The organism is Algoriphagus yeomjeoni, from assembly GCF_003259505.1.
Taxonomy (GTDB): Bacteria; Bacteroidota; Bacteroidia; order Cytophagales; family Cyclobacteriaceae; genus Algoriphagus; species Algoriphagus yeomjeoni.
In genome coordinates this window covers 1-57,671 of sequence record NZ_QLLK01000001.1, presented here as the reverse complement: position 1 = coordinate 57,671, position 57,671 = coordinate 1, and the positions used below count along the sequence as shown (strand labels likewise).

Genomic DNA, 57,671 nt, shown 5'->3' with positions numbered 1-57,671 from the left:
TTCGGTAATGCCTCCTGAAGCTTCGGTTTTATATTGATTTCCAATCATAGCTACAGCTTCACGCATCGTAGCATAATCCATATTGTCAAGCATGATCTGATCTACTCCACCCACTGCGAGCACTTGTTTGACTTCATCCAGATTACGGGTTTCTATTTCAATTCTTAGATCCAGATTATTGTTTTTCAAGTAAACATTGCATCTCTCGATCGCCTGTCGAATTCCTCCTGCGAAATCCACATGGTTGTCTTTTAGCATGACCATATCATACAATGCAAATCGATGATTAACGCCTCCACCGATTAATACAGCCCATTTTTCCATCAATCTGAAATTCGGGGTAGTCTTTCGGGTATCCATCAGTCGAGCTTTGGTGTGGATGATCTGCTGCGTGAGTCGGTGTGTCAAAGTTGCAATGCCACTCATCCGCTGCATGCAATTAAGCACTAAGCGCTCCGAAGAAAGTATCGAAGCAGAAGGACCTTTTACTATTAGTCCTACATCTCCGTATTTCACCTCATCACCGTCTTTGACCAGCAACTCGACTTCGAGATTTGAATCAAAAGTCTTAAAAATCTTCTCTGCCAACTCGATACCCGCTATTATTCCATCGTCTTTAATAAGAAGTTTTGCTTGCCCAGTTTTTCCCTCTGGAATAGAGGAAAGTGAAGAGTAATCACCTGGGCCTATATCCTCTGCAAAAGCAGCGGCGATAAATGTGGAAATGGCTTCTTCGGTGAGATAAGTTGGTTTCATGCCCAAAAATAGGGATTTGAAGCTCCTGTAAAGGTGCAAAGACGCAAATTCTTTAAAAAAGTAAACCCTCTAAGATGATTTGAAGAAGGATAATTATCAATGACCAATACTCAAATTCAATATTGAAGGGAAGTCTATCACCAACTTTGTGCTTTCTTCGTGCTCTTTGTGGCTAAAAAAATATTAGAAAAACTCCTTAGCCTTTCACAAACTCCAAACTGTAAATTTTGAATTCAGAAGCTTGCTGAGAAACTTTGATAAACACCTTAAACATACCTTGACCTGTCTGATAATCACCAATATAGGAACTCAGAATTGGGTTATTTTCACTTCGGAAAACAAGGCTGAATCCCATGGAAGGATTTCTTTTAAAAAAATCTTTTAATACAACTTCTGCCTGATTTTTAGAATAATCTCCTTGCTGTCCGTTAACATTTAAGGAAATACTGGAATCGAAGTATTTGGCTAAATCGCTGCTAGAACCACTATCAATTGCAGATATGATCGTTTCTATAGAATCCACGTTCTCAATTTCCATTTCTGGAAACTGAATAAACAGGAATATCGAAACGATTAAACTTACTATTGAGGTCATAGTCCATGCTAGGCAAATACTAAGCCAAAAACGGAATCATGTACTGCATTTATCAGTTTACCAAGTGCATGTCTGGGAAGTTTTCTGTTATCAGTATTTTGGGACGACTTTACTCTTAATTATAATATATTTGCGGTATGGATAAGAAAGTACTTTTAATGATCTTGGATGGTTGGGGAATAGCCACCAATCCTTCTGTTTCTGCGATTGACAAAGCAAAAACCCCTTTTGTAGATAGTCTTTACACTAAATATCCTCATGGAAAACTGGAGGCTTCTGGTCTTGCAGTTGGCCTACCTGAAGGCCAAATGGGCAATTCCGAAGTTGGGCACATGAACATCGGCGCAGGTCGAGTGGTATATCAGGATTTAGTGAAAATCAACCTAGCCGTAGAGAATAAAGAGCTAAATACCCACCCAGTTTTGGTAGAAGCATTTGCAAAAGCCAAAGCCGCAAACAAGAAAGCTCATTTCATGGGATTACTTTCTGATGGTGGAGTTCACGCGCATATCACACACCTGAAAGGACTTTGTGATGCAGCTAAATTCAACGGGATGAATGATGTGTTTATTCATGCATTCACAGACGGAAGAGATACAGATCCAAAAGGAGGCATTGGATATTTAGAAGATCTTCAGGCTCATTTGACTAATTCTACTGGTAAGATTGCTTCCGTAGTAGGAAGATATTATGCTATGGACAGAGACAATCGTTGGGAGCGGGTAAAACTTGCCTACGATGCGATGGTAAAAGGTGAGGGTGAAAAATCCAAAGACATCATTGCTGCCATGCGTAAGTCATACGAAAATGGAGTTACAGATGAATTTATTCGCCCAATCATCCATGTTGGAGCAGATAATAAGCCTTTGGCGACAATAGAGGAGGGTGACCTTTTGATTTGCTTCAATTTCCGAACTGATCGAGGAAGAGAAATCTCTCAGGCGCTTACACAGCGTGATTTCGAGGATTTCAATATGAAAAAGCTGAATGTAGACTACGTTACTTTTACTAATTACGATGCTACGTTCAAAGGAGTAGAGGTTCTCTTCGAAAAAGATAATCTTAATAATACCCTAGGAGAAGTCCTTGAAAGAGCGAATAAAAAGCAGATCAGAATCGCTGAAACTGAGAAGTATCCGCACGTAACCTTCTTTTTTTCCGGAGGAAGAGAATCAGAATTCAATGGTGAAAGCAGACTACTTTGCCCATCTCCAAAAGTAGCAACCTATGATCTCAAACCTGAGATGAGTGCTTTTGAAATCGCTTCCAAAATCAATGGCGAGTTGAAAAAGAAAAGTGCTGATTTCATCTGTCTCAACTTCGCAAATGCGGATATGGTAGGTCACACGGGTGATTTCGATGCAGCTGTGAAAGCTTGTGAGGCGGTAGATGCCTGTGCTGATAGCGTGATCACCACCGCTTTGGCAAACGACTATACCATCATCGTCATAGCAGATCATGGCAATAGCGACATGATGATCAATGAAGATGGCACTCCGAACACGGCGCATACTACTAACTTGGTACCATGCATCATGGTGGACAAAAACGACCTTCTTACCATTAATGATGGAAAACTTGGCGATTTGGCACCTACGATTCTTAAACTGATGGGAATAGAAAAGCCAGCCGATATGACTGGAAATATCCTTTTGACTTAATGAAGCAAACCAAAAGTTTTTCCTTCGGGATTATCTTTCTAGCCGTTTTCGGGCTTTTTTCCTGCGTGGGTGAAATCTCAACTGCAATTGAAGAAGATCCGTACTTCGATCTTAAAGGATTTGTCGAAGAGAATATTCAAAAACTTGATAGCGTAGAAGTAACCAAAGTATCTCAGATTCAAGAGGAAGAAAATGAGGTCTCTGTGGTTTATTCTATTCAGGATTGGGAGGAAGAATTCAGTGTTTTCAAAGAAGCTGATATCAATAAGGCTTCCATGCTTCAATCGTATAAAACTTCAATTTCAGATGATCTTTTGACTCATGAAGCGCTACCTAAATCAAAGGAAAAAGTAAAATACATCAAAGTCACCTATGAAAATGATGCTGTTAGTAGTGTTTCAATCAAAATAGCTGATGATAACTTATTCTATTCCACCACTACCTTGGCATCGATATACATTGATACTTCTACTAAGTTGATAGACCGCTATTCAATAGAGACGTCTCAGAAGATCTGGTTTTTAGATGAGAATGATATGAAGATCAAAGGAACAATAGTTCCGAATTGAAAAAGCCTTCTAGAAGAAATAAAGAAAGGACCGGAGATTATCTCCGGTCCTTTCTTTATTCATCAATTATTTATCAAACATTGGAGGTCGCTTAGCTTGCCAGTCGCTGTTTTTTTGAATTAAGTCTCCCAGCATTACCAGTTTCTCCTCTTCGAAAAGATTCGCCAGCAGCGTAATAGAAGTTGGACTCCCTGATTCACTAAAGCCATTTGGAAGGCAAAGTGCAGGGTGTCCTGTCAGATTAGTGATCTGTAGCTGCGCTCCTCCGAAGCTCGGAGTTACGATCACATCATAATCCTTCATGATTTCGTGCATTTCCTCGATTAGAATAGTCCTTTGTCTGGCGGCTTGCACGTATTCGACAGCTGGAATAAATCTCGCCGATCGAAATGAATTTGGCCAAGCATTTTTGTGCTGTGCTACCAGTTGATCATCCCAGCCATTTCTAGTGAGCTCATCAAATGCCGCCGCAGCTTCCACCGATAGCATGATTTGAATTGCGCGGGGATTTACAGAAGTTTTTAGCTCCACTGGATGCAACTCAAATCCCTGATTTCTCAACAAATCAAGTACATCTTGATTGTTTTTGGAGCCAGATCCATTCCCTTCAAAGTAGGCATTGAAGTAGCCAACTTTAAGCTTTTTCACATTAGTTTTAGATGAGAAATTAAATGCTGATTTGATGGTGCTGGCATCCATTGCGTCTTCTCCATTGATTATCGAGAGGACTATCCCATCATCTAAAGCTGATCTGGATATTGGCCCTATTTTATCCATAGACCAGCTCAAGGCCATTGCACCATTTTTACTTACCCGACCATAAGTTGGTCTAAGGCCAGTTACGCCATTTCTAGTGGAAGGTGATACGATGGATCCCAAAGTTTCTGTGCCAATGGCGAAAGGAACTAAGCCAGCACTAACAGCCGAAGCTGAGCCTGCTGAAGAGCCACTTGCTCCTTGCTCCAGATTCCAAGGGTTTTTGGTCACTCCGCCATACCAAACATCTCCCATCGCCAAGGCTCCAAGTGTGAATTTACCCACCAGCACGCCACCGGCATCATTCAACTTATTCACTACTGTGGCTGTCATATCAATTTCCTGATCTTTATATGGCATAGCTCCCCAAGTCGTCTTGGTGCCTTTTACGGCCAATAGATCCTTGATTCCATATGGGATCCCGTGAAGGGGACCACGATATTTTCCAGTAGCCAACTCCGCATCCATCGCCTTAGCTTTTTCTAAAGCGGAATCCTCCACTAAAGTGATCAAGCATTGAAGTGTGTCTGAATAGGTTTTGATACGGTCCAGGTAGATTTTTGTCAGTCGCTCACTGGATATCTTCTTGGATTTGATCAACACTGCGAGCTCATGAACAGGCATGTAAGCAATGTCAGATTCTTCAGCAGGCAAACTTATCTCTGTTGCCAAGCCCCAGTCTAGTTGCTTTTGAATTTGATCTGGTTGAAATCCCGAGGGAAGTGGATTGAAAACCAAAGCAGGTGCTACTGAGTTGTCTAACTTTACTTCTCGCAAAGCTTCATATCTATTGCGTTGGTTCTCTAATGATCCCAACATACTGTCTTTCTCTGCTTGGGTAAAAGACAAACCAAATAGCTCTGAAGCTCCTTCGATAGAAAGTGGTGTGATTTCACCAGTATTTCTACCTAGTGTAAAACCTAAAAGTAAGCAGCCTGCCGCCGCGATAAGGATAAATGCCGATGAAGAAACTGTGTTTTTTGATTCCATTGAATAGTTTTGTAATAATGTAATCTAAGAATACTAAGTACATGTTCAATCACCCAATATAATCAACCAATGGATCAAAATCCTTCCTTTCCTGTATTCCCCATGTCCTTTCGTGGAATTCTTCTCTTAACCGGAATGTACACAATTGCCTGGTCTGCCATTTTCAGACTCATGGGAGGATCAATTGTCAATTGGTTCGCTGATGGAAATATGATCGAAGCATCTCTACCAGTGACATATTATGGAGGATTTGGGATTTTAGTAGGCCTACTTATATTCTTTAGTGCATTTTATCCCATTAGTTGGGTATATCTGATAATTGCAGGAATTACTGGAAAAATAATTTTGGCAATCTGGTTTTTCTTGGGATTCCTACCTGATCTGGGGTGGAATAAACGAACTGCTTTTCAGTTGATTTTTAATGAGATTATATGGATAATTCCCCTCATTTTGGTGTTTTTAAGAGGGTGTCAGGTAAAGAGTTACCTCGCTCAGAATACTGAAAAATAAAAAAAGGAAGATCAGCAAGGATCTTCCTTTTTCACTCATGATGATTTAGTTTTTTCTTAGGTCAACAAAATCAATAGAAGTAAAATAATAATAATTGCTCCTACAGAGATATATACTCCACCTCCTGCTCGTTTGGCTTCCTCTTTCATATCCTTAAGCTCACTACGAACATCCTTAATTTCCTCTTTACTCATTTCACTAAAGTCCATCGCTTTGATTTCATCCACTCTAGTTTGGATTTCGGCTAATCGCTCCTTTTGAGCTTCCGTTAGTTCAGTTTTCTCTTTTTTAGAGTCTTCATCATTGGTTGGCGCTGCTACTAGCATGTGCGCGGAAAATACCAGTGCGAGAATTGCGAATAATTTTTTCATACGGTTGTTTGTTTATGGTCTGGTTTTGAGTATTGTCAAAATTATAGCCAAACTCTGTCGGAGTATCTCTGGATATCCCCAACTTTTGGAAGTCTACTAGCCGAAAATTTGTAACTTACACAGCTAAAATACGATCGCCTTTTCACCAAAAATAATCCAAAAATGTCCCAAAAACAGCCCTGTAAGCTTTTTTTACTTGATGCTATGGCGCTTATCTACAGAGCGCATTTTGCCTTCAGCAAAAACCCGAGAATAAATTCGAAAGGACTCAACACAGGCATTATGCTGGGGTTTACCAACACGCTTCTTGAGATAATAGATAAGGAAAAACCTACCCACATTGGGGTCGCCTTTGATACCCATGCCCCAACTTTCCGACATATTCAGTACGAACCCTACAAGGCCAATCGCCAAGAGCAACCCGAAGATATTGGCGTGGGCATTCCTTGGGTAAAAGAAATCGTCAAAGCATTCAATATTCCGATTTTGGAACTGGACGGCTACGAAGCAGATGATGTGATCGGGACTTTGGCTAAGCAGGCTGAGAAGGAAAACTTTACGGTTTACATGATGACTCCTGACAAGGATTATGGGCAGCTCGTGGACGATCATATTTTTCTCTACAAACCTGCTTTCATGGGTAACGGTGTAGACATTATGGGTCCAAAAGAGATCTGTGCTAAATGGGATATAGAGCGTGTAGATCAGGTTCGGGATATACTTGGATTGATGGGAGATGCTGTGGATAACATTCCTGGAATTCCTGGTATAGGCCAAAAAACAGCCGTCAAACTTCTGAAGACTTACGGCACAGTTGAAGAATTGGTGAAAAATACAGCTGATCTCAAAGGCAAGCAAAAGGAGAATGTGGAAAACTTTGCTGCTCAGGGGATTCTTTCCAAAGAACTCGCAACTATCAAATGCGATGTGCCAATTACCTATGTCAAGGAAGACTTAAAATACGAGGGAATCGACGAGGAGAAAGTACGGGCAATTTTTACAGAGCTGGAGTTTAGAACCTTAGCTTCACGAGTTTTCAAAGGAGCTGATAAAAAAGCTGCAGTTCAGAAAAATGATCAATTAGGCCTTTTTGGAGAAGCTCCAGCTCCCACTGCTTCTTCCTCACCTGCAATAGAATTTGAAGAGGAATCCGTGAATGTGGCTGAGCAAAAAGCTCCTGATACCATTCATAGTAATATCCAAAATTACCATAAAGTCAAAGGAGAAGCTGAGATCCTTGAGCTTGTTGAGTTTTTGGAGATTCAAAAAGAGCTTTGCTTCGACACGGAGACGACTTCTGTAAATCCAATGGAAGCAGAATTGGTCGGGATTTCCTTCGCCTATGTGACCGGTGAGGCATACTATATTCCGTGCCCGGAAAGCCGTGAAGAGACACTAAAAATTCTGGCACTTTTGAAGCCAGTTTTTGAAAATGAAGCCATTCTGAAAATCGGCCAGAACATCAAGTACGATATTTTGGTGCTGAAGAATTACGATATCGAGGTAAAAGGCGTGCTCTACGATACTATGCTTGCACATTACCTGATCGATGCGGATGGCAAGCATTCCATGGATTGGTTGGCAAAGCAATACCTGAATTATGAGCCTGTTTCTATCACTGAATTAATTGGCAAGAAAGGCAAGAATCAAGGAAATATGCGTGATGTGGATGAGGATGAAGTCACTGCGTATGCTTCTGAAGATGCCGATATCACGCTTAGATTAAAAGCCGCATTTGATCCACTTTTGAAGAACGACAATCTGGAGAAGCTTTTTGATGAGGTGGAAAATCCTCTGATTAATGTACTTGCGGACATGGAGTTTGAGGGTGTTCGAATAGATATGGAAAGTCTTGCTGAAATGTCTCTTTTGCTAGAAAAAGAAAGCAAAGAGATCGAGAACAAGGTCTATGAGATGGCTGGAGTCCGCTTCAATCTGGCTTCGCCAAAGCAATTGGGAGAAGTCCTTTTCGATAAATTAAAGCTGGATCCTAAAGCCAAGAAGACTAAAACCGGGCAATATGCAACTGGAGAGGAAGTTTTGAGCAAACTTGCCCATGAACATGAGATCATCCAGAATATCCTAGACTTCCGCCAGATGGTGAAGCTGAAATCTACTTATGTCGATGCTCTTCCAACCATGATCAATTCCAAAACTGGTAGGGTTCATACGACCTACAATCAGTTTGTGGCAGCGACAGGTCGACTTTCTTCCATTAACCCTAACCTTCAGAACATTCCCATCCGGACCCAAAGAGGGCGTGAGATCCGTAAGGCTTTTGTTCCAAGAGATGAAAATCACATCCTCTTGGCAGCGGATTATTCCCAGATCGAATTGCGGATCATGGCGGCTTTTTCGGGAGACGAATCCATGATCGAGGCTTTTAAAAACGGAAGAGATATTCACGCAACTACGGCTGCGAAGATTTTCCAAGTGCCATTAGAGGAAGTAACTTCAGATATGCGTAGAAAGGCCAAAACGGCCAATTTTGGGATTATTTATGGTATTTCTGCTTTTGGACTTTCTCAGCGACTTTCTATTTCACGCGGTGAAGCCAAGGAGATTATTGATTCCTATTTCAAGGAATTCCCAGCCGTGAAAGAATACATGGATGGAGCGATTGAAAAAGCCAAAACTCACGAGTACGTGGAGACTATCCTCGGTCGCAGAAGATATCTTCGGGATATCAACAGCCGAAATGCAACCATGCGTGGCTTCGCCGAGCGAAATGCCATCAACGCACCGATTCAAGGTTCTGCCGCCGATCTGATCAAAGTTGCCATGATCGATGTGCACAAGTGGATGAAAAAAGAAGGATTGAAATCCAAAATGATTCTTCAGGTTCATGATGAATTGGTATTTGATGCGCACAAGGATGAAGTAGAAATCCTAAAAGCCAACGTTCCGAAACTTATGTCTAACGCAATTAAGATGGCTGTTCCGGTGGAAGTCGAAGTCGGTACGGGTACGGATTGGCTGCAAGCACACTAGTTAGTATCTAGACATTAGAGACAAGTATCAAGACTTCATTATTCGGCGTTCGGTGTTCTTCATTTTGAAATTGTAAGATTGAAAAATTTGAAAATATTAAGTCTTGGAAACGAATGTATTTCACTCTTCTTTGTGCAGAGATTCTGAGTTTTAACTAATAATTAAAATTTCAAGAATATCCTTTCCTAAAATCACCCTTGGAGTTCCAGCAAACCTCGTAAATCAAAAATCGTAATTCCCATATCCAAATGGCTAAAATAAAAACCACCTTTTTCTGTCAAAACTGCGGCGCGCAAAGTCCAAAATGGCTTGGAAAATGTCCTGCCTGTGGAGAATGGAATACCTATGTGGAAGAAATCGTGCAGAAGGAGGAATCCGGTAAAGGATCTTGGAAGACACCTACAACTGGTACCAAAAAAGCCAGCGTTCCAAAGAAAATTCAGGAGGTCAATTACGAAGAACAGCCGCGATATGTCACCGGAGATGATGAACTTGACCGGGTACTTGGGGGAGGAATCGTCCCTGGATCACTGGTGCTGATTGGCGGGGAACCTGGAATAGGTAAGTCCACTTTAATGCTTCAGATTGCTTTGATCCTGCAAAACAAGAAAATACTCTACGTCTCCGGTGAGGAAAGCGAAGCGCAGATCAAGATGCGTGCTGATCGTATGTCTGCCAAAAATCCGGAGTGCTATGTGCTCTCTGAAACAAACACCCAGCAGATTTTCCAGCAAATTGAAGTATTGAAGCCTGATTTGCTGGTGATAGATTCCATCCAAACCTTGACCTCTCAGTACGTAGAATCGGCTGCTGGCTCAGTTTCCCAAGTGCGGGAATGTACCGCGGAACTCATGAAGTTTGCCAAGGAAACCGGAACGCCTGTTTTTTTAATCGGCCACATTACCAAAGACGGGTCCATCGCCGGACCAAAAGTGCTGGAGCATATGGTGGATACGGTGTTGCAGTTTGAAGGTGATCGACACATGAGCTACAGAATCCTGAGAACTTCCAAAAACCGCTTCGGATCCACACACGAACTTGGAATCTACGAGATGCGGGTTGAGGGACTTCGCCCAGTTGCCAATCCTTCTGAAATCTTATTGACACAGCGAGAGGAAGTTTTGAATGGTGTCGCTATCGGAGCAATGATGGAAGGAAATCGGCCTTTGCTGATCGAGATTCAATCACTGGTCAGCCCGGCCACTTATGGTACTCCACAGCGAAGTAGCACTGGTCATGATGCCAAGCGATTGAATATGTTGTTGGCAGTATTGGAAAAGCGAGGTGGAATGCGACTCGGTCAGCAGGATGTGTTTTTGAATGTGGCCGGTGGATTACGTGTAGATGATCCGGCTTTGGACTTGGCTGTCTGTGCGTCCTTGATTTCCAGCTATGAGGATACGCCTGTTTCTGAGCAGATTTGTTTTGCAGCAGAAGTGGGTTTGGGAGGAGAAATCCGTGCTGTTCACCGCATAGAAAACCGCATTGCTGAAGCTGAGAAACTGGGTTTCAAAAAGATCATTGTCTCCAAATACGCCGTGAAAGGACTTGACCTTAGCAAATACAAAATTGAGGTGATGGCTGTGAGTAAGTTGGAAGAGGTGTATCAGAAGATATTTTAGGAGTCAGATGAATTCTCAGCGCTAGTTTAAGCCATGTCAAATCAAAATTAATTGCAGATATTAGGTCTTTTGAAAAGTATCAACCTCCTATCAAAACTAAGCCATCAATGCAATAAAATTTCTCTTTGAGAAAGTATTAGGAGGTAAAAGAAAATTGTATTTTGTAGAGCGTCCCAGACAGGAGCAGACACTTCCTACGGTATGCAGTTAAGAAGAAGTCCAACAAATCTTATCTAGCATTAAAAACATCAAACATAAGGCTATTTTGAGTACCATCTATTCTGCAGGCTTGCGAATCAGTGAACTAGTAAATCTACCCATCACTGGGATAGACTCTGATAGAATGCAAATCTATATCGAAAAGTCAAAAGGTAACAAAGACAGATATACCATTTTGTCCAAGAAGGTATTAGATCTCTTGAGAGTTTATTTCAAAAAAGAAAAACCTCACTATTGGCTATTTGAGGGAATGGGCAGTACTAAGGAAAAACCATTGCAATACTCTAGTCGCAGCATTCAAAGTATATTAAAGGCAGCTTTAAAGAAAACTGGTATCAAGAAGCATGTGACTGTACATACCCTCCGTCATAGCTTTGCGACACATCTATTGGAGAACGGAACAGATCTTAGGTATATCCAAAGCCTTCTCGGGCATAGCAACTCGAAGGCGACAGAGATCTACACACATATTACAACCAAAGGATTTAATCAGATTATAAGCCCTTTGGACAAATTAGATATATAAAAAATATACGCAACTAGTTGCGTATAGCGACTCGTTGTGGTGCATTATAAAGAAACGATGAAGTTTAAAATTTTAGGCATAGAAAATATTAATGAATTGGATTCGTACCCAGAAATTATAAATGTTCGGATTCATCTGAAATATCCAGACTACATGGATATACTGTATTTAGCACCGAAAAAAAGACTAAAAGTTATTCGCCAAAGACAAAGAGATAATTTCAAGGAGTTTGTAAAGGAGATTAAAGAAAAAGAATATATTAAGACTGGGACTAATACTTCACCGAGCGGATTAGAATTGACCTGCTCAAAAAAAGAACTTTTAGATTTCACTAAGAACCCAATAATAGACCATATTGCGATAGCTTCTATGCAGGAATTAGCTGACCTGGATTACGAACCAATAGAATTATATTTTGCAGTTAAGACACGATTTGCAATTCAAATAGAAAATAGAGAAAAAGGGTTGCAGGATTATGAAGACAGAATTTTATTAATAAAAGCGACAAGTGTTAAAGATGCAGAAAAAAAGCTTATAAAGGGGTTTGAAGAGTATGAAAAACCATATATAAACGGTCATGGCGAACTTGTTCGTTGGAAATTTGAAGAATTTTCTGATTGGTATGAAACAAGTTATAGCTCTCTAGACGACATGCTGGAGGATGAACAAAAAGGAATAGAAATATTCTCTGTATTAAAGAGCAGAAGACTTAATTGTGAACGGATGTGGAAACGCGAAAATGAAAAATAACGACACCACAATCGAGTAGACGGCCGTGAGCCATAAGCCCACGGTGCGCCTCTCACACCACTCCCGCAAATGCGGGATACGGGTCTTCCCGATGAATCGGGACAAGCTGTATACGGCGGTTCACTGAATCTCAGGTTTTGATTTAGAGTAATAGTCCAACATACTTAGATAACCTTTTCTTCTCAGTTTGGAAAGAGTAATTGTTGTTACCAGTATAGGACTTTGAGCCACGGCCCATCCTCCTTTTCTGGTTCTACTCCATGCATAAGCATGGTTTTGATCCACTCCCAGTCTGATCAGGTTTTTACGTTTGCGCTCAGGCTTTTTCTCCCGATATTCTTATGGCTCGTTCCTCGTAGCTACTATGATCCCGCACGTGCGGGACTGACTTCTCTTGGACGTTCCAGACGTTCAGAGACCTCCCTCGGTAAAATGAATATCCTTGTGCCTATCTCTGCTCTATCTACTATTTTGGCTTATTTCTGTTTACAGAGCTTAGGACTTCGGCATGATGTGTTACCTCATCCAGCCTCATAGCCTCAGTATAGAGTTCCTGTTCGTCAGTACAGACACCGTAGTCTGGCTTACTTCAGTGCATACCTCGCGGTAAACCACCTTGCCACTTACTTGGCTTCGGGTAACGACTCCCGCGCTTAAGGGACTTTCACCCGTTGGAACGACCATCTTTTTGGTCTATATTCACCATTCAAGGCACACACATCACCTTAGAAGACAGCGGGCGGTTCCGAGTAAATTGGAAGTTTAGTACCTTTAAGAAGTTAGGAGTAGGTAGGAGGAGAACGTCTCCGAATGCCCGCCGTCTCCAAGCTGAATCACGTTACAGCCCATACCCACTTCGATATGATATTATTTGCAACTGGCCTACTTAAGTTTTTCATCGGACTCATTGGAGTAGTGGGAACAATTGTCTTCTTGATACTTTCAGCATTTCAACGGACACGAACAAACAAACTGCGGTACGCTGGAATAACCTTCCTAACGACATTCATTTTAATTCTGGCCATAACTGGACTTGAATTTCTGATGTACCCAACGAACAAAAAACAGGATCAACTTGTGCTAACTGGATTAAGAGAAGCTCCCTTAGGTGCATATTGGTTAGGAGTTTATGACGATTCAACTTGGGAACTTGGCAACTCTTCACGAGAAATTGAAGTCAGAGGGACTTATACAATTTCAGGAGATACCTTACACTTAAAAACTCTCGGAGGAACAGCATTTTATAACGGGAACACTAAGAACTCTTTCGTAATATCTGGTGACAACCTAATAGAAGTTGAAAACACCGGAATTAGAGGGCTGAAAATCGGACTGAACAAACTAAACGGGCTGTAATCGAGTAGACGGCCTCGCCAACCATTAAGTTAGCGAGGTGCGCCTCTCACACCACCGTACGTACGGGTCTCGTATACGGCGGTTCGTAAAGCATAAGGCTGTCGCTCTTTACACCAACAACCTCTTTCCGTTACTTTTAAGATAAGGCTACACGATGGCTCCTTATCGAATTTTCACTTCACAATACGTTCGGCCCTTCACTACTTCTGTGAGACCTCCATAGTTCTTATGGCTCGTTCCTCGTAGCTACTATGATCCCGCACGTGCGGGACTGACTTCTCTTAGATGTTCACGACAGCCAGAGATCTCCCCAGGTAAGAGCATATTCCTTCCCTCAATATCCACTGGATCTACCATCTAAGCACATGTTGGTTACCCAACCTTTGGACGTCAGTATGATGTGCTACCTCATCCGACCTAAATAGCCTCCGTATGTGGTTCATGTTCTTCAGTACAGACACCGCAGTCTGGCTTACTTCACTGTATGCCTCACGGCAAACCAGCTTGCCACTTGCTTGGCTTCGGGTAACGACTCCCGCGCTTAAGGGACTTTCACCCGTTGGAACGACCATCTTTTTGGTCTATATTCACCATTCAAGGCACACACATCACCTTGGATACATCGGGCGGTCCAGAGTAAATATGAAAATCAGTGTCTTTAAGAAGTTAGGAGTAGGCTGGAAGGGAACGGCTCCGAATGTCCGCCGCCTCCAAGCTGAATCCCGTTGTAAAGCAGTTTTTCAAAAGGAATCCGCTTCATTTTAGCATAAACTAAAAGCGCGCCGGAATACAGCGCCACTTTAAGAATACCTACCTAACCGTCAACTTCTTAAACTCCCTCGTCAAATTAGTCAGCGATTCTTCCACTCCCATTCTTTCTAGCGAAGAAGCTCCTACAAATCCATGAACATCCGCTTTTTCCAAGACTTCACGAACATCTTCAGGTGTGTTGATAGGACCGCCATGTGCCAAGAAGAATAGATCAGGATTCACGGCTTTGGCCGCAGCTACAATTTCATTGGTTCTCGCCACTGCCTCATCCATGCTACAGCTTGCGCCAGTCACGCCGATTGATCCTCCGACAGTCGTACCCACATGGGAAATAATCGCATCGGCGCCAGCTTCCGCCATTTGGCGAGCCTCTTCAGGAGTGGCTACATACACGATAGAAAATAAGTCCATCTTATCGGCAATTCTTACCATTTCAACTTCCTTTTCGAAGCCCATTCCTGTTTCTTCCAATACCTGGCGAAAATGCCCATCGACAATGGAGTGTGTTGGGAAATTGTTGATTCCAGAAAAGCCCATTTCCTTCACTTTCAACAAGTGATGCCAGATGCGTCTTCTCGGATCAGAACCGTGAACTCCACAGATTATAGGAATCTCTTCCACCACCGGCAGTACTTCAAATTCCCCGATTTCCATCGCCACGGCGTTTGCATCACCATAAGCCATCAAACCAGCAGTCGAGCCGTGTCCTGACATTCTGAATCTTCCCGAGTTGTATATAATTAGGAGATCAGCGCCACCTTTTTCAATGAATTTAGCTGAGATACCTGTCCCTGCACCAGCGGCGATAATGGCTTTTTTCTGAGCTAAAGTTTCCTTAAGTCTATCTCTTACTTCCTGTCTTGTGTAGGGATTTCCCTTTCCTGTCCATGGATTTGGCATATTTTCTACTTTATCGTTTTTTAACCGCAAAGGCCGCAAAGAACACCGCGGTGAGCACAGTCTTTAAAATATATTTTCAAGTTGTCCTGCTTCTGAAAAAGCTGGAAGTGTTACTAACTTTTATTCTCTTAATCTCCGATCTCTTATCCCTAACCTTTCATCATCTCTCGTAGCCTCGGTCTGTGTCTCCACAGACCGAAACATACAAAGACCTCTACTTCATCATCTCCAGTAACCTCTCTACCGCTTTTTCAGCAAATTCAGGATCATTGATATGAAAAGGCAAGTTGACAAAAGGTATATCGGATTTCAAGTTATCCTGAATAGATTTTGAAAGTGCTAGATTTGATTCAGGATCATAAAATACATTTCCCTCCGCATCTATTTGGGAAAGACCTTTTACTGGAAAAAGAACTGCAGTTGGCCCAGAAGCTTGATTAAGTTTATTGGAAAGTATTTCACCCAGCACTTTATTCTCTTCTACGTTTGTCCTCATCAGAGTGACAGTGGGTACCCAACTATACAATTGTCGATTCTTATAATTACTAGGTACAGAATCCATAGTGCCAAAATTGACCATATCCATACAGCCCGGAACCACTACTTGAGGGATTTCCATTTTGGAGGCAGCTTCTAATCTATGTGGCCCTGCACTGCAAACACCCCCACACAGTTCATCTGCAAGCTCTGTAGTGGTAATATCCAAAACCCCTGCAAAACAGTTCTCAAGGATAAGACCTTCCATTGCTTTTCCTCCCAAGCCATTTGCATGAAAAGTCATCACTTCAAAACCTTTCTCTTCAAGTAGCTCAGTACAATAATTTACGCATGTACTGGTGTTCCCAAACATGCTGATGGCAATGCGTTTAGAAGTTGTGGAGTTTTCGGGAACAACCACACCGCACATGGCTACTATCGCAGCGGCAGCTTGCTGAATGATGGGTTTGATGATGGAATTCAATGCCGCCACATCTACCACAGAAGGCATCATCAGGATATCCTTGGCACCAACTTGCTCAGAAAGATCCTTGCTGGCCAAAGTAGAAATACAGATTTTCGGAATACCTAGAGGAAGGTTTTGCATAGCTTTCAGCGTGACGTAAGTTCCGCTACCTCCACCCATACCTATTACTGCGTCAAATTTCTTCTGCTTATAAAGGTCAGCCAAGATTATTGCCGCTCCCCGACCCATGATTTCCATGGCATAGCCACGGTCATTTTTATTTCGGATATCTTCTAGATTTCCGCCCGCAGTATCACAGACTTTAGTTGCACCCACATCTATCGGAAATAGGGTGGTCGAGCCCATTACACCTACATTAACAGTAACAACTTCTGCTCCTTGTGCTATCAGACAACTTCTCAGAAAAGCGAAGATCTCGCCTTTCGTATCAAAGCAGCCAAGCATTAGGATGGTAGGTTTTTGACTCATTTTACTGTTGTTTGTTAATCTCTTGGCATCGGGATGTGCCTGTGCATTTAACTTTTATGTATGTCTTAGACTTCGCTCAGACTGACCGGTTTGTCACCCTTGCACTTGAGAGACGATAGTCTCGAAATCGAAGGGTAAAAGCATCGGGCATCCGACACCAAACATCGGTCATTTTTCATTCCACCTCAAGAAATTTAAAGCTCCCTTTCTTTACTTCCAAAAGATCAGCTTCATTTCCATTCTTGACAAATTCCAATTCGATTACCCCCGTTTTTCTAGGAGAAACCTTCTCATCCGAGTTGTGGGTATGAAGCACATATCTCAATTTTCCCTTCGCATCCACGAAATAATCTCCATGTCCGGAACCATTGATTCCTGCATCAGTTTTGTCGAAAATAGGGTTAGAAGGGCTCTTGGTCCAAGGTCCCATCGGGCTTTCACTCACCGCATAGCCGACAGCATAATCCGGATTTCGGAAATCGTTCGCAGAATAAATAAAGTAATACAAACCCTCATGCTTGATGATTGCGGGGCCTTCAGAAATTGTCCAGTCCACATTTTGGGTGTTTTCCCATGGCTCTTCGGCATGGAAACAATAGGTCAAGGTTTCGGCTTTGATTCCTGAGAAATCATCTTCCATTTCTGCGACAAACAAACGGTTGCCCTCCGTGAGACGAACGTGGTACATATACTTTTTCCCATCGTCGTCTATGAAAATATAAGGATCGATTTGCTTCACAGGCGCTTCCAAATCTTTCTTTTCCTTTTGGGTAAAAGGCCCCAATGGACTATCAGAAGTTGCGATGGCAATGTGCTCGTTGGCGGTGTAAGCCATGTAAAATTTCCCTTCGTAGGCAAAAACTTGCGGTGCCCAAAATCCAATATCTCCATAAGATTCACCCTTTTTAAGCGCATAGCCATCATTTTTATCCGAGCGTTTCCAGGATTTTAGATTTTTGGAAACGTAGACTTCAAAGCCCATATTCTTGTCATTTCCGCTGGTACCATAGAGATAGTACGTGCCCTCATGATAGAAAATCGTTGGGTCGGCAAGTAGAATCGGGCTTTTTTCAGGAATGGGCAAAAAGCTCAGGCTTAGCCAAAATACTGAAATTAGGATATGGGTTATGTTCATGGTTTATTAGTTTATAAGTTTTTTAAGGGCTCTTAGACCTAAGTCTTTGACTCACAGACCTCGAAAGGTATTGTCAGGCTGAGCGAAGTCGAAGCCTCTTTTATTCAAACTGCTTCTTATAAAAAGCCAATCCTTCACTCGCCAAAGCATCAGGACTTTCAGCCAATGGCCTCCAAATGCAAGTAGCTTTCGCCATTTCTTTGGATACAGCACCAAACGTTTCGATCACAATCGCACCTTCATATCCGATTTCCTCCAGAGCTTCCTTGATCTGATCCCAAGCTAAGTTTCCAGTACCTGGAGTGCCGCGGTCACTTTCATTTCCTTGCACGTGACAAAGCAATTCCTTCCCAACCTTTCGGATAGAAGCAGCTATATTTTTCTCTTCTATATTATTGTGAAAAGTGTCGAGCTGTATTTTTAACCAAGGTGAATCAACAGCTTTCACAATTTCCAAAGCTTGATCCACAGTATTAACCATGTCACTTTCAAAGCGGTTCAGCGGTTCCAAACCTAAGGTGATTCCGTATTCCTCCGCAGTTTTACAGGCTTTCTTTAAGTTATCCACACACCAGTCAAATTCTATCTGCTTTTGCTCTGCAGAAATCGAACGCAGCTTACCCACCGCTGAATACAATGGTCCACCGAATAACGGGCTTCCCATTTTCGCGGCGATTTTGATGGAATCTTCTATGTATTGCAGTCCATTGGCACGAATGGCTGGATCCTCACTGGAAATATCCCGATCTGCCCCGAATGCTCCGCTGATGCTCACTTGCAGTCCAAGTTCATCTGTCAGCTTTTTCAGCGCATCCCAATCCACCAAATCCTTGTCCTCCACAGGCACTTCGATGATATCAAAGCCCATTTCTTTCACTTTATGCACAAGGTCAAAAGAATGGGTGTCGAAAGGCGACACCCATAAAAATGTACTTACTCCAAATTTCATCTTAATCGAAGGTTGGAACTTGAATTCTCTCCCCGCCTTTCATGGCAGACTCATGTGCGCAAATTCCCGCACAGGTATAGTTTGCTGCAATAGCAGCATCAACTGCAGAATCTCTTCCTTCTACAATCGCCGCTACGAATTCCTGCACCAAATGTGGGTGAGAACCTCCATGACCGGCTCCCTGTAGGAATGACACGTGGTTTGGATCGTCGATAGTTTGTCTCTTGGTGAAATGCTTGATCGGTTCGATCAGCAACTCATCTGTGTCTGGCACATCAATTCTTCTGGCATTTTCTCCTCCATCAAAGATCACATGGCTTTCATCTTCCAATTGCTCCCATTCGAAAGACATCTTGGTGCCATAGACATCGTAAGACTCACGGTACTGACGCACCACATCAAAAAGTGAACGTGTAGCTTCGGCGATTACGTCTGAGTTTTTCAGGGTAAAAGTTGCCGTTTCCATCGCAAAGGGAGATCCATGACGACTTGCCAGATCTTCACTCAATCGACCAGAACCGTGACAAACCACAGTTTCAGCTTTAGTATTGTTGATTCTCAAAAGCGGAGAAATTGCGTGCGTACCATTCAGCATAGGCGGGAAACCTTTCCAGTATTCATCCCAACCTGGCATGCTCATATCCTGAATATGCGAACCTCTTACCATCTGGATTCTTCCTAACTGGCCAGTTTCTGCCAACTTCAATCCGTATAAAAATTCACGGGTATAAAGCGCAGTTTCCATCATCATATAGACTTTGCCTGACTTTCTCTTTGCGTCCACAATCGCTGCACAATCTTCCTTTGTCATCGCCATAGGAATGGTACAAGCCGTGTGTTTGTTTGCATTGAGAGATGCCAAAGTCATTCTTGCATGATCAGGAACAGGAGTCACGATATGAATCGCATCCACGTCCTCACGATTAGGTACATCATCGAAATTGGTGAAGCAAAGATTTCTGTCCAGGTTAAACTTCGTAGCCAACTCGTCGATTGTCTTCGGATTTCTGGTACAAATACCAACAGCTTTAATGTTTGGATGTGCTTGATAGATTGGGATAAACTCCTTGCCGAAACCCAGTCCGACTATAACTACAGTGATTTGCTTTTGACTCATTTGTAAATACTTTAGGTTCTTGATTTATTGTTTAAAAAGATAGGTTCAACAGGTTTGAAACTCATTTTGATATTTCGGTCTGTGGAGATACTCCACGGCGTACAGGCGCAGACCGAGAAACTCATAGGTTGAGAGAATTATTTAGCTGCCCATTTTACAGCGTTTCGGATCATTGTTTGATAGGCTTCCAGCTCATGGGAAGCTGCATCATGGCCTAATGCGATGCCCACGATTTTCGCTTTTGCATGCTTGACGATGTAAACGGATGGGAAAACCTCACTTCCTTCCGTACTGGCATTGGCTAGAACTTCAATTCCAGGACCTGCAGGATCCACTTTTTGGTAGTATAATTCATCATCCAAGGAGAAGTGAGCGGGAACGCCCTTGGTCACTGGATGTTTTACATCAGTCAGATCCACATTGAATTTCCCATATCGGTTGTGTCCTCTTGAGCCACCACTTACCAGTTCTTTATTGTATTCTGGCCAGTCTCTCCAGCTATACCACATGCCTGCATGGGCGATTATGATTCCTTTACCAGCATCTGCAAAAGCAAATATTGCCTCACGGGTGGCAAGGTCATTGATCGGTTTGTTATTGGAGAGAAAAAGCACATCGATGGTGTCCAGATAATCTTTGATATTATCGGTGTCCTCCGTGTAAGTAACTTCGGCTAAACCATTTCTTTCCAGAGTAGCGGCATCCACCTCTTTGTACCATTTTTGAAAATCGTGCGATGCATTTCCCCCAACGATAAGAACCTTTATTGGCTTGCGTCGTGAGTTTGGATTCTCCTTGGTTTCAGCATTCAGGTTCATCATCAATCCAAAAGTCAGGATAAAAGACAGACCTAATTTGAGAAGTCCTTTTAGGTTTACTCTGCGAGTTGTTTTCATAATTTAATGGGTTTGAGTATTGTTAATGTTAATGTATAGCTCAATATAAAATCAACTTTCCACGAGCATGATACCATTCATCATTCTCCAATGACCTGGGAATGTGCAGGCAAATGGATATTTCCCGGGAGTAGTCGGTGCAGTAAATGTCAATGTGTACAATTCCTGCGGGCCAATCATCTTCGTGGAGAAAAGTACTTCGGGAATTTGAGGAACGTAGAATTTCTCCGAAGCTTTAGGATCTCTCAGCATGGCATCTGCCGCTGCACCAACTTTGTCCAAGGTTCCTGGTTTGGCTATAAGGAGGTTATGTTCCATCCCATCTAGGTTATCAATCTCCAAAATGATTTTGTCACCTGCTTTAACTTTGAAAGTATCCAGACTAAACTTCATCATTTCAGGTACGACTTCGATCAAAATCGTTGTCACTCGATCTTCTTCATTTCGTTCAATTCGGAGGTTACTTGTTGGTTGGTCTGTGCTTTCTACAGTTGGTTTTGCTTCGCAAAAAGCAATCGCTTCAGACGATTTCACCTCTTTTGGAGAAAACCAATTCCCTAGCAGCAGCATAGCTGCCATAGGAAATAAGGTTGCTTTAATCATGGGTTGTTATTTTAACTCTAATACTACATTTCTCAGGTTGCCTTCAAAGCTGAATTCGTCTTTGTACGGCCCTACATTTCTATCTCCACCGAAGTCACGGCCGGATCTTACGCTTGGCGCAAGTTTGCCGCTGAAAGCTCCGTTGGCTTTGGATGTAGCTACAGACTTTCCGTCAACCAAGATTTCCATTTTTCCATCTTGAGCTAAATTTGCCTGAGCTTCATAGCTCTCTGGAAGTACTGCACTTGTTACAGCTTCAAAAGATTTCCCGTTTTGCTTCACGATCCAGTGCAACTTGCCTTCTTCCAGATAGAACGTGTATCCATTTTGAGCATCTCCGTGCGCGGTAATCACGCCGAAAGGCTCCTGATCTTGTCTCTTAGAAATCTGCGTTGAAATGGAAATTGCTTTGCCTTTTACATCTGGAGAATACTGAAGCGTACTTCTTCTCCCTAGCTCGTATTTCTCATTTGCCACGGAAGTCATCAATCGGTTAGTGAGGTCAGTTTTCTCCCCACCAATAGCATCTGTGAAGAATTTACCCTGCTCAGCTGCCGCTGCGAAAATCGCCTTTTGCAACCAGTCGTCTTTGGCATTTGCCTCTTCCAAACTAGCCTGATAAAGCATTGCGCCAGCTTCTGCACTTCCAGGAACTTCAGCCAGCTTCAAGATCGCATGCATTCTTACATTCAGATCCTTGTCCTGAGTCAGGCCAGAGGATTTAATCGCCTGAGTTGTTGCCTGATAATTCGGCAGCACGGCTATCGCGGCTTTTCTTACGCCAGCAGCAGGATGCGATAAGGCAGTAGTCGCAACTTTGATTGCCTCAGCATTATTCCCTTCAAAAGCTCCCAAGCCATGAAGTGCCCACAGGGCATGGACTGCAGGGCTATTTAGCCCAATTTCATCCACAGATTTATCATTGACGATTTTGTACAAATCACCGAATACGTTCTGGTTTCCAGACTCCACAAGCAATCGTTGCGCAGTCATTCTCCAGAACATGTTATCATTTTTCAAGGCTGCGATCAGACCTTTTGAATCTTCCTTAGAAAGTTTCATCGGCTTATCACTGCTGCCGTCTTTATAGACAACTCGGTAAATTCTACCATGATTGGTATCGCGAAGCTTACTCTGGAAGGCATTGCCCTGGCCATGCGGCTGATCTTCGAAAGGCAGAATCATTCTGGATGGAGCTTGGCGCTCCACAAAGACATTGTGCTGTATGATGAAATTGTACCAATCTGCTACCCAAACCGCTCCATCAGGCCCCACTTCTGCCTGAACGGGTCCGAACCATTCGTCAGAACTTGCCAGGAAATTCCATCCATCTTTTTCGCTAAAACCTGCTCCATTCGGCTCTACAATCGCATTATGCGTCAATCGGATTGTAGGCTCATTTACAAAAGCGATTCTGTTCCAATATTCCTTCGGGAAATCTCTAGCAGTATACAGTCTAAATCCAGCAGCAGAGGTAAACCCACCGACCACATCCACCTGTCTTAAGTTTGGAGTCATGGCATGGGCATCGTAATGCCCATCGATTTTTTGGATCGGTTGGATCTCAAATTCCGGTGTAGCTTCACCTTCGCCAGCTTTAGTGAATACGCGCTGCAAATATTTGGCAGGAATGGAATAATATCCTGCGTGCGTATTATTTGCAGTGGACATGAACACGTTGTTGTCTTCTGAGAAGCCCAGTCCCCAAGTATTATTACTGGATCCAGCCAGGTATTCAAAGTCTTTTCCGTCAGGGTCTAATCGATAAATACCCTGCGGGAAACTCATCTGCTCTCCATTGATAGTTCCGTTAAATCCAGAATATCCAGTGACTCCCCAGATTTTATTATCAAATCCGTATTGTAGATTGGATGGGCCTGCGTGCGTATCATTTTTGCCCCAGCCCGTCATGATGACTTTCTTCACATCAGCTACATCATCACCATCTGTATCTTTCATAAAGACAAAGTCAGGAGCCATAGAAACTACAATTCCTCCATTTGCAAATACCATACTGGTCGGGATATTCAATCCATCGGCGAAGACGGTAAACTTATCAGCTTTGCCATCGCCGTCGGTATCCTCGCATATTTTGATACGGTCATTGGCCAGACCGTCAGTTTCTTTAAAAGTATTTGGGTAATCCACAGATTCTACAATCCAGAGTCTTCCTCTTTCGTCCCATGCCATCGCAATAGGATTTTGAATATCTGGCTCTGAAGCAAAAAGCTCTATGGAAAAATCTACTGGTTTTTGAATCAGTTTCTTGGATTCATCCGGAGTCAATGCATCCTGCATTTTTGGCACCTCATATCTCGCTGTGAAGTCCGAGATTTTCTCATCGTAAATTGAAACATCAGGAATATTAAGAGCAGCAACACTTGCTTTGACATCGTCACCCATTGCCCAGAAAATACCATTTTCTACCAACTCCAAAAAGCCCTCGTTTTTCCAAGTTCTCTCGTCATGACCATAAGCGGTATAGAAAACGCGGCCTTTACCCACATTTCTCGTCCAGGTGTAAGGCTCTCTATGATCCCCATCAACTCGCTCTATTAGCACAGTCATGTCAGGATTGATTCGCTGATGCACGTAAGTTTCGTCCCAAGTTTCGAAAGGTGTTAACCCTTTCATCACCTCATTATTAGGAGCCACAATATTTCCTGTGAAATCGCCTTCACCATGGGAGGCAAACTGCCCACCGATAGTTTCTATGTACCAATCTGAGTTTTTGAAACAGCCCGTAGCAGAGTGTAGCGGAATCAATCCTTTGCCGCCCTCCACAAAACTTTTCATCGCTGCTTCCTGCTCTTTTGAAATCACGTCGTGGTTGGCGTAGATCACCAAACCATCATATTTAGAGAGATTTTCGGTATTGAGATCTTCCAGTTTTTCGGTGTAAGTAATATTTATTCCGCTTGCGAAAAGCGCAGTTGCAAGCCAAGGTGCGTATAATCTGGAATTGTGATGCTCGCTGGCGTGTCCGAGAAAAAGCACTTCGGCTCGGCGAGGTTCCGGTTTACTATTAAATGCTAGCGCAGTTGGAGTGAAATTGAGACTTAAGAAAAAAGTCGCAAAAAGCAGGAATAGAACAGTAATGTTTCTACTTAATCGCATGATTAATTCGGTTTATCAGGGTTTATCAATAAGATGATGAATTAAAGTGAGGACTTTGCTTCATCTTAGGCTGTAAAACTAGCCATTGACATACTTTTTGATTAGTCCCAAAACTTCAAAAAATAGCAAATTCCCTTCTTTTTGGAAGTTAGCTGTTTTTGTAACAGGCTGATTACCAATTGGAGGAGAATTTGACCATCTGTATCTTTAATTAACTCATGTGTTTATAGCATGTCTCCTACAACACATCAGCTTTCTTAACAAAATCCTTCGGAAGCTCCCCGAAGTGCTTTTGGAAGCATTTGGTGAAATAGGAAGGACTGTTGAAACCCACCATTTCGCTGATCTCAGCGATGCTATGAAGTCCGTCACCCAACAATTCTGCAGATCTTTTTAACCGGACAAGGCGGATGTAGCCATTTGGCGTCAATTCAGAAATTCCTTTGATTTTGCGAAGCAAGCTGGATTGACTCATGTTAAGTTGGTCTGCGAGCTCTGAAACTCCAAAAAGCTCATTTTCTATATTTGCCAAAATCGCTTCATTGATCTTCTTCAAAAACTCCTCATCTGCCTTGGAATGGGCGATGGTGTCAGAATTCACAAGAGGAAGGCTGGCAAAAGCTTTTTTGATCTGATCCCTATGCTGAAGTAAGTTTTTGATCTGCAGGTAAAGAAATTCCAGTGAAAAAGGCTTTTCCAGATACACATCTGCCCCCATTTCCAATCCGGTGATTTTCGCATTGATGTTATTTTTTGCCGTAAGGAGCACAACTGGAATATGGCTGGTAGCCAGATCTGATTTGATATGTTCACAGAGTTTGTAGCCATCCATCTCAGGCATCATCACGTCGGAAATTACCAGATCAATCGGCTCTTTTTTCAATACATCAAGAGCCAAAAGACCATTTGCTGCTTTATGAATCACATATTTCCCTTTCAGCTTTTCCCCCAAAAACTGAAGCAGCTCCTTATTATCCTCTACCAGTAATATAGCAGGGAGGCTACCTTTCTTCTTCGATTTTGCAGGTAAAATGACTTGTTCTTCTTCATCATCTTTTACAACAGAAACTAAGTCATTCTCCTCTTCAAAATGTATGGCGTCTTTCTGCTTGATCGGTAGCTCCAAAACGAATCGATTTAGATCGCGATCCTCAGCCATTATCAATGTGCCATGGTGCATTTCTGCCAGAGATTTCGCCAAGGGCAATCCCAATCCAGTGCCTTGATTTGCTTTGGAGGCATTGTTATCCCCAATTTGGAAGAAAGGCTCAAAGATTTTTTCGGCCATTTCCTTAGGGATAAGATCGCCATCATTCGAGATCTCTATGTAAAAAACTGACGGGGAAGAAGGTTCATATTCCAGTCGAATGTGAATCATACTTTCCGCATTTTTCAGTGCATTGATCAAAAGATTGCTCAGAATTTTGATCACAGCTTCTTTATCTACATCTGCGAAAAGCGTGGCAGTCGACTTCTCCATGGTGAAGTTTAGACCGGATTGTACTGCGGTCACCTTAAATCTGTCATGGAGTTCCTGTAGAATGCCACAGATTTCAGTTTTGAGAAAGCTCAGCTTAAATCCCCGCTGCTCTGTCTTCCGGAAATCAAGCAGCTGATTGCTGAGATCGATCAGGCGATTGGTATTTTTTTCGATGATCAGCAGATCATTTTTCACTTCTGGATCTGTATTTCTATTCTTACTGAGGATATCTTCCAAAGGCCCCTTGATCAAGGTTAAGGGAGTTCTGATCTCATGGGTGATATTCGTGAAAAACTCGATTTTGGCTTCGTAAAGCTCTTTTTCCTTCTCAGCTTCGAGTAAGTTAATTTGAACCTGATGGCGATTATTTACCCGGTTTTTATAAAAGGAAATAATCCAATAAGCGAGTAAGATTATGGCCAGCAGATAAATAGCATAGGCTATAGATGTCTTATAGAATGGCGGAAGAATCTCAATTTCAAGCTCGGTTTCCTGATAAGTATTTGAACCTTGGGCCTGTGGAGACCTGACCTGAAGTGTGTAATTGCCAGGAGGTAAATATGAATAGGAAATAGCTTGGGATTCAGACATTTGTCGCCAGTCTTTTTCCAATCCTTTCAATCGATAGAGAAAATTCCAATTCTGAGAATTCGTATAACCCAGCGATGCTACTTCAAAAGTCAAGGAGTTTTGGTAGGACATCAACGAGATTTTATCTGTGTATAAAATGGATTTTTTGAGAATTCCATCTTCAGGATCTATGGGGATTTCCTCATTGAACAGCTCAATACCGGTGAAAATAAGTTTGGAAGGGGAATTACTTGATTCGATTTTATCAGGTTGAAAAGAGATAAATCCTCCCTGCGAGCCAAAGTACAGCGTACCATCTTCTGCTTTGTATCCAGAACGATAATTGAAGGGACTCGGGATCAGCCCGCTTTTTTCATCAAATAATTTTAAAGCCTCAGTATCCGGATCAAACTGGATAAGACCTTTATTAGAAGTGAGCCAAAGTGCTCCTAAATCATCTTCCAGTATCTTAAAATAGGTATTTGCAGGAAATCCCTTTTCGATGGTGTAGGATGTAAAGGATTGATCTGCCTTATTGAATTTTGCGAAACCACCACCGGCAGTAGCGATCCAAAGTGTATGCCCAGAATCCTCATATAGATCGATCACTGTCTGATGCGGAATACTTCCAGCTGTGGATGGGTCGGGGACGAACTGTGAAGTTTCTTCAGTGTCCGGGTTGAATCTAATCAAACCATCATTGTAAGTTCCTGCCCAGATCGTTCCTGATTCATCTTCAAGCAGATCATACACAAAGTAATTTCTGAACTCCTCTATTTTTCTAAACTGTTCATTACCTTTTTCAAAAAGAAAAAGCCCACTTGGAGTTCCAATCCAAATTCTATCACGGCTATCGGCAAGTATTGCAAAAGGATCATCATTCGTCAATCCGGACCCCGGTGTATTCGAGGTGATTTTTTTGATTTTTCCAGTTGAAGTATCCAGTATATTTACTCCTGTATTGAATGTGCCTATCCAGAGTTTGTCTCCTTGTTTTGCCAAGCCGTGGACGTTTCTATAAGGCAGCTCTCGATCTGAATCACCGGTAGACAATTGCTCAAACTTTCCTGTTTGCGGATCAAAAAGATTCAAACCAGCATCTTCAGTTCCAATCCAAATCTTGCCGTCACCATTTCCTACCATTTCCCTTACCCGCATGCCACTAATAGTATTGGCATTTGTGATAGGGTAGTATTTTTCAAATTTGACCGCCTGATTTGGTAGGAAATCCACACCTCCAAAATAGCTTCCTACCCAAATACCCCCTTCAGTATCTTTCCAAAGTGAGTAGATCGCATTGTTGGAAAGGGAATAAGGGTCATCCGAATTCTCTTGAAGATTTTGAAAGGTATTGGTCACAAAATCATAAATGAAAAGCCCTGATTCAGTGCCTATCCCAAGTTCATTTTGGCTGAATTGGAGCATATCACGGACGTAGATAGGATTCCCCTTTGCATCTTTTGTGAGCAGATCTGTAATCTTTCCACTGCTTTTTTCGAGCTTTTTCACCCCGGCATTTTTGGTGCCAATCAACATGAAATCCCCCCAGTCCTGCAAGCCTAAAACCTGATCCTGAGTGAGCTTGCCATCCTCATCCATGTACATGGAGAAAGTTTCACTGTCTTCAATATATCGCCCAACTCCCTTCTCAAGTAGACCTACCCAAACCACATTTTGAACATCAACTTTCACAGATGAAACACTACCCGCAGGAAGACTTCCTTTTTTAGTTGGGTCATGGGAAAGAAGCTCCAACTCCTTTTTCTGAAAATCAAACCTGAATATTCCTTGATTATTACCGGCAATCCAGATGTTTCCATCCTTGTCCTCAGCCAAAGAAGAAATAATGTTTACTGGAGATTGTCCGTCTGCTGTTTGGTAAGGAAAAGCCGTGAATTTGTCCAGTGATTTGTCGAAGAGATAAATCCCCTCATCCGTCCCAAGCCAAAAGATTCCATCTCTATCCTCATGGATTACATGGACGTAATCACTCCCCAATTTATCTTCTGGATTGCCTTTTGAATCCGAATTGTACACTTTCCATCGCTGTCCGTCAAATCGATTTAGACCATACTTGGTCCCAAACCACATAAATCCCTGACGATCCTGAAAAATCGAAAAAACAGAGTTGTGCGAGAGACCTGAATTAATATCATAATTCCGGAAATAGTAGCGCTTGTCCTGCGCTAATGCATGACTGAAAATAGACAGGAGAATAATGAGGCTTAGAAAACCTGCCATTCTACTTTTTGACCAGGTCATAGGATTTTGGGTTGTAATGCTGAAATTATCAAAATCCGCCTAGCTAGCTCATTTTGAACTCAATAATTACATTCTCTGATGAATGATTGGAGAATTTTTATCATTTGATGACCGATAAGTTACAAAACTACCCTACTAGACTTTTCAGTTCGCAATCGATTTCGGACCAGTTTATCTAGATCTTATTAAATTCAGAATATTGATTTACTTTTTAAAGAATTAACAACAAATTTGACACATAAATACTAGATAAATAACCAAAAGTCAGAATTATATTTTGATTTTAGAGTTTTAACAAGATTAACGAAAAGCTGGAGCGGTAAATCTTTTATTTTTTGAAGTATTAGTGATATAAGCTCGCCTCGGTGGAAATTACTTTTATACTATCGGAAAAAGAGCCTTTTCACTTAAGATAAAGCTCCTATTCGATACTTATTTATTTACACATAACCCTCAATAAACCTCTATGCTAAAAACACCAACTCCCACCTAGCCTGAAGATCTAGCTTACTAGATTGTTTACACAGGCTAACGCAGTGTTTTCCCTCTATTTCTAAATGTTTGAAAGTGCCTTTTTCAAGGCTTCATTGGAAAATATTGCCTAAACCGAACACCTATTTATTTATATAATTTTTAACCCAAAATGAAATCATATGAAAAGACTTCTTCTCATGAAATCTACTCTGATGCTCCTTATAGGGATGTTAGCGGTACTGCCGCTACTAGCTCAGACCGGCACCACGATCCGAGGCACGATCCTCGAAGAGTCCTCTGGAGAGCCTTTGCCTGGGGTCAGTATCCTCGAAAAAGGAACGACTAACGGAACCGTCACAGATCTGGACGGTAATTTTGTCCTCGAATTAAAAAGTGATAATGCTTCACTCCGAATCTCATTTATAGGATTCAAAACCCAAGAAGTATTAGTCGGAAGCCAGACCGAACTGGATTTAGAATTAGTAAGTGATCTTGGAAGCCTGGATGAAGTAATCGTAGTCGGTTACGGAGAGCAGCAAAAAGAAACTATCACCGGTGCTGTGGCGAATGTAACAAGTCGGGATATTGATAAAGCCCCATCTGCAACCGTATCTGGTGCGCTAGCCGGTAAAATGGCAGGCTTAGCTTTCCGTCAGCCTGATGGCAGACCTGGCGCTGGAGCTTGGCTTCAGATTCGAAATATGGGTACGCCTTTGTTCGTAATTGATGGAATCCAAAAGGACGAAGGACAGTTTAACAACCTAGCTCCGGGCGATATAGAAAGTATCACCATACTTAAAGATGCATCGGCGGCCGTTTATGGTTCCCGAGCTGCAAATGGTGTAGTCGTGGTGAAAACCAAGCAAGGCAAACGTGGAGAAACTCCTACTATCAACATCAATGGATATTACGGAGTCCAAAACTGGTCCAGGTTCCCAGAAGGAGTGGATGCTTACGAATGGATGCTGGGTAGAGCAGATGCCGATATTAACCAGTTTGGTAATACCAATATCACTGCTGAAGAATTGGAAAAATGGAAGCAGGGTACTGAATATGGCTACAGGTCATTTGATTGGCAGGATTTTATAATCCAAGGAAATGCGCCTCAAAGTAACTTCAATGCATCAGTTTCCGGTGGATCAGAGCGCACGAATTACTATTTATCTGTAACCCGGTTTGATCAAAAGTCCGTGTTCTCAGATGAATTTGAATTTAATAGAACTAACATTCAGTCAAATATCACGACCGAAATCACAGATAAGTTGACTGTAGGAATGCAGATCAACGGTCGTATAGAAAACCGTGAAAACCCAGGTGTTCCCGGTGGAGATGATTACTGGCAGCCAAGGTTTGCGCTTTTCAGAAATAGACCAACCGAGCGGCCGTACGCCAATGACAATCCTGATTATCCTGCTAACATCAACAATATCGAGACGAATTGGGCGCTGCTAAACTATGACCGTACCGGTTTTTATGAAAACAAGTGGCAGGTGCTTCAGACCAACTTTATCGCTGAATACGAGATTGTAGAAGGCCTGAAAGCCAAAGGAATGTATTCCTACTATTTGGCAGACAACATGTTCAACACCTTTGAATACACTTATGATGTGTTTGGGTACAATCCTGAGACGGATGAGTATTTCAGATCCGGGGGAAATGACAACCCATACCGAGATCGGGGTCAGACTAAAATCATGGAAAATGTATGGCAGCTTTCTTTGAACTACAATAAGACCTTTGCCGAAAAGCACAATGTATCCGCATTCTTTTTGAACGAGCGCATCGAGCGAACCCGTCTTTATAATTTCCTGCACTCAGTACCTACCAATAATTACTTGGACATTATTGAGTTTGCTGATACAGACACTTATAATGACGAGCGTCAAGTAGAGGCCAGAATCGGTTATGTGGGACGTGTAAATTATGACTATGCGGGCAAATATCTACTTGAGGTAGCAGGTCGTGCAGATGCTTCCTGGAAATTCTCACCAGACAATCGCTGGGGCTTCTTCCCTTCCGTTTCTGCGGGCTGGAGAATCTCTGAAGAAGGATTTATGGATGATTTCTCCAGCAATTTGAATATGGATGAACTTAAAATCAGAGCATCTTATGGACAACTGGGTGATGATAATATTGGAATCGGCCCATTTGATTACCTCACTGGGTACAGATATGGATCTTCCACGGTAATTGTAGACGGAGAAAATATCCAGGGGTCTGCAAATACAGGTCAGCCAATTGACAACCTCTCCTGGTACGTGGCAACGATAGCAGATATAGGGATAGACTTCTCCTTTGGCAGTGGCAAAATCACAGGGGCTTTGGATTATTTCAATAGAAAAAGAACTGGCCTTAGAGGTGTACGAAATGATATATTCTTACCGCTGGAGCTTGGTTATGGCTTGACAGATGAAAACTTAAACTCGGATTCTAATTCCGGTGCTGAAGCCGCTATCAATTGGAATGGAAGAGCAGGTGACTTAGTATTCAGAATTGGCGGTAACGTGTCTTATTCAAGAAGCAAATTTGTAGAATCCTATAACCCAACCTTCAGTTCATCTTGGGATCAGTACAGAAACTCCCGTGAAGGTCGTTACAACGGGATTTTTTGGGGATATGAAGTCACTGGACAATTTGAGTCTTTCGAAGCAATCAACGATTATCCGGTTAATATCGACGGACAGGGAAACAAGACTTTGCTGCCTGGAGATTTGATCTACAAAGATGTAAACATGGATGGCAAAATCGATGGCTATGATGTGCGCCCAATTGGATACCAATCTGGTGCTCTACCAAGCTTGAATTTTGGTCTAAACTTCAATTTCCAATACAAAGGATTTGACCTTACAGCTGACTTCTCTGGTGGAGGAATGTACTCTTACAATCAAAATTGGGAAATGCGCTGGCCATACCAAAACGGCGGAAACCTATTGGCCTCCATGTATGACGACCGCTATCACAGAGAAGATATTTTGGACATCAACAGTGAGTGGATTCCAGGTAAAAACCCTCCATTGAGATTCAACACCGGTGGCCATAGTAACTACAACAAGAACTCTACCTGGTGGCTGACTAACGTAAAATACCTAAGAATGAGAACCCTTGAATTGGGATACTCACTTCCTGAGAAAGTGCTGAACAGATGGAATATGTCCAGAGCACGAATATATGTGAGCAGCTTCAACCTGTTTGCGCTTGATAATGTGCATCAGTTCGGAATAGATCCGGAAGTAGCAGATGAAAATGGCTTGCAGTATCCACAGAATAAAGTGGTCAATGTGGGATTCAACGTGTCATTCTAATAAACCCGAACGAACAATGAAAAATTTGAAATATATATACCTAGTCATTTTCCTTGCTTTTGCAGGATGTAACAATGACGAGTTTTTAGATAGAGAACCTACTGATATTCTTGGAGAAGATCAGGTTTGGGCAAATGATGACTTAGTATTCTCCGTGCTGGCTGATCTGTACAATAGACTTCCAGATTATCAGGGACTGGAAAACTGGTGGGAATATGCCAATTTCGATGAGACTTTTGCGAGCAACGCTGGCGACTATTGGAGACATCAAAACCAAGAGTATGGCTATGGTGACTGGGGAATGTGGGACTACGGCTACATCCGGGACCTGAATCTTTTCATACGGAAATGTGAAGAAGCAACCGAAATTTCTGAGGAATCAAAAACCAGATTTTTGGCTGAAGCCAAGTTCATCCGAGCTATGGTGTACTTCGAGCATGTGAAGAGAATGGGTGGCGTACCATTAATATTGGAGCCTTTGGAATATGACTACAGCGGTGACCCAACTTACCTCCAACATCCTAGAGCTAAGGAGCACGAAGTTTATGACTTTGTGATCGAAGAGATGGAAGCTGTGAAAAATGATCTTCCAAACGGAAACACAAAATCCAGAGCAACCAAAGGTGCTGCACTTGCGCTGATTTCGAGAGCAGCGTTATATGCCGGATCTATTGCCAATTATGGTCAATTGACTCCTGAGGTATCTCTTCCAGGTGGAGAGGTGGGCATTCCTTCCAGTATGGCTGATGGATATTATACCAAGGCTTTAAAAGCTTCAGAGGAAGTAATGGCTCTTGGAACATACGAGCTGTATGACCAGGATCCAGACAAGTCAGAGAACTATTCCAATATTTTCCTCAATAAAAACTCGAACAATGAGATCATTATGGCCAAGGACTTCCTAGTCCAAGGAAGAACTCACGGGTTTACCATTGAGAATATCCCTCGTTCACTAAGAGAGGAAAATACTTCCGGAGGAAAGATGAATCCATCGCTTAACCTCATTCAGTCATATGAATTACTTGACAATACTTTCGCAGAATTGCCTACAAAAGATGCGTCTGGAGATCCTATTTATTACGATGATCCAATGGATATTTTCGAAGGAAGAGATCCGAGATTGATGGGAACGGTGATCGTACCGGGCTCAACTTTCAGAGGCAAAGAAGTAGATATCTGGGCCGGTTATAAGTTAGCTGACGGATCAGTGATCACTTCTGGCCAATTAGGTGGGCAAGCTACTCTGCCTGGAGGATCCGGTCTTCAGCAGGTTGTTGGTTTTGACGGCCCAATTGATCAATTGGAATGGTCAGCTCAAAACGGTTTTTACTTAAGAAAATATGTAGATACATCTGTAGGCTCTGGTCAAAGAGGTACTGGTTCTGCGGTTTGGTTGGTAAGATTCAGGTATGCGGAAATTCTGTTGAATGCTGCTGAGGCTGCTTTTGAATTGGATCAGTTGGACAAAGCTGCAGAATACATGAATCAGGTGAGACGAAGAGCTGGCTTCCCGATTGATTTGACGCCAAGCGAAATTGATTTTGACAGAATAGTGCATGAGCGTAAGGTCGAGTTGGCTTTTGAGAATCACATTCTATGGGACAAAAAGCGCTGGAGATTGGCACACCGAGTTTGGAACGGTGAGACCACAGATCTCACTAATAATCCTGGTAATGCTTTGGCAGTTAGTACACGGGTTTTTGGTCTGAAGCCATTCAAATATTATGAGCCAGGTTCTCCGAATCATGAAAAGTGGATTTTCGAAGAGTTTCTACCTGCCCCGGTTTTCAATGCACACAGATTCAGATTAGGAAATTACTATTCTCTAATAGGAGATAATGTGAGAAACAACAATCCGATGATTGTCAGAAATCCTAATCAATAAGTATTCCTCTAAACTCAATAAGTAATGAAACTAAATTTCAAAAATATACTGGGAATGATGGGAATAGTAGCCTCCCTAGCATCCTGTAAATATGACAATTACGACGAGCCTAGCTTCCAATTGGAAGGCAGGATCGTATACCAAGGAGAGCCAATCGGCGTGAGTTATAACGACGTCTACATCGAGCTCTGGGAATCTGGCTGGCAGCGACTTGGCAATATCGGCGTCGCTGTTGATCAGGATGGATCTTATTCTTCCCTTCTATTCAAAGGGGATTATAAAATGATCATACCAAATAATCAGGGACCATTCAGAAAGATCACTAATGATCAATCAGGTAATGACACAATTCCTATCAGTCTCACAGGAAGTCGTACCATGGACATAGAGGTGATGCCTTATTATATGATTCGCGACGCTTCCATCAGCGGTGGAACGGACAAAGTAACAGCGACTTTTGACTTAGAACAGATTATCACTGATTCCAATGCCAAGAATATACAGGAGGTTTCTCTTTACGTAAGTAAAACCTCATTTGTGGATAACCGAACCAGTATCGCTACCGCAAATAGAGGCGGAGGAGACTTGGAAGGTTTATCTTCCATCTCTATGGAAGTGAATGTTCCGGATAGAGTTCCTACTCAGAACTACGCCTATGCACGCATTGGAGTAAAATTAGAAGGTGTAGAGGATAGAATATTTTCGCAAATTGTCAAAGTAAATCTATAAGCCTCTTATGGATAAGCCGGCGATCCCAGCCAGTGAGATGGGTTCTGGGTGACCCGGCTATTTTATCTTATGTTTAGAAAAAAATATCATATGTACCTATCCATTTGCCTTTTACTTGCTTTTACTTCCTGCTCAGCGACGAATGACGGTCAAGTTATAGACTCCGATAATCCGCAGCAAACAGATACGCTCAACTATACAAATCCTGTTTTCGAGCCTGTATTGGCAGATCCAACAGTGGTTCAGGTAGGAAATGAATTCTATGCTTACGGCACAGAAGACAATTGGGGAGAGGAAGGTGGTTATCACCTAGTTCCTGTGATCAAATCAAAAGACTTGGTTAATTGGGAATTGGTGGGCAATTCGATGGACAAAAAGCCTGATTGGAAAGAACGAGGAGGCATCTGGGCTCCAGATGTAACTCAGGTAGGCAACCAATTTTATATGTATTATTCATTTTCTACTTGGGGAGACCCTAACCCTGGAGTGGGATTGGCAATTGCTGCCAAGCCGGAAGGACCATTTGTAGATCAAGGGAAGGTTTTTGACTCAGAAGAAATTGGCGTTGCGAATTCCATAGATCCATTTTATATCGAAAATGACGGCAAGAAATACCTGATGTGGGGGAGTTTCCATGGTTTGTATCTAACAGAATTAACTGCCGATGGCAAAAAGCCAACTGGTGTAAAAGTTCAAGTGGCAGGTAATCACCTCGAAGCTGCTTATGTCTATCAGAAAGACGGATACTATTACTTGTTCGGTTCTGCTGGAACATGCTGCGAAGGAGCCAATAGTACCTACAGAGTGTTGGTAGGCAGATCTGAGAAGTTGGAAGGGCCTTATCTGGACAAGGATGGCAAAAGCTTGATGGACTCAGGTTCCGGCACCTTAGTGGTAGGCAGAAATACAAGCGGAAATGGCTATGCAGGTCCAGGACACAATGCCGAAATTGTAACTGATGCTGAAGGTCAGGATTGGTTATTGTATCATGGAATGGCAAAACAAAAGCCTAAACTGAATAATGGCACTAATCGACGAGTATTGCTTTTGGATAAGTTAATCTGGGCAAATGGCTGGCCAAGTGTGGCAGGTAGAGAACCTAGTACCACCAGTCAGCAATCTCCCATTTTGGATTAGATTTTTCCAAGAACCTGAAATAGAAGTATATAAATTTCAAAAAAGGTTTGGAGACATTTACATTTTGCTTTCAATAATGAAGGCCATTTTAGATTTACATTGTTAACTTGGGGTTTAAACTCATTTATTAACAAAAACCCAAACCTATTATGAAAAAGACTTACACTAGAAACACGACCAAAATCAAGCCTAGTCTGAAACAAGGCGTAGCAATCTCGGGAACTTTCATTGTCCCAAAACCTGCTAAAAATGTCAAGAAACCACTTTAAATCAGCCCTTGCACTATTTCTCAGTGCACAACTGATTTCTTGCAACCCTACCAAAAACTCTAATAACTCGGTCACGATCGTAGACCGAATCCCCACAGAAAATACAAATCAATTTTACTTCATCAACCGGGCGCCAAAGGCGCCCGGTTGATGATCAAGCTTCCCGAAAGGCCAGAAAGCTTTAGATTTTTCGTCTATAAAGATGGCCTTACAGCAAACCTAGGAGAGAACTATAACTGTTTCTCCATAGAGAAGGGATGCTTAAATGATGATCCGAAGAAAATTAGTGGTAAAGCTTAGCCCCCCTGCTTTTCTACAGTTAGAAAATAACCCAAAAATCAATGAAAAGAATTCTTTTAACAGCTACTGCTTTCTTCCTGATACTGGGACTTTCGGCAGTAGGATTTGCCCAAAACCGTGCGTTTGACAATCCCGTTTTGGCAGGTGATCGACCTGATCCGACGGTGGTGAAAATCGGCAAGTATTACTACGCTTCCGCCACTTCCAATGAATGGGCGCCGCTTTTTCCGATCTTCAAGTCCACAGATTTGGTGAATTGGGAATTGGTTAATTATATTTTTCCCGCTGGTGCACCGGATTGGGCGAAAAATAATTTTTGGGCGCCAGAGCTTTCTTACGATGCGGAGCAAAAGAAAATATACGCCTACTACACCGCACGGGACAAAGAAAGTAATCGGCTCTCTGTGGCAGTAGCCAGTGCTGATTCTCCGGAAAGTCAATTTACTGACCACGGTCCCCTTGTAGCTCAGGAATACGGTTCGATCGATGCTTTTGAAACACGTGATGAAAATGGGCAACTCTATGTGCTGTGGAAGGAAGACGGAAACAGCAAGGGTCAAAAAACTCCGATATGGGCGCAGGAAGTGAACGAAAATCGTACTGAATTAATCGGAGAGAAACATGAGCTTTTCCGCAACGACCAGCCCTGGGAAGGTGGACTCGTGGAAGGCGTCGCCATTTTTCAAAAAAACGGCTACTTCTATGCGACTTATTCCGCCCGTGGCTGCTGCGAAATCAGCTGTGATTATGTCACGGGAGTAGCTCGAAGCAAAACGCTTTTGGGACCTTGGGAAAAGTATGACATGAACCCAGTTTTAAAAGACAATGAAAACTGGAAATGCGCTGGACATGGGACTGTGGTGGAGAAAGACGGAGATTTTTGGATGCTTTATCATGCTTATAATACGGAAGGATCTGTGTACGTGGGACGTCAGGGAGTTTTGGAGAAAATAGAATGGACTGCTGATGGCTGGCCAATTTTAGCCAATAATGCTGGCTATGAACGAAGTAAAGCTTCTCTGGAATTCACTGATAATTTCAAAAAACGACTCGATCCAGTTTGGCAATGGCGTGTGACTCAGGATATTCAATACGAAACAGGTAAAGCTGGTCTGCAACTGCAAGCCTCAACTGAAAATGAAATGCTGGGAACACTTTTGGTGCAAGGCACCAAATCATTGGATTATCACTATGAGGCCACAGTTATTCCAGATGAGAAAGCAGCTGCAGGATTGGCGGTGATCGGAGGGGCAAATAACGGATTTGGTGCTCCTCCGGCTGGAATGGGCATTTCAGTAAAAGGAAATCAGCTGATTCTTTGGGAGACGATCAACCAAGAAACCAGAGAAATAGCAACTCAAACAATTCCTGATAGCAAAGAAGTCAAGTTGATCCTGAGCATGAAGGACGGCTATAAAATGACTACTTCAGCTATCGTGGATGGAAGAGCAATTCAAGTTGGCGAAGAACAAGATGTGAAGCATTTAGTCCCTTGGGGCATGGGCTTCCGACTTGGATTAGTGGCAAAGGGAGGAACAGATTCCTATGCGCATTTCAAGGAAGTGAGGATTTATTAGCAGTAGCTAGTAATTAGTAGTAGGTATCAAGAATATTCCATCGTGCATTTTTAAGTAAATCTTGATTTAGACAATGAGTGATGTAAACAACTTTCTGCTATATACTGCGCCATCAGGTGAAGTTCGGGTACAGGTTTTCCTGCAGGATGAGAGTGTTTGGTTGACCCAAAAAGCTATGAGTGAATTGTTTGGTGTGAATGTACCAGCAATAAGCAAGCACTTAACGAACATTTTTGAAGAAGGTGAGCTTCAAGAGAATTCAGTTATTTCCATTTTGGAAACAACTGCTTCTGACGGCAAAAATTACAAAACAAAGTTCTACAACTTAGACGCCATTATCTCTGTCGGATACCGTGTCAATTCATCCAAAGCAACTCAATTTAGAATCTGGGCTACGCAAACCTTAAAAGAGTATATCATTAAGGGTTTTGTTATGGATGATGAGCGTTTAAAACAGGGCACTACCACCTTTGGCAAAGATTACTTTAAGGAATTGCTTCGCAGAGTTCGTTCAATCCGAGCGAGCGAGCGCAGAATCTACCAACAAGTAACCGATATTTTTGCTGAATGCAGCATCGACTACAATCCTAAGTCCGAGATCACGAAAAACTTCTATGCCATGGTTCAAAATAAGTTTCATTTTGCCATCACGGGAAAAACGGCAGCTGAAATCATTCATCTTTCTTCAGATGCAAAGAAGGATAATATGGGACTCACAACTTGGAAAAATAGTCCAGATGGCAGAGTGTTAAAATCCGATGTTATCATAGCTAAAAACTACCTTCAGGAAAACGAAATCTCGCAATTGGAAAGAGCCGTTACAGGATACTTTGACTACATAGAAGGACTAATAGAACGAAAAAACACGTTCACCATGGAAGGTCTTGCGGAAAGTGTAAACAAATTTCTAACTTTTAACGAGTACAAAGTACTTACTGGCAAAGGGGTTATATCCAAACTACAGGCGGACAAAAAAGCAGTGAGTGAATATGAAGACTTCAATAAGACTCAAACAATCATCTCTGACTTTGACAAAAAAATCAAACAATTGAAAAAGAATTAAGGCCGAGGCATAACTGAAGAAGTTATCAAATAAGAAATTCTTTCCTCGAAAACAAAAACAATAAACCTCATATACCTATGAAAATAACCCTCATTATTGGCGCGTGTCTGCTTTTTGCGCAGCACTTTGCGACAGCCCAAACCTCCCCTTACAAACCTGTAGAAGGGAAAATCATGACCGAGTGGGCAGCTCAGGTGACACCTGAAAATGTGCATCAGGAATATCCAAGACCACAAATGACCCGAGAGAACTGGGTGAATCTGAACGGACTTTGGGACTATGCTATCAAGCCAAAAGGTCAGGCGGTTCCAACAAGTTTTGATGGAGAAATTCTGGTTCCCTTTGCCGTAGAATCCGCGCTTTCGGGTGTAGGAAAAACAGTGGGTAAAGACAATGAGCTTTGGTACAACACCACTTTTTCCACCCCTAAGAAATCAAGCAAGGACAAAGTTCTTTTGCATTTCGGAGCATCTGACTGGGAAACGGAGGTTTTTGTAAATGGGAAAAGTGTGGGAAAACACCAAGGTGGCTATGACCCATTTGACTTTGAAATTACCGAGTTTCTGAAATCCGGAAAATCCCAAAATCTACAAGTACGCGTGTGGGATCCGTCTGATGATGGCCCTCAGCCACGAGGCAAACAGGTGAAGAATCCGAATAGCATTTGGTACACTCCGGTGACTGGCATATGGCAAACAGTCTGGTTGGAAACAGTTCCTGCTTCCTACATTTCCGGTTTGAGAAATGCCTCTGATATTCAGTCCGGACAAATCATAGTGACTCCAGAAGTGGCTGATGCCGCCGCTGGACAGCTGGTGAAAGTAGCTGCGTGGAAAGATGGTATCATGCTCGCTGAGCAAACGATCAATCCATCTCAAACAGCCAAGTTGACCATCAAAGATGCTGAGCTTTGGGCTCCGGGAAATCCGGTTTTGTATGATTTGAAACTAGAATTAATTGAAGGAAAGAAAGTAGTCGATGCTGTAGAAAGCTATGCGGCTTTGAGAGAAATCAGCATGGCCCCGGATGAGAATGGCATTCAACGCATGATGCTAAACGGCGAGTTTTTGTTCCAATATGGTCCGCTCGACCAAGGTTGGTGGCCAGATGGTTTGTACACCGCACCTAGCCATGAAGCAATGGTTTTTGACATTCAGAAGACTCAGGACATGGGTTTCAATATGATCAGAAAGCATGTGAAGGTGGAGCCTGCCACTTGGTATCATGCCTGTGACAAGATGGGAATGCTTGTGTGGCAGGATATGCCGAGTGGTGATATGGGAAACGGTTGGGAGATGAAGGTAGGTGTATTGGGAAGTGGTACAGACCGTGATCGAACTCCTGAGTCTGAGGCGATTTTCCGAGAAGAGTGGAAAGAGATCATGGATGATTTTTATAATTTCCCTTCCATCGTGGTTTGGGTGCCTTTCAACGAAGCTTGGGGACAGTTTAAAACCAAACAAATCACCCAGTGGACCAAAAATCATGATCCTTCAAGATTGGTAAATAGTGCCAGTGGTGGCAACTTCGAAATGGAAGGAACAAAAATAGCAGGTGACATCATCGATTTGCACAATTACCCGGATGCGAAAATGCCGGCTCCAGGGATTTTTGGTAGGGAAAACATCCTTGTTTTAGGTGAATTTGGAGGTCTGGGACTTCCTGTGGATGGGCACGTATGGCAGCAAAAAGACAACTGGGGCTACCAGAGTTTCAAGAATCAGGATGAGTTATTCGATCGCTATGCCGGTCTGATGACTAAGCTTGGAGAATTGATTGAAGCAGGGCTTTCGGCGGCAGTTTACACACAGACTACTGATGTGGAAATAGAGACAAACGGATTGATGACATATGACAGAAAAGTCATCAAATTTGATGTGTCAAAGATGAAAAGCATTCACGCACCTTTATATACTAAGTAATCCCAATGAAAAATCATTTCAACAAAACCTTTGGTGCAATAGCGCTGGGGGTTTTACTTTACAGTTGCGAGAGCAAACCAAAAGAAGAAACCAAAGTAGAAGATACTTTACTAGAACAGATATTTGGCACTACATTTCAAGATAAAAAAGTGGAAACATACGAGATCAAAAATGCCAATGGCATTAAAATGAAAGTCACCAATTTTGGAGCACGTGTAACCCATCTTTGGGTTCCTGATAAAGACGGAAATCCGGTGGACGTGGTACTCGGATTTGAGACCTTGGACGGCTATTTAGAAAGCAGCGAAAAGTACTTTGGAGCAGCGATTGGCCGATATGGTAATCGCATTGCCGATGGGAAATTTACGTTAAATGGTGAGGAATATACCTTGCCTCAGAATAATAACGGACAGACATTACATGGTGGTCCTGGAGGAATGGACTTTGTGATTTGGGATGTGGAAAAGTCTGGAGAAAATGCATTGATCTTCAGTTATACTTCGCCGGATGGAGAAGAAGGCTTCCCTGGAGAGCTGAAAGTGAAGATGATCTACACACTCACTGATGACAATGAATTTAAGGTGACTTATGAGGCCGAAACTGACAAAGCCACGCCGGTAAACTTGACTCATCACTCCTTCTTTAATCTAAATGGTGCGGGTAACGGGACAGTTCTGAATCATACACTACAGCTGAATGCCAGCAAATACACCCCGGTGAACGAGGTGTTGATCCCCACTGGTGAAGTTCCTTCGGTGATAGGAACTCCTTTTGATTTTACTACTCCTACACTAATAGGTGAGCGAATCGAAAATGAAAATGAGCAGTTGAAATTTGGTGGCGGGTACGACCACAACTGGGTACTGGACAAAACTGGAAATAGCTTGACACAGGCCGCCGTGATCTCCTCTCCACTGACGGGAATAGAAATGGAAGTGTGGACAACTGAGCCTGCGATCCAGTTCTACAGCGGTAACTTCCTAGATGGCACGATCACAGGAAAAGGTGGAAAAGTCTATGAGCAGCGGTCGGCATTTTGTCTGGAAACTCAGCATTATCCAGATTCTCCAAATCAACCGAATTTCCCTTCTACGATTTTGGAGCCGGGAGAAAAGTACGAGCAGACATGTATTTATAAGTTTGGACTAAAATAAAACCCATTCTATCTAGAACCTTGCATATTCCACTAGCTAGCGGAATGTGCAAGGTTCTTTATTTTTACAAAAGAAAAATCTAATTGCAGTTGATAGGGGTATTAATTATAAATGAATCACTCAAAACACATAATGGTAATTTGTCAAGGTTTAATTAGAATATAACTAGAACAAAATCATTCTTTGGGCTAAAAGACCTAATAGACTGTTTTTTATTTATATTTTTCTGAACCCATCTGTGGTTTAAAATTTAAACAAACCATAGAAAAGGATTATATTTCTTTTGAAACTTTCCTAGCATGCCTAGCTCAAAAAAAGAAAACTCCAATTCTGTAAGCCCTACTGCATTTTCTCACATGAATTTGAGTGAAAGTGGCAAAGAGTTATTTGAAGTAATTGAGAATATATCTGGAGTTGGGTTTTGGAAAGCCAATTTACAAACAGGAGAAAATCAATGGTCAGATCAATTTTATAAGATCTGTGGGTTGGATCGCACAAGGAATCCTCCAAGCACCGACCTTGGGCTTTCTATCATACATCCAGAGGATAAAATTCTTGCTGAAAAAGCTTTTGAAAACAGCATAGAACAAGGGAAGCCATACCAACTGGAAAAAAGAATTATATGGCCTTCAGGAGAAATTAGGTATGTAGTCTCTGAAGGGGTCGTCCAATATGACATCGAAGGGAAGCCTCATTTCTTACTTGGGACCTCTAAAGATATTACTAATCTCAAAGGTAGAGAAAGCCAGCATGCAGCCATCTCCAGCGAACTGGGTAATATATTAGACTATTCAATTGATCTGATTTTTTTATTTGATGCCGATGGACTCATAGCGAAAGTTTCTGAAAGTGTAATGGAAACCTTAGGGTATTCAAAGACAGAGTTAGTAGGAAAGAAATTTGTTGATTTTTTGTATCCACCTGATTTGGAAAAGACCAACAGGGCTTTTGAAAGTGTTTTAAAAGGGGAGAAAGTCAGAAACTTTGAAATTAGATTAATTGACTCAAACGGAGGGCTGCTCTACTTTAATTGGTCTGGGAATTTAAAAGAAGACAGCAATCAGGTATTTGGGATAGCCCGTGATATAACAGAACTGGTAGAACTGAAAAAAAAGGGAGCTCAGGAGAAATTCAGAATTCATACTATTCTTAACTCCTCACCTGATTTAATCTGGAGCCTGGATAGAGATTTCAAGCTAGTCAGTGGTAATGATACGTTTTTGAAACACCTTAAAAACACAAAAGGATGGGAAATTAAGCCAGGCGACTCCATTTTCTCGCAAGAGCTGTTTTTAAATGAGGAAATAAAATACTGGAAGAAAAATTATCAGAAGGCACTACAAGGAAATGTCATACATTCTGAAGAAAAAGTAAGTTTAGGTAGTAATGAATCCCCTATATTTTTTGAAACTAAAATAACACCAATAGAAGTTGATGGCGAGATCGTAGGGTTAGCTTGCTTTTCTAGAGATGTTACTGAAAAAAGATCCGCTTCAGAAAAAATAAAAGAGCAAAACAAGCAACTTCTCAAAGGCCAAGAAATATCTAATATAGGTTACTGGGAGAGTGATTTGAAAACCAAGCAAGTTTTTTGGTCCGATGAAATGTATAAAATATGGGAGATAAATAAGAATGCTCAAATTATAAATCATGAGTTTTTCTTTCAGTCAATACATCCCGAGGACCAGAATACATTTTTATATCATATGAATAGGGCTTTGTCCAAGGAAAAGAAATTGGATTTTGTGTATAGAATTATTTTAGAAGGAAATAGATTCAAATACATTCATGAAAAAGGGGAAGCCATTCAAGATGAAAATGGAGAAATAGTTTTATTCAGAGGAACGGCTCAGGAAATAACCAAAGAGAAGGAAATTGAACTTGAGCTCAAGGATAGAAATTTTTTTATCGAATCTACCCTTAACAATGTCCCGTTAGGAATAGCAGTGAACAAAATCAGTGATGGTGAGGCTACTTACATGAATAAAGCTTTTTCGGATATTTATGGATGGCCAAAGTCCGAACTACTCAATGTAGATGATTTCTTTACTAATGTCTATCCGAATCCAGAATATCGCAACTGGATTAAAACAAAGATACTTGAAGACATTACTAGTGAGGATCCAGATAGAATGTCTTGGGAAGGCATATTTATCAACACAAAAGATGGTCGAGAAAGAATAATAAATGCAAAAAATATTCCTGTTCCAGACTTGAATCTGATGATTTCCACGGTGTCAGATGATACCGAGCGTTATTTGGCGGAGCAAGCGTTGAAAGTCAGCAATGATCGATTTACCCTTGTTTCGGAGGCAATTTCAGACGCAATTTGGGACTGGGATTTGGAGAATGACACTGTCTTTTTGGGTCAGGGGTTCAATAGACTATTTGGCTATCCCGAAAATCAAAATCAGGCTTCTGGAGATCTATGGTCAAACGCTATTCATCCGGATGATTTCGAGAGAATTGAAACCAGTATACAAAACGCGAGGCAGGATTTATCTCAGAAATATTGGTCAGGAGAATATCGTTTTAGGAAGTATAATGGTAGTTATGCTTTTGTAAATGAAATGTCTATCATCATTAGAAACAAAAAAGGAAAGGCAGTCAGAATAGTTGGTGCTATTCAAGATATAAGTGATAGAAAAGAATACGAAAACTCACTGCAAACTCTCAACGAAAACCTTAAAAAAGCAAATCACGAACTTGCACTTTCTAACCAGGAGCTGGAGCAGTTTGCATATGTTGCTTCCCATGACTTGCAAGAACCTCTTCGGATGATCACCAGTTTTATGGGGTTGATCGAAAAGCGCTACGATGCTGTCCTAGATGAAAAAGGTAAGCAATACATTCACTTTGCAATAGATGGCGCAAAAAGAATGCGTGAGATCATTTTAGACCTGCTGGAATTCTCTAAACTAGATAGTGTCAAAGAAACCAAATCATGGGTTGAGTCAAAAGAATTGCTAGAAACCTCTCTGCTTTTTTTGAAGAAAAATATTGATAAAGCGAGACCTGTTTTTCATATTGATCCGCTTCCTAGGGTCTATGGGCACAAAAACACCTTGGTTCAGTTATTTCAAAATTTGATCTCTAATGCGATCAAATATCAGCCACAAGGGCAAAAGGCAGAAATCTGGGTTTCTTGCATTGAAAAAGCAAGTGAATGGGAGTTTTCGATCAGAGACAACGGTATTGGAATAGAAAAACAATACCTGGAAAAGATCTTTGTAATTTTTCAACGGTTGCACATAAAAGGAACCTACTCTGGTACAGGTATTGGGCTAGCTATCGGTAAGAAAATAGTAGAACTTCACCAAGGAAGAATCTGGGTAGAATCAACCCTCGGCCAAGGGACTAATTTCAGGTTCACTCTTAAAAAACCTCCTGCTGTATGAAAAAGGTGATTTATAAATTCCCGATACTTCTAGGGTGCGTTGCATTTATACTATCCTTGGGAGTTGGGTTATTTCTTACATTAAAAGAATATCAATTAAACCAAATCGAAGAAACCAATAAAGTATCCCAGGCAGCGGAACTGATTGAAAACAGAATAGAGGAGGTGATTTATACTGCTAATACCTCAGTAGGTATTTTGGCTTTTTTGCTTCAAACGAATAAGGTTGATCAAAACTTCAATGAAATTGGTAAGAATATCATAGATAATGTTGATTTAATTGATCAAATACAATACCTGGACAGCGGAGTCATCGTGGCTACTTACCCGCTAGTGGGAAATGAATCAGTCATTGGCTTTGATATTTTAGCCGACTCTACGGCGGCCAAAGAAGCTGCCCTTGCCATAGAAAAAAGGCAACTCTTCTTTGCCGGCCCGATTAACCTTAGACAAGGAGGAAAAGGCATTTTGGCTCGTCAGCCACTATTTATAGGGGATGAATTTACAGGATTTGCTGTAGCTATAATCGATTGGCAAAAATTTATAAATAAAGTTTTCAAAGGGTTTCAAAACAACCCGGAATTTACAGTCGACCTATTCAAACATTTCCCTTCGGATACTGCTAGTAGCTCGTTACTGTCCAGTGACTTTACGGTTGCTGAGGGTCCTTTAAAAGAAATTGAAATCCCTCAAGGAAATTGGGTTATTCAAGTTCAGCTCAACTCAAGCAAGACGCTTAGTTCCATCAGTTTTGTCTTAGTTGTGCGCCTACTGCTTGCTATAATGCTTGGCTACTTAATCTATAACTTAGCGAACCAACCGAAAAAACTTGCAAAAAAAGTCAGGGAGACTACCCGTAAACTCAGGCTCAGTAATCAGCGATTTAAACTGGCCACAAGAGCAACTTCTGAAATGATTTGGGATTGGGACTTGGTGGAAAGATATACTTTTCGTAGTGACAACTTCGACGAACTACTTGGGTATTCAAGTAATCAAGAAACCAATAAGGATGAGTTTTGGAAATCAAAAATTCATCCGGACGACCTACCGATTGTTGAGCGGAATTTAGAAGAAACACTTTTGGGAGATGGTGATAAATGGTACCAAGAATTCAGATTTCAAAAAGCCAATGGGGATATAGTTTATGTCACCGATAATGCATTGATTATTCGCAATAAGTTTGGCAAAGCCATCAGGATGATAGGAGCCACTCAAAATGTGACTAAAAGGAAGGAGGCGGAACTAGACTTAGCCAATCAAAAGCAGAGGCTTTCTAATGTAATTGAGGGGACGCATGCTGGCACCTGGGAATGGAATGTGCAGACTGGTGAGGCTACCTACAATGAAACCTGGGCAAATATCCTTGGGTACTCGCTGGCAGAGCTGGAGCCGATCTCCATTCAAACCTGGGTTGATCATTCTCACCCTGAGGACTTGACAGAATCCAATAGATTATTAGAGGACTATTTTGCGGGCAAAACCAATTCCTATGAAGCTGAATTTCGTATGAAGCATAAAAATGGGCATTGGGTTTGGATAGTAGATCGAGGAAAAGTATTGTCTTGGACGCCAGATGGCGATCCATTGATGATGTACGGGACCCATGTAGATATCACAGAAAAGAAATTGAGGGAAGAAGAAATCAAAACTGCTAATCTCAATCTGCAGTCTGCTAATGCGGAGCTAAAATCCTTTGCGTCAATGGCTTCTCATGATATGAAAGAACCACTGCGGATGATTAGTTCTTTTCTAAAGCTACTGGAGAAGAAATACAGCCCTGTTTTGGACGAAAAAGGAATTCAATACATAAATTTCTCTGTTGACGGAGCGAAGAGACTGAGTGCCTTGATTGACGATATGCTGGAGTATTCCCGTATTGGTTTTGATGAGAGTAAATTAGACCGAGTTAATCTCAAGACGCTGGTAGAAGAAGTAATAGTTCTCAAAAAGAACTTGATTGATGAGAAAAAGGCAGAGCTGATTGTGGGGGACTTACCCGAAATCTCAGGAATTAAAACACCTATCAAAAGTGTCTTTATTAACTTGATTTCCAATGCTTTGAAATATCAAGAACAGGGAAAAGTGCCTATAATTTCTATTTATTCTAAAACTGAGGGGGGCATCTCCCAAATTACAGTGGAGGACAATGGAATAGGAATCGATGAGGCATACTTCGATAGGGTATTCAAGGTATTCAGTCGTCTACATGGTAAAAATGAATATTCCGGAACTGGTATAGGACTTGCGATATGTAAAAAGGTAATAAACCAGCATGGTGGAAAAATTTGGGTAGAGTCTTCAGGCAAAGGCACTAAATTTCATTTTACGCTAAAAGAATATGGCAATTCAAGCGATTAATATTTTGCTAGTCGAGGACAATGAAGGAGACATCGTTTTATTAACCGAAGCCCTGAGCGATGCAAAAATGGTGAACAAAATCGATACATTAGGAGACGGAGCCGAAGCAATAGATTTACTTGATGGTCTGGCTATTAAGGATTCTGATACATTACCTGATTTGATTTTGTTAGACATTAATCTGCCCAAAATAAATGGTTATGAGGTGATCGATTTTATGAAAACTAACGCGTTGTTGGAAAACATACCCGTAATAATTCTTACCACATCGTCTTCAGAGTTAGAAAATATTAAAGCAAAAAACCTGGAAGCTTATTGTTATATTATCAAGCCAGTTGAAATAGATGAATACGTGAATGTGGTAAGTAAAATTGAGGAGTTTTGGTTATCGACACTTAATTCCAAAACAAGAACATAATGCCAAAAGATGAAGTTAAATACCATATTCTAGTAGTTGAGGACAATCTTGGTGATTTTGTGATTTTGGAAGAATATCTCTCTGAATCAATTCTTAATTTAAACATCCAACACGCCGAAAATTTCAAAACTGCCGCTGCTTATTTAGAACATGATGAACATACATTTGACATCGTATTTCTAGATCTTTCCCTCCCTGATAAATCTGGAGAAGAATTAGTATTGGAAATCATAAAGCGAGCAATAGGAATTCCCGTAGTAGTGTTAACCGGCTTTTCTAATTTTGAATTTGGAGGCTTGTCTTTGGCTTTGGGCGCTTCTGATTATTTACTCAAAGATGATTTGACAGCAGCAATTCTTTACAAAAGTTTACTCTACAATATTCAGCGAGTCAAATTTATTTCTGAACTCAAAGAATCAAGGAGAAAATTCTCCGATCTCTTCCAATTAAACCCTTCTCCAATTATCGTATATGAATTGGAAAATTTAAAAGTCTTAGATGTAAATGAGGCTACACTTTCAAAATATGGCTATTCCAGAGACGAATTTTTAGCAATGACTCTTTTTGATTTTCGGCCAAAGGAGGAAGCCGAAAAATTAAAACAATCTATAGTGAGTTTTTGGGTAAATCAGGATCCAGCTTTTCAACGAGTAACTAGGCATATAAAAAAGAGCGGAGAAATCATTGATGTAGAAATCAGTCCTGCCAAAGTGAAAATTAACAACAAAGATGCAGGTTTGGTCTTGGTCAATGATATCACAGATAAACTTGAGTATTTGCGGAAAATTGAGGAGCAGAATGAAGCCTTTAAGGAGATCGCATGGATTCAATCACATGTGGTCAGAGCTCCCTTGGCCAGATTGCTTGGATTAGTCAACCTGCTGGAGCTTTCAGAAAATAAAGTTGATGAAGGCACAAAAGAACTTTTGAATCACATTAAAAACTCCACATTAGAGTTGGATAAAATCGTGAGAGATATTAATGAGAAGTCTTTGAGTATTTCAGACCGATGAGTCTAAAATTAAGTTACGCTAAACCTAAAACTAATTCTATTCCTTCCCTTCAAAAATCACCCGCAGCCATTTATAAAGTAGTTATTGGCACTAGTTTTCAGTCGTTAGTGAGATCATGTGGTCATACACTGTCTTGGATATCCCTGCCAATTGCTCGGTTCCTTTGTCAAAATCTTCCAAATTTTTGGAAAGTAAAACCAACACGTAGGAGCGACCATCCGGTAAATAAACAATTCCCGCATCATGGTGAACACCTGTGATCGATCCAGTTTTGTGTGCTACGGTCACATCTTTTGGCAGGTAAAACGGAATGATTTCGTTGAATTGCTGGTCTTTCAAAATTCTGATCATTTCATCACAATCCTGTTTTGTACCAGCTTTTTCTTCTGCAATAGCTTTCATGATAACCATCAAATCTTTGGCAGTGGTAGAATTGCTCAGGCCTAAGTCATAGGCTTTCTGATCCTCTACTCCTCTGAGTACTTCTATCTTTTCAGCTCCCAAATCCCGCATAGTAGCCGTCACGTTTTTTGCCCCTACGAGTTCGATCAAAACATTCGTTGCCAAGTTGCTACTCACTGTGATCATGGGATACATTAGATCTTTCAGGGTTACCTTCCCACCAATTTTGTTATAAACAGCATCATCACTATCCACGCCAATATCCATACTGTATAAGCTGCTATCAACTATGCTTCGGAATTCATTTTTCAGCAGAATTGAATCATTAAGATCAAGTTTCCCTTGTTTTTGCTGCTTGAAAAGCTCAATCATCACGGGTACTTTCATTGTACTGGCCGCATGAAATTCCTCGCTGGCGTTAATGAATAAGCTATCACTTGGGTCTGATAGATTGATAAAAGCCACAGCGACATCGCCTTGAATAGAGTCAAGCTGAGCTTGGATCGTCGATTGTAACATTTGTTTTTTGGATACCTTAGCCTGGCAGGAAAAAAGAAAACAAATGGCTATAAAAAAGGTGATTTGTAAATAGTTAAATGATTTTAGCATAGTGGATTTCAAATTCATATTTGGGCAGTAAGTTCAAGGTAAGTTTAGCAATTACTTTTCTAAAGTATAGTTTAAGCCATCGTAAAAACTCGGAAAGGGTACATGTCCATATTCCTCATAGGTCTTGTATTCAAAAGAGAGCCTGTCTCCCAGATCCATTTTCACTTTTTTGGTGAATTGCTGCATGGCATAATGGACTTCTTTATCCGGATCATAGGGATCATTTAAAGAATTAGCGATGAACACCTTCTTCCCATCAAACAACTCCTTTTTTTGGAATGCCTTTTCAATCAAGCTGTCAAAATAAGGCTGCATATCTGCGTACCAGCCGGCACTGTTTCCAATGTAATTATTGAATAATTCAGGCTTTTCCAACATAGCATACATCACAAATAATCCACTAAGTGATGTTCCACGTAGTGTTCTTTCTCCATTTGAGCGATACTTTTTCTCGATATAGGGTATAAGTTCAGAGCCGATAAATGAAAGGAAGTTCTTCGCTTCAGGGTTCTTCACTTCATACGTAGGCGTGCTTAGAGGCATCATATCTCTGTCGCGGTCGGTATTGGGAATGGCTACAATGATCATTTTCACTCCAAGATCACGCGTCACCACAATGGCCTCAAGAAGCGCAGTTTCATTCCCGTCCAGAACATAGAGCACCGGATACGATAAGTTGGAGGACTCATAGTCAGAGGGAAGACTGACTATAAACTCCCTTCTCTCTTGCAGCATTTCGGACCCTATACTCTCTTTAACTCCTATTTTGAGACTCACCTCTTGAGAATAAACCAATCCAGATTTTAATAAGAAAAGAAAGAAGACTATTAGGGTTTGTTTTAGCATGATTAGGTTTGTTAAAAGTATGGCCTAAGACTAAGCACCAAGTTAAGAGTTGGGCCTCACTAGTTTGTTACTACATAACCCTCTAGCACTTTTTCAAAAGAGGAGATTTTTCGGTTTACCTTCTTAGAAAGGTCTTCTTTTATTAGCGGAAATTGCTCCAGAGGATCTTTTGAAAGGGTGTATATTCTACCATCTCCATACAATTTCCATTCGGTATTTTGTACATAGATAGCGTTTTCAAAATTTCCCCAGTTCGGCGCATAGTAGCAATAAATCCAGTCTCTCCGCGGGGAATTTTTCCCTAGTAATTGGCCATAAAAGCTCAATCCATCGGTTTTTAAACCAACTGAATTCTGAAAATTGGCTGTTTCAAGAAGAGTAGGCAAAAAATCAGAGAAGTCAATCAGATTATCATTACTGCTTCCCGGCTTGATCTTTCCTTTCCAGTTTGCAATGAAAGGAACATGCGTACCTGCGGTGGTAGTATAACCTTTTGCTCCCTTGATAGCATTACCATGTTGAGAAGAGGTTACTTTTCTATCCGTACCATTATCTCCTACGAACAGAATCAAGGTATTCTCGCGGATACCAAGTTCTTCGGTTTTAGCGACGATGGAACCCACTAGCATATCCATGTAGTTCACCATTTCTCCAAAGAAAACCGGGTCATTGGTCTTGGACTTGGAATCAAATTCATCAAAGCCTGGATTTGAGGGAGTTGGCACAAATGGGTCATGAGTAATCGCCATCGGATAATAGACAAAGAATGATTCGTCCTTATTTCTCTCCATGAAAAGGTTGACCTGCTCGGTAAAAAGATCCGGTCCATACTTCCCTTCATAGGTTTCTGTGCCTGAATTAGAACTAATCCGAGGATCCTTGTACCTGCTGCCAAGTTCTTTGATTTGCCACAGGAAGTACTCATCAAATCCCGCTTCTTCCGGAAGAGAACCTATTTTTCCTCCTGCCAATTCCTGCTGACGTTCATTGCCATAAAGCTGCCATTTACCTGCAATGAAGGTCTTATATCCTGCCTGTTTCAAATAATCAGCGAAGGTGAGTTCATTTGGATCTAGCAACCCAAAGCCAATGTAATTTCTAAAGTTGTATTTACCAGTCATGATCTGCACTCTTGAAGGAGTGCATAGCGGCATGGCGTATGTCTGCGTGAAATTCATTCCTTCCTTTGCCAGCTTATCCAAATTGGGAGTTTTATAATCATCAGATCCATTTACTCCCAAAGTTTCAAAACCCAAGTCATCCGCCATTATCAGGATGATATTGGGTGAAGTTTGGGCCTTTGTCTGCATGCAAAAACAAAGAGTAATCAAACAAATGAGAAGAAATGAACTGGTTTTAATCATGGTTTTGCCTGAATAGTCTTAAAAGTAAAAAAGCTATATGCTAAATACCACTAAGGGTGATAAAATCATCTTTTTAGCTTTTGATTTGAAACTGGGCTAAAGAACAGAATAATATTCTGATGCACAGAGTAATAGATACACCTAGATTTGAATAACTTAGAAAGAAAAAACCCAAAACTCCTTTAAGCCTATCTAAAGCAAATGCGCTAGGCTGACCCGAAATCCTAGTGAGATTCAGATAATTGAAGAGGTTTTGAAGGGTTTTTCAACTCATGATTAAAACCGATAAGTCATTAATTATTTCAACTCTAACTCCTATGCTATGAAGAGATACCTTTTTACACTAATTTTTATATGTGCAATTGCAGGCCTTTCAAACGCCCAAGGCATTGTTTATCCTGCCATTCAAGGATATGGTGGGGTCAATGAAGTCCCTTTTGAAACCCTGAAACCTGACCCTAATCAGAAATATAAATTTGTGGTAGAACTGAGTAATTCTATCTCTGATAAAAAGGAGCTCGCCGGATATTTGGATTATGCTGCTAAGATGTATAATGTCCATATCTACGGAGGTATCCCTAAAGAAAACATTGATATGGTATTTGTTGTTTTTGCCGGCTCCACGCCGATTACCATGAGTAATGAGGAATATAAAAAACGTTTCGAAGTAGCTAATCCAAACTCTGGACTTTTGGATGAGCTCGAAAGGGTTGGTATTCGCGTTATCGTCTGTGGACAATCTATGATGAAGCAGAATCTAGTCCCTGAAATGATCCACCCAACTGTGGAAATGGCAGTTTCAAGATTTACTGCAACCACGGATTTGATGAATAAAGGATACCTGCTTTTTGCACTTTAAGAGATCTATGATGAGAATAAGGACCCTAGCTCTTTTCAGTCCTCTACTGGCTTTACTTCTTCTGCAGTCGAATTTGTACGGTCAAGAATCGGAAATCAAACAAATCCACGCCCAGCGAGAAGCGTCAAACAAAGCACTAAAGAACTTTGATGAGGTGCTAAATAATACGTTTATGACAGATGATGTATTGATCACTACTGGTGCTGGCACCTTACTTTCTGGAAAAGCCGAATTGATAGAATATATCAAAAATGCCAAAGGACCGAGAATGTATTGGGTCCGAACAGCTAATGATGTAATTGTAAACCCCGAAGCACAGTTGGCTTGGGAGGAAGGCACTTGGGAAGGCTATACAGAAGGTGCTATCATTCCCGTAGTTGGTGGAAAATATGCAGCTCAATGGACAAAAAAATCAGGAACTTGGCTGATTCAGTCACAATTATTTGTGACTTTACCAAATGACTAAATGATCATAAATTAATAGTTAAATAGAAAGATACGGCCATTAAGTCATTTCATTATTTGAAAAAACAAACCCGAATTTATCGACCTGAAATCAATTCAAAATGCGAAACCAAATTCACAAAGTAGCTATCGTAATATTTTCATTTTTAGCACAACTTTTAACGTTAAATGTCGCTACAGCACAGTGGACTAATCACTACTCCAAGCTCGATGATTTTGGACACCACGTTTACTTAGAGGAACATGAGCTTCCCGTGCTAGCCCACGGCCCAACTGACCCTGCGCCCGCACCTGATGGTATCCATCTGGCATTTGCTGCACGAGGATGGATATGGAATCTGAATCTAGAAACAAGGACCGCAGTCAGATTGACCGAAGGCCCAGGAATAGATTCCCGACCACGCTGGTCACCAAATGGCGATAAGCTCGCTTTCGTTCGTGATGAAGGAAGCAATACTGCAATCATTGTATTGGAACTAGCAAGCGGAACTGAAACAAGGATAGACACGGAAGCAATCGAACTAGACCCAGAGTTTTCTGCGGATGGTGAAATACTCTATTACTCTTCAGGCATTAGCGGATCGATTAACCTTCGGCAAAATAATCTTGCCACAGGGGAGGACAAGCAACTCACAGATTTGGCTCAAGTGGAACGAAATCCCCGGAGCTTAGCTAAGGGAAATAGTATGATTTACCTTCATGGACGTGGTGCTAATCGGGTACTTCGAATCAGAGACTTTCAGTCGGGGACAGATTCTATTGCGCTTACACAAACCTTGGTTTACCACTTAACAGCTGATGCTCACCCTATTCAACGTCTCATTGTATACAGTGCACCCATTGACAATGCCTACCATCTCTGGACTATGGACCTTGACAACCCAAGGGTTCATCATCGAATTACCGAAGGTGATCCATTTGCTATTTCTCCAGCATTCAGTGCAGATGGGAATACTGTCTATTTCACAGAACTAGATGAAAATCGTCAATATCGCATTATGCAAATTCCTACCTATGGAGGTAGCCCTGAGGAAGTGAGGATTTCTAATTGGGAACTAGGAGAAGCCAGCGGTATCCTGAGTATTAAGATGAGCGATGAAGTGGGGAAGCCCATCACTGCGCGGGTTTCTATTACTAGAGAAGATGGATATCCAGTTGCATACCACGAGGACGCTACCTACGTCGATCCGCAAACCGGGCGTCATTATTTTTATTTGGAAAATGAATCTCAGTTTAGCCTTCCTGCTGGAATCTATACAGTAACAGCAGTGCAGGGACCAATGACACAAAAAGTAGAGGCGAAGGTTTTGGTAGGGGAAAATAAAGTTTCTGAAGTTAAACTCTCCCTCAAGCCAATTTGGAATGCCAGTGCTGCAGGATACGTATCTGCGGATCACCACGTGCATTTAAACGGAGACGGTCATCTGCCATCCACCCATCAAAATGCACTTCGCAATTTAGCTGGAGAGGATCTCGACTTAGTTGCACCTATGTCTTGGAATCGCTGGGAAAGAAGGATTGATGCTCCACTTATAGGAGTGGAAACTACAGAGAATGGTCGAATTGTAACACAAAGTCAAGAGGTTCGATCTCACTTTCATGGTCATGTGAGCTTACTTGGTGTCGAGCAACCTTATGCACCTTGGTTTTGGGGACCAAATAATCCAACTCTTGGCGACCCTGATCGGACCAATGGAGAAGTGATCGACTATGCTGACCTGACTGGGGCTTTTACCACTTATGTGCATCCTATCTCGATAGATTCAGATCCCTTCGAGCAACTTGATCAAGGTCCCATTCCAATCGAACTTATCTCTGATGCCGTTTTAGCCGACCGAATCGGTCTGGAAATGGTCTGCGCTTGGACCAGCCCTTTGGGAAATAGTCAGGTCTGGTATCGTCTGCTCAACATTGGAAGACCTGTGGCGGCGATGTCCGGAACAGACATGTGGTTTGATTTCCATCGCACCATGGCAGTAGGTACTGGCCGTAATTACGTTCGATTGGATGGAAGAGAGATTTCTTCCGACGCAGTGCTTGAGGCAGCCATGGCAGGTAGAGGATTTGTGACGACAGGCCCGGCATTGCTTTTTGAATTGGGTGAAGATGCAAAACCAGGTGATGTTGTATCTAGTGGTCAGCATGAATGGCAAGCCACATTGGCCGGAACCAACGACATCGACGTAGTGGAGCTTGTAGTCAATGGAATCGTTGTTGAAACGTTTACTGGAATCATGGCAGGAGAAACGCGAACATTCAAAGGGCAAGTAAACCTGCCTAGTGGAGGCTGGGTAGCAATGCGCGCCTATGCCAGTAAGCTTCTTAAAGATTCATGGCCAAATATGCATGCCAGGCCATTTGCTCATAGTTCTCCGATATGGATCGAGGCAGTTGGTAGTACAGACCCCGATTCCCGCAAGGCTGCTGCAGCGGATCTTATCCGGGCTATTGATGCCTCGGAAAGAATTGCCCGAAAGGCTTATGGTTCTGTTGAAATGAATCGGATGATGACCCGCTTTGAAGAAGCGAGGAAAAGATTGAGGGAAATGATGAAGTAGATAAACGTTTCAGGTCAGTCGAATTAAGCAGAAGAGGATGCTTTCAAATTCAAGTACGGCGGTGCTGATGAACTGAATTGTAACATCATTATTCTCCCTTCATAGCGGTGTGGGTAGAATGATGGTGTACAACCCCTGTATTAACTAATCTGAAATAGTTGATTTAGAAAAAAGTCCCACCCAAAATTTAGATAAGATCACTTCCCTCGAAAAAAAATCTACCCTTTTGGGGAACTGTTTCATGTCTTTGGTCCTAAATCACCTAATCTAAACCTCTGAGCTTTTTAACTTCTGAAGTGAATTTTTAATTTATTTTCTTAACCCAATTCAAAAACCATGAAAAAGCTCATAGCACCATTCCTTGCGCTCCTATTCTTCGCCTCCTGTGGAACGGAAAGTATGACTGACATGCAACCCGATCAAGGAGTCAGTACTGAATTTCTTGCGAACACTAGTGACAGCGATTTGCTAAATGCAAACATGAGGATAGTATCTGGATCCTGTGAAGGGGATTGTATTGAACCGGGAGGTGTAAACTATCCTATTTCCGACATGACTAGCCTAACGGTTGGCAAAAACACCAAATCGGTCAGCTACTATGCATACAACACGGAAACAGATTTTGTGGTGGACGTAACCTATGCCATCACTTCCGGACCTGCAACT

At 41.7% G+C, this 57,671-nt stretch carries 40 protein-coding genes and 1 pseudogene (1 of these 41 running past the window's edge); 25 read left to right on the top strand and 16 right to left on the bottom strand.

All coding sequences use genetic code 11. From position 1 onward, the window contains the following. Positions 1 to 756, bottom strand: partial view of a carboxylating nicotinate-nucleotide diphosphorylase gene (gene nadC, locus LV83_RS00210; RefSeq protein ID WP_111609512.1) — the 5' portion only. It extends 102 nt beyond the left edge of the window; the window shows 756 of its 858 coding nt (coding positions 1-756); its start codon is at positions 754 to 756; its stop codon lies off the left edge, out of view. Between the two features lie 196 nt (positions 757 to 952). After that, a complete protein-coding gene (locus LV83_RS00205; RefSeq protein WP_111609511.1) occupies positions 953 to 1,351 on the bottom strand; it encodes a DUF4783 domain-containing protein in 399 nt (132 codons plus the stop codon). Between the two features lie 137 nt (positions 1,352 to 1,488). Here LV83_RS00205 and gpmI point away from each other — a divergent pair, with 137 nt between their 5' ends. Beyond that, positions 1,489 to 3,012 carry a 2,3-bisphosphoglycerate-independent phosphoglycerate mutase gene (gpmI, locus tag LV83_RS00200; RefSeq protein ID WP_111609510.1) on the top strand — a complete coding sequence of 508 codons (1,524 nt, stop codon included), beginning with the start codon at positions 1,489 to 1,491 and terminating at the stop codon, positions 3,010 to 3,012. Further along, positions 3,012 to 3,581 carry a hypothetical protein gene (locus LV83_RS00195; RefSeq protein ID WP_111609509.1) on the top strand — a complete coding sequence of 190 codons (570 nt, stop codon included), beginning with the start codon at positions 3,012 to 3,014 and terminating at the stop codon, positions 3,579 to 3,581. The genes gpmI and LV83_RS00195 overlap by 1 nt, the downstream gene beginning before the upstream one ends. Before the next feature lie 66 nt (positions 3,582 to 3,647). Here the strand turns inward: LV83_RS00195 and LV83_RS00190 are convergent, their stop codons facing one another. Further along, positions 3,648 to 5,327 carry an amidase gene (locus LV83_RS00190; RefSeq protein WP_111609508.1) on the bottom strand — a complete coding sequence of 560 codons (1,680 nt, stop codon included), beginning with the start codon at positions 5,325 to 5,327 and terminating at the stop codon, positions 3,648 to 3,650. A gap of 69 nt (positions 5,328 to 5,396) precedes the next feature. Between LV83_RS00190 and LV83_RS00185 the strand changes: the two genes are divergently transcribed. After that, on the top strand, positions 5,397 to 5,837 hold the full coding sequence (locus LV83_RS00185; RefSeq protein ID WP_111609507.1) for a hypothetical protein: 441 nt from the start codon (positions 5,397 to 5,399) through the stop codon (positions 5,835 to 5,837). Positions 5,838 to 5,893: 56 nt separating this feature from the next. On the opposite strand, the gene LV83_RS00180 is transcribed toward LV83_RS00185, so the two are convergent. Beyond that, entirely contained in the window at positions 5,894 to 6,208 is a 315-nt protein-coding gene (locus LV83_RS00180) for a hypothetical protein (RefSeq protein WP_111609506.1), read from the bottom strand. A gap of 162 nt (positions 6,209 to 6,370) precedes the next feature. On the opposite strand from LV83_RS00180, the gene polA reads away from it, so the two are divergent. The 6 genes and pseudogenes from polA to LV83_RS21270 all read left to right on the top strand — a co-directional run bounded on the left by polA (position 6,371) and on the right by LV83_RS21270 (position 14,437). After that, entirely contained in the window at positions 6,371 to 9,199 is a 2,829-nt protein-coding gene (polA, locus tag LV83_RS00175; RefSeq protein ID WP_111609505.1) for a DNA polymerase I, read from the top strand. Positions 9,200 to 9,447: 248 nt separating this feature from the next. Next, a complete protein-coding gene (gene radA, locus LV83_RS00170) occupies positions 9,448 to 10,821 on the top strand; it encodes a DNA repair protein RadA (protein ID WP_111609504.1) in 1,374 nt (457 codons plus the stop codon). A gap of 223 nt (positions 10,822 to 11,044) precedes the next feature. Continuing rightward, a pseudogene (locus LV83_RS00165) lies at positions 11,045 to 11,566 on the top strand (tyrosine-type recombinase/integrase); the annotation flags it as partial. Between the two features lie 57 nt (positions 11,567 to 11,623). Continuing rightward, on the top strand, positions 11,624 to 12,316 hold the full coding sequence (locus LV83_RS00160) for a DUF4288 domain-containing protein (protein ID WP_111609503.1): 693 nt from the start codon (positions 11,624 to 11,626) through the stop codon (positions 12,314 to 12,316). Positions 12,317 to 13,177: 861 nt separating this feature from the next. Then, positions 13,178 to 13,672: a hypothetical protein gene (locus tag LV83_RS00150; RefSeq protein ID WP_146613666.1), complete on the top strand. Its 495-nt coding sequence runs from the start codon at positions 13,178 to 13,180 to the stop codon at positions 13,670 to 13,672. Between the two features lie 432 nt (positions 13,673 to 14,104). Continuing rightward, a complete protein-coding gene (locus LV83_RS21270; protein WP_146613665.1) occupies positions 14,105 to 14,437 on the top strand; it encodes a hypothetical protein in 333 nt (110 codons plus the stop codon). Positions 14,438 to 14,482: 45 nt separating this feature from the next. Here the strand turns inward: LV83_RS21270 and LV83_RS00145 are convergent, their stop codons facing one another. The 9 genes from LV83_RS00145 to LV83_RS00105 form a co-directional block, all read right to left on the bottom strand. Continuing rightward, positions 14,483 to 15,343, bottom strand: coding sequence for a phosphoenolpyruvate hydrolase family protein (locus LV83_RS00145; protein WP_111609501.1), 861 nt, complete (start codon positions 15,341 to 15,343; stop codon positions 14,483 to 14,485). Positions 15,344 to 15,557: 214 nt separating this feature from the next. Beyond that, positions 15,558 to 16,775, bottom strand: a complete 1,218-nt coding sequence (locus LV83_RS00140; protein ID WP_111609500.1) for a Tm-1-like ATP-binding domain-containing protein — start codon at positions 16,773 to 16,775, stop codon at positions 15,558 to 15,560. Positions 16,776 to 16,950: 175 nt separating this feature from the next. Next, positions 16,951 to 17,910: a glycoside hydrolase family 43 protein gene (locus LV83_RS00135; RefSeq protein ID WP_111609499.1), complete on the bottom strand. Its 960-nt coding sequence runs from the start codon at positions 17,908 to 17,910 to the stop codon at positions 16,951 to 16,953. 100 nt (positions 17,911 to 18,010) lie between these two features. Next, entirely contained in the window at positions 18,011 to 18,859 is an 849-nt protein-coding gene (locus LV83_RS00130; protein ID WP_111609498.1) for a sugar phosphate isomerase/epimerase family protein, read from the bottom strand. A 1-nt stretch (position 18,860) separates the two neighbouring features. Beyond that, entirely contained in the window at positions 18,861 to 19,976 is a 1,116-nt protein-coding gene (locus tag LV83_RS00125) for a Gfo/Idh/MocA family protein (RefSeq protein ID WP_111609497.1), read from the bottom strand. A gap of 137 nt (positions 19,977 to 20,113) precedes the next feature. Further along, positions 20,114 to 20,872, bottom strand: a complete 759-nt coding sequence (locus LV83_RS00120) for a ThuA domain-containing protein (protein WP_111609496.1) — start codon at positions 20,870 to 20,872, stop codon at positions 20,114 to 20,116. A gap of 51 nt (positions 20,873 to 20,923) precedes the next feature. Then, a complete protein-coding gene (locus LV83_RS00115; protein WP_111609495.1) occupies positions 20,924 to 21,475 on the bottom strand; it encodes a plastocyanin/azurin family copper-binding protein in 552 nt (183 codons plus the stop codon). Between the two features lie 6 nt (positions 21,476 to 21,481). Further along, a complete protein-coding gene (locus LV83_RS00110) occupies positions 21,482 to 24,592 on the bottom strand; it encodes a PVC-type heme-binding CxxCH protein (protein ID WP_111609494.1) in 3,111 nt (1,036 codons plus the stop codon). A 238-nt stretch (positions 24,593 to 24,830) separates the two neighbouring features. Then, positions 24,831 to 28,904: a hybrid sensor histidine kinase/response regulator transcription factor gene (locus LV83_RS00105; protein WP_111609493.1), complete on the bottom strand. Its 4,074-nt coding sequence runs from the start codon at positions 28,902 to 28,904 to the stop codon at positions 24,831 to 24,833. Between the two features lie 653 nt (positions 28,905 to 29,557). On the opposite strand from LV83_RS00105, the gene LV83_RS00100 reads away from it, so the two are divergent. From LV83_RS00100 to LV83_RS00040, 12 genes are all read left to right on the top strand, one after another. After that, the gene (locus tag LV83_RS00100) at positions 29,558 to 32,680 is read left to right on the top strand and encodes a SusC/RagA family TonB-linked outer membrane protein (RefSeq protein ID WP_111609492.1); all 3,123 of its coding nucleotides are present in this window, start codon (positions 29,558 to 29,560) and stop codon (positions 32,678 to 32,680) included. 16 nt (positions 32,681 to 32,696) lie between these two features. Then, positions 32,697 to 34,565, top strand: coding sequence for a RagB/SusD family nutrient uptake outer membrane protein (locus LV83_RS00095; protein WP_111609491.1), 1,869 nt, complete (start codon positions 32,697 to 32,699; stop codon positions 34,563 to 34,565). Between the two features lie 24 nt (positions 34,566 to 34,589). After that, positions 34,590 to 35,294 carry a DUF3823 domain-containing protein gene (locus LV83_RS00090; protein ID WP_111609490.1) on the top strand — a complete coding sequence of 235 codons (705 nt, stop codon included), beginning with the start codon at positions 34,590 to 34,592 and terminating at the stop codon, positions 35,292 to 35,294. A 90-nt stretch (positions 35,295 to 35,384) separates the two neighbouring features. Further along, positions 35,385 to 36,431 carry a family 43 glycosylhydrolase gene (locus LV83_RS00085; protein ID WP_111609489.1) on the top strand — a complete coding sequence of 349 codons (1,047 nt, stop codon included), beginning with the start codon at positions 35,385 to 35,387 and terminating at the stop codon, positions 36,429 to 36,431. Between the two features lie 610 nt (positions 36,432 to 37,041). Then, entirely contained in the window at positions 37,042 to 38,577 is a 1,536-nt protein-coding gene (locus LV83_RS00075) for a glycoside hydrolase family 43 protein (protein WP_111609487.1), read from the top strand. Between the two features lie 73 nt (positions 38,578 to 38,650). Then, positions 38,651 to 39,640, top strand: coding sequence for a virulence RhuM family protein (locus LV83_RS00070; protein WP_111609486.1), 990 nt, complete (start codon positions 38,651 to 38,653; stop codon positions 39,638 to 39,640). A 77-nt stretch (positions 39,641 to 39,717) separates the two neighbouring features. Beyond that, positions 39,718 to 41,562, top strand: coding sequence for a glycoside hydrolase family 2 protein (locus LV83_RS00065; RefSeq protein WP_111609485.1), 1,845 nt, complete (start codon positions 39,718 to 39,720; stop codon positions 41,560 to 41,562). Positions 41,563 to 41,567: 5 nt separating this feature from the next. Further along, complete coding sequence (locus LV83_RS00060) at positions 41,568 to 42,716, top strand: aldose epimerase family protein (protein ID WP_111609484.1); 1,149 nt, start codon at positions 41,568 to 41,570, stop codon at positions 42,714 to 42,716. A 299-nt stretch (positions 42,717 to 43,015) separates the two neighbouring features. Further along, the gene (locus LV83_RS00055; protein WP_111609483.1) at positions 43,016 to 46,114 is read left to right on the top strand and encodes a PAS domain-containing protein; all 3,099 of its coding nucleotides are present in this window, start codon (positions 43,016 to 43,018) and stop codon (positions 46,112 to 46,114) included. Next, positions 46,111 to 48,471, top strand: a complete 2,361-nt coding sequence (locus tag LV83_RS00050; RefSeq protein WP_111609482.1) for a PAS domain-containing protein — start codon at positions 46,111 to 46,113, stop codon at positions 48,469 to 48,471. Before LV83_RS00055 ends, LV83_RS00050 begins: the two co-directional genes overlap by 4 nt. Beyond that, positions 48,452 to 48,889 (top strand): response regulator, encoded by a 438-nt coding sequence (locus LV83_RS00045; protein WP_245946957.1) that lies wholly within the window; start codon positions 48,452 to 48,454, stop codon positions 48,887 to 48,889. Before LV83_RS00050 ends, LV83_RS00045 begins: the two co-directional genes overlap by 20 nt. Next, positions 48,889 to 49,902, top strand: coding sequence for a response regulator (locus LV83_RS00040; protein ID WP_111609481.1), 1,014 nt, complete (start codon positions 48,889 to 48,891; stop codon positions 49,900 to 49,902). The genes LV83_RS00045 and LV83_RS00040 overlap by 1 nt, the downstream gene beginning before the upstream one ends. Before the next feature lie 90 nt (positions 49,903 to 49,992). Here LV83_RS00040 and LV83_RS00035 read toward each other — a convergent pair whose 3' ends face one another. The 3 genes from LV83_RS00035 to LV83_RS00025 form a co-directional block, all read right to left on the bottom strand. Then, a complete protein-coding gene (locus LV83_RS00035) occupies positions 49,993 to 50,823 on the bottom strand; it encodes a serine hydrolase (RefSeq protein WP_245946955.1) in 831 nt (276 codons plus the stop codon). 141 nt (positions 50,824 to 50,964) lie between these two features. Then, entirely contained in the window at positions 50,965 to 51,759 is a 795-nt protein-coding gene (locus LV83_RS00030; protein ID WP_111609480.1) for an alpha/beta hydrolase, read from the bottom strand. Between the two features lie 59 nt (positions 51,760 to 51,818). Then, positions 51,819 to 53,123 (bottom strand): sulfatase-like hydrolase/transferase, encoded by a 1,305-nt coding sequence (locus LV83_RS00025; RefSeq protein ID WP_111609479.1) that lies wholly within the window; start codon positions 53,121 to 53,123, stop codon positions 51,819 to 51,821. 322 nt (positions 53,124 to 53,445) lie between these two features. Here LV83_RS00025 and LV83_RS00020 point away from each other — a divergent pair, with 322 nt between their 5' ends. The 4 genes from LV83_RS00020 to LV83_RS00005 form a co-directional block, all read left to right on the top strand. Continuing rightward, on the top strand, positions 53,446 to 53,982 hold the full coding sequence (locus LV83_RS00020; RefSeq protein ID WP_111609478.1) for a DsrE family protein: 537 nt from the start codon (positions 53,446 to 53,448) through the stop codon (positions 53,980 to 53,982). Between the two features lie 7 nt (positions 53,983 to 53,989). Further along, the gene (locus LV83_RS00015) at positions 53,990 to 54,448 is read left to right on the top strand and encodes a DUF4440 domain-containing protein (RefSeq protein WP_245946953.1); all 459 of its coding nucleotides are present in this window, start codon (positions 53,990 to 53,992) and stop codon (positions 54,446 to 54,448) included. Positions 54,449 to 54,548: 100 nt separating this feature from the next. After that, positions 54,549 to 57,005 (top strand): CehA/McbA family metallohydrolase, encoded by a 2,457-nt coding sequence (locus LV83_RS00010; protein WP_111609477.1) that lies wholly within the window; start codon positions 54,549 to 54,551, stop codon positions 57,003 to 57,005. A gap of 336 nt (positions 57,006 to 57,341) precedes the next feature. Further along, the coding region (locus tag LV83_RS00005) for a hypothetical protein (protein WP_394335791.1) at positions 57,342 to 57,671 on the top strand (330 nt) is incomplete at its 3' end.

Excerpts from the sequence above, each read along its gene's own strand:
- LV83_RS00205 (WP_111609511.1), bottom strand. The coding sequence starts at position 1,351 with ATGACCTCAATAGTAAGTTTAATCGTTTCGATATTCCTGTTTATTCAG.
- gpmI (WP_111609510.1), top strand. The coding sequence starts at position 1,489 with ATGGATAAGAAAGTACTTTTAATGATCTTGGATGGTTGGGGAATAGCC.
- LV83_RS00195 (WP_111609509.1), top strand. The coding sequence starts at position 3,012 with ATGAAGCAAACCAAAAGTTTTTCCTTCGGGATTATCTTTCTAGCCGTT.
- LV83_RS00190 (WP_111609508.1), bottom strand. The coding sequence starts at position 5,327 with ATGGAATCAAAAAACACAGTTTCTTCATCGGCATTTATCCTTATCGCG.
- LV83_RS00185 (WP_111609507.1), top strand. The coding sequence starts at position 5,397 with ATGGATCAAAATCCTTCCTTTCCTGTATTCCCCATGTCCTTTCGTGGA.
- LV83_RS00180 (WP_111609506.1), bottom strand. The coding sequence starts at position 6,208 with ATGAAAAAATTATTCGCAATTCTCGCACTGGTATTTTCCGCGCACATG.
- polA (WP_111609505.1), top strand. The coding sequence starts at position 6,371 with ATGTCCCAAAAACAGCCCTGTAAGCTTTTTTTACTTGATGCTATGGCG.
- radA (WP_111609504.1), top strand. The coding sequence starts at position 9,448 with ATGGCTAAAATAAAAACCACCTTTTTCTGTCAAAACTGCGGCGCGCAA.
- LV83_RS00160 (WP_111609503.1), top strand. The coding sequence starts at position 11,624 with ATGAAGTTTAAAATTTTAGGCATAGAAAATATTAATGAATTGGATTCG.
- LV83_RS00150 (WP_146613666.1), top strand. The coding sequence starts at position 13,178 with ATGATATTATTTGCAACTGGCCTACTTAAGTTTTTCATCGGACTCATT.
- LV83_RS21270 (WP_146613665.1), top strand. The coding sequence starts at position 14,105 with ATGTGGTTCATGTTCTTCAGTACAGACACCGCAGTCTGGCTTACTTCA.
- LV83_RS00145 (WP_111609501.1), bottom strand. The coding sequence starts at position 15,343 with ATGCCAAATCCATGGACAGGAAAGGGAAATCCCTACACAAGACAGGAA.
- LV83_RS00140 (WP_111609500.1), bottom strand. The coding sequence starts at position 16,775 with ATGAGTCAAAAACCTACCATCCTAATGCTTGGCTGCTTTGATACGAAA.
- LV83_RS00135 (WP_111609499.1), bottom strand. The coding sequence starts at position 17,910 with ATGAACATAACCCATATCCTAATTTCAGTATTTTGGCTAAGCCTGAGC.
- LV83_RS00130 (WP_111609498.1), bottom strand. The coding sequence starts at position 18,859 with ATGAAATTTGGAGTAAGTACATTTTTATGGGTGTCGCCTTTCGACACC.
- LV83_RS00125 (WP_111609497.1), bottom strand. The coding sequence starts at position 19,976 with ATGAGTCAAAAGCAAATCACTGTAGTTATAGTCGGACTGGGTTTCGGC.
- LV83_RS00120 (WP_111609496.1), bottom strand. The coding sequence starts at position 20,872 with ATGAAAACAACTCGCAGAGTAAACCTAAAAGGACTTCTCAAATTAGGT.
- LV83_RS00115 (WP_111609495.1), bottom strand. The coding sequence starts at position 21,475 with ATGATTAAAGCAACCTTATTTCCTATGGCAGCTATGCTGCTGCTAGGG.
- LV83_RS00110 (WP_111609494.1), bottom strand. The coding sequence starts at position 24,592 with ATGCGATTAAGTAGAAACATTACTGTTCTATTCCTGCTTTTTGCGACT.
- LV83_RS00105 (WP_111609493.1), bottom strand. The coding sequence starts at position 28,904 with ATGACCTGGTCAAAAAGTAGAATGGCAGGTTTTCTAAGCCTCATTATT.
- LV83_RS00100 (WP_111609492.1), top strand. The coding sequence starts at position 29,558 with ATGAAAAGACTTCTTCTCATGAAATCTACTCTGATGCTCCTTATAGGG.
- LV83_RS00095 (WP_111609491.1), top strand. The coding sequence starts at position 32,697 with ATGAAAAATTTGAAATATATATACCTAGTCATTTTCCTTGCTTTTGCA.
- LV83_RS00090 (WP_111609490.1), top strand. The coding sequence starts at position 34,590 with ATGAAACTAAATTTCAAAAATATACTGGGAATGATGGGAATAGTAGCC.
- LV83_RS00085 (WP_111609489.1), top strand. The coding sequence starts at position 35,385 with ATGTACCTATCCATTTGCCTTTTACTTGCTTTTACTTCCTGCTCAGCG.
- LV83_RS00075 (WP_111609487.1), top strand. The coding sequence starts at position 37,042 with ATGAAAAGAATTCTTTTAACAGCTACTGCTTTCTTCCTGATACTGGGA.
- LV83_RS00070 (WP_111609486.1), top strand. The coding sequence starts at position 38,651 with ATGAGTGATGTAAACAACTTTCTGCTATATACTGCGCCATCAGGTGAA.
- LV83_RS00065 (WP_111609485.1), top strand. The coding sequence starts at position 39,718 with ATGAAAATAACCCTCATTATTGGCGCGTGTCTGCTTTTTGCGCAGCAC.
- LV83_RS00060 (WP_111609484.1), top strand. The coding sequence starts at position 41,568 with ATGAAAAATCATTTCAACAAAACCTTTGGTGCAATAGCGCTGGGGGTT.
- LV83_RS00055 (WP_111609483.1), top strand. The coding sequence starts at position 43,016 with ATGCCTAGCTCAAAAAAAGAAAACTCCAATTCTGTAAGCCCTACTGCA.
- LV83_RS00050 (WP_111609482.1), top strand. The coding sequence starts at position 46,111 with ATGAAAAAGGTGATTTATAAATTCCCGATACTTCTAGGGTGCGTTGCA.
- LV83_RS00045 (WP_245946957.1), top strand. The coding sequence starts at position 48,452 with ATGGCAATTCAAGCGATTAATATTTTGCTAGTCGAGGACAATGAAGGA.
- LV83_RS00040 (WP_111609481.1), top strand. The coding sequence starts at position 48,889 with ATGCCAAAAGATGAAGTTAAATACCATATTCTAGTAGTTGAGGACAAT.
- LV83_RS00035 (WP_245946955.1), bottom strand. The coding sequence starts at position 50,823 with ATGTTACAATCGACGATCCAAGCTCAGCTTGACTCTATTCAAGGCGAT.
- LV83_RS00030 (WP_111609480.1), bottom strand. The coding sequence starts at position 51,759 with ATGCTAAAACAAACCCTAATAGTCTTCTTTCTTTTCTTATTAAAATCT.
- LV83_RS00025 (WP_111609479.1), bottom strand. The coding sequence starts at position 53,123 with ATGATTAAAACCAGTTCATTTCTTCTCATTTGTTTGATTACTCTTTGT.
- LV83_RS00020 (WP_111609478.1), top strand. The coding sequence starts at position 53,446 with ATGAAGAGATACCTTTTTACACTAATTTTTATATGTGCAATTGCAGGC.
- LV83_RS00015 (WP_245946953.1), top strand. The coding sequence starts at position 53,990 with ATGATGAGAATAAGGACCCTAGCTCTTTTCAGTCCTCTACTGGCTTTA.
- LV83_RS00010 (WP_111609477.1), top strand. The coding sequence starts at position 54,549 with ATGCGAAACCAAATTCACAAAGTAGCTATCGTAATATTTTCATTTTTA.